The sequence below is a fragment of the Streptomyces sp. NPDC005141 genome, from assembly GCF_053599975.1.
The window spans coordinates 1-54,313 of sequence record NZ_JBSFYW010000059.1; the positions used below are offsets into that span (position 1 = coordinate 1).

General features: G+C 69.8%; 44 protein-coding genes and 1 riboswitch. Of the genes, 11 read left to right on the top strand and 33 right to left on the bottom strand.

Features of this window, described 5'->3' with window-relative positions; genetic code table 11:
* Positions 1 to 374: 374 nt before the first annotated feature.
* A complete protein-coding gene (locus tag ACWD68_RS33180; protein ID WP_451810160.1) occupies positions 375 to 962 on the top strand; it encodes a flavodoxin family protein in 588 nt (195 codons plus the stop codon).
* 11 nt (positions 963 to 973) lie between these two features.
* Here ACWD68_RS33180 and ACWD68_RS33185 read toward each other — a convergent pair whose 3' ends face one another.
* The 4 genes from ACWD68_RS33185 to ACWD68_RS33200 all read right to left on the bottom strand — a co-directional run bounded on the left by ACWD68_RS33185 (position 974) and on the right by ACWD68_RS33200 (position 5,628).
* Positions 974 to 1,864 carry an ABC transporter permease gene (locus tag ACWD68_RS33185; protein WP_451810161.1) on the bottom strand — a complete coding sequence of 297 codons (891 nt, stop codon included), beginning with the start codon at positions 1,862 to 1,864 and terminating at the stop codon, positions 974 to 976.
* Positions 1,851 to 3,011, bottom strand: a complete 1,161-nt coding sequence (locus ACWD68_RS33190; RefSeq protein WP_451810162.1) for an ABC transporter ATP-binding protein — start codon at positions 3,009 to 3,011, stop codon at positions 1,851 to 1,853. The genes ACWD68_RS33185 and ACWD68_RS33190 overlap by 14 nt, the downstream gene beginning before the upstream one ends.
* Positions 3,012 to 3,041: 30 nt before the next feature.
* The gene (locus ACWD68_RS33195) at positions 3,042 to 4,310 is read right to left on the bottom strand and encodes a LolA family protein (RefSeq protein ID WP_451810163.1); all 1,269 of its coding nucleotides are present in this window, start codon (positions 4,308 to 4,310) and stop codon (positions 3,042 to 3,044) included.
* A gap of 274 nt (positions 4,311 to 4,584) precedes the next feature.
* Positions 4,585 to 5,628 (bottom strand): CHRD domain-containing protein, encoded by a 1,044-nt coding sequence (locus ACWD68_RS33200; protein WP_451810164.1) that lies wholly within the window; start codon positions 5,626 to 5,628, stop codon positions 4,585 to 4,587.
* Positions 5,629 to 5,867: 239 nt separating this feature from the next.
* On the opposite strand from ACWD68_RS33200, the gene ACWD68_RS33205 reads away from it, so the two are divergent.
* Positions 5,868 to 6,428, top strand: coding sequence for a hypothetical protein (locus ACWD68_RS33205; protein WP_451810165.1), 561 nt, complete (start codon positions 5,868 to 5,870; stop codon positions 6,426 to 6,428).
* 8 nt (positions 6,429 to 6,436) lie between these two features.
* Here the strand turns inward: ACWD68_RS33205 and ACWD68_RS33210 are convergent, their stop codons facing one another.
* The gene (locus ACWD68_RS33210) at positions 6,437 to 7,447 is read right to left on the bottom strand and encodes a polyprenyl synthetase family protein (protein WP_451810166.1); all 1,011 of its coding nucleotides are present in this window, start codon (positions 7,445 to 7,447) and stop codon (positions 6,437 to 6,439) included.
* A 448-nt stretch (positions 7,448 to 7,895) separates the two neighbouring features.
* Here ACWD68_RS33210 and ACWD68_RS33215 point away from each other — a divergent pair, with 448 nt between their 5' ends.
* Positions 7,896 to 9,893, top strand: coding sequence for a CocE/NonD family hydrolase (locus tag ACWD68_RS33215; protein WP_451810167.1), 1,998 nt, complete (start codon positions 7,896 to 7,898; stop codon positions 9,891 to 9,893).
* A gap of 707 nt (positions 9,894 to 10,600) precedes the next feature.
* Positions 10,601 to 10,787: riboswitch (cyclic di-AMP (ydaO/yuaA leader) on the top strand.
* Positions 10,788 to 10,790: 3 nt separating this feature from the next.
* Positions 10,791 to 11,558 carry a transglycosylase SLT domain-containing protein gene (locus ACWD68_RS33220; protein ID WP_451810168.1) on the top strand — a complete coding sequence of 256 codons (768 nt, stop codon included), beginning with the start codon at positions 10,791 to 10,793 and terminating at the stop codon, positions 11,556 to 11,558.
* Between the two features lie 157 nt (positions 11,559 to 11,715).
* Here the strand turns inward: ACWD68_RS33220 and ACWD68_RS33225 are convergent, their stop codons facing one another.
* Positions 11,716 to 12,525 (bottom strand): HAD family hydrolase, encoded by an 810-nt coding sequence (locus ACWD68_RS33225; protein ID WP_356469720.1) that lies wholly within the window; start codon positions 12,523 to 12,525, stop codon positions 11,716 to 11,718.
* 358 nt (positions 12,526 to 12,883) lie between these two features.
* On the opposite strand from ACWD68_RS33225, the gene ACWD68_RS33230 reads away from it, so the two are divergent.
* Positions 12,884 to 13,789, top strand: a complete 906-nt coding sequence (locus ACWD68_RS33230) for a hypothetical protein (protein ID WP_451810169.1) — start codon at positions 12,884 to 12,886, stop codon at positions 13,787 to 13,789.
* 186 nt (positions 13,790 to 13,975) lie between these two features.
* On the opposite strand, the gene ACWD68_RS33235 is transcribed toward ACWD68_RS33230, so the two are convergent.
* The gene (locus ACWD68_RS33235; RefSeq protein ID WP_451810170.1) at positions 13,976 to 15,199 is read right to left on the bottom strand and encodes an FAD-dependent oxidoreductase; all 1,224 of its coding nucleotides are present in this window, start codon (positions 15,197 to 15,199) and stop codon (positions 13,976 to 13,978) included.
* A 27-nt stretch (positions 15,200 to 15,226) separates the two neighbouring features.
* On the bottom strand, positions 15,227 to 16,477 hold the full coding sequence (locus ACWD68_RS33240) for a carboxylate--amine ligase (protein WP_451810171.1): 1,251 nt from the start codon (positions 16,475 to 16,477) through the stop codon (positions 15,227 to 15,229).
* Positions 16,478 to 16,725: 248 nt separating this feature from the next.
* Here ACWD68_RS33240 and fahA point away from each other — a divergent pair, with 248 nt between their 5' ends.
* Positions 16,726 to 17,955: a fumarylacetoacetase gene (fahA, locus tag ACWD68_RS33245; protein WP_451810172.1), complete on the top strand. Its 1,230-nt coding sequence runs from the start codon at positions 16,726 to 16,728 to the stop codon at positions 17,953 to 17,955.
* Between the two features lie 110 nt (positions 17,956 to 18,065).
* Here fahA and recQ read toward each other — a convergent pair whose 3' ends face one another.
* Entirely contained in the window at positions 18,066 to 20,084 is a 2,019-nt protein-coding gene (gene recQ, locus ACWD68_RS33250; protein ID WP_451810198.1) for a DNA helicase RecQ, read from the bottom strand.
* A 291-nt stretch (positions 20,085 to 20,375) separates the two neighbouring features.
* Between recQ and ACWD68_RS33255 the strand changes: the two genes are divergently transcribed.
* Positions 20,376 to 20,996, top strand: a complete 621-nt coding sequence (locus ACWD68_RS33255; RefSeq protein ID WP_451810173.1) for a hypothetical protein — start codon at positions 20,376 to 20,378, stop codon at positions 20,994 to 20,996.
* Between the two features lie 60 nt (positions 20,997 to 21,056).
* Here the strand turns inward: ACWD68_RS33255 and nuoN are convergent, their stop codons facing one another.
* Genes nuoN through ACWD68_RS33325 form a run of 14 tightly spaced genes read right to left on the bottom strand, consistent with a single transcriptional unit; the run spans position 21,057 to position 37,007 of the window.
* A complete protein-coding gene (gene nuoN, locus ACWD68_RS33260) occupies positions 21,057 to 22,715 on the bottom strand; it encodes an NADH-quinone oxidoreductase subunit NuoN (RefSeq protein WP_451810174.1) in 1,659 nt (552 codons plus the stop codon).
* Entirely contained in the window at positions 22,712 to 24,283 is a 1,572-nt protein-coding gene (locus tag ACWD68_RS33265; protein ID WP_451810175.1) for an NADH-quinone oxidoreductase subunit M, read from the bottom strand. The genes nuoN and ACWD68_RS33265 overlap by 4 nt, the downstream gene beginning before the upstream one ends.
* Before the next feature lie 5 nt (positions 24,284 to 24,288).
* Positions 24,289 to 26,202, bottom strand: coding sequence for an NADH-quinone oxidoreductase subunit L (gene nuoL / locus ACWD68_RS33270; RefSeq protein WP_451810176.1), 1,914 nt, complete (start codon positions 26,200 to 26,202; stop codon positions 24,289 to 24,291).
* Between the two features lie 14 nt (positions 26,203 to 26,216).
* Positions 26,217 to 26,516: an NADH-quinone oxidoreductase subunit NuoK gene (gene nuoK / locus ACWD68_RS33275; protein WP_093829093.1), complete on the bottom strand. Its 300-nt coding sequence runs from the start codon at positions 26,514 to 26,516 to the stop codon at positions 26,217 to 26,219.
* Positions 26,513 to 27,328 carry an NADH-quinone oxidoreductase subunit J gene (locus ACWD68_RS33280; RefSeq protein WP_451810177.1) on the bottom strand — a complete coding sequence of 272 codons (816 nt, stop codon included), beginning with the start codon at positions 27,326 to 27,328 and terminating at the stop codon, positions 26,513 to 26,515. The genes nuoK and ACWD68_RS33280 overlap by 4 nt, the downstream gene beginning before the upstream one ends.
* Positions 27,325 to 27,954, bottom strand: a complete 630-nt coding sequence (gene nuoI / locus ACWD68_RS33285; protein ID WP_451810178.1) for an NADH-quinone oxidoreductase subunit NuoI — start codon at positions 27,952 to 27,954, stop codon at positions 27,325 to 27,327. The genes ACWD68_RS33280 and nuoI overlap by 4 nt, the downstream gene beginning before the upstream one ends.
* Positions 27,947 to 29,320 (bottom strand): NADH-quinone oxidoreductase subunit NuoH, encoded by a 1,374-nt coding sequence (gene nuoH, locus ACWD68_RS33290; protein ID WP_451810179.1) that lies wholly within the window; start codon positions 29,318 to 29,320, stop codon positions 27,947 to 27,949. The genes nuoI and nuoH overlap by 8 nt, the downstream gene beginning before the upstream one ends.
* Positions 29,317 to 31,821 carry an NADH-quinone oxidoreductase subunit G gene (locus tag ACWD68_RS33295; RefSeq protein WP_451810180.1) on the bottom strand — a complete coding sequence of 835 codons (2,505 nt, stop codon included), beginning with the start codon at positions 31,819 to 31,821 and terminating at the stop codon, positions 29,317 to 29,319. Before ACWD68_RS33295 ends, nuoH begins: the two co-directional genes overlap by 4 nt.
* A complete protein-coding gene (gene nuoF, locus ACWD68_RS33300) occupies positions 31,818 to 33,170 on the bottom strand; it encodes an NADH-quinone oxidoreductase subunit NuoF (protein ID WP_451810181.1) in 1,353 nt (450 codons plus the stop codon). The genes ACWD68_RS33295 and nuoF overlap by 4 nt, the downstream gene beginning before the upstream one ends.
* The gene (gene nuoE, locus ACWD68_RS33305) at positions 33,167 to 34,009 is read right to left on the bottom strand and encodes an NADH-quinone oxidoreductase subunit NuoE (protein ID WP_451810182.1); all 843 of its coding nucleotides are present in this window, start codon (positions 34,007 to 34,009) and stop codon (positions 33,167 to 33,169) included. Before nuoE ends, nuoF begins: the two co-directional genes overlap by 4 nt.
* On the bottom strand, positions 34,006 to 35,346 hold the full coding sequence (locus ACWD68_RS33310; protein WP_451810183.1) for an NADH-quinone oxidoreductase subunit D: 1,341 nt from the start codon (positions 35,344 to 35,346) through the stop codon (positions 34,006 to 34,008). The genes nuoE and ACWD68_RS33310 overlap by 4 nt, the downstream gene beginning before the upstream one ends.
* Entirely contained in the window at positions 35,343 to 36,083 is a 741-nt protein-coding gene (locus ACWD68_RS33315) for an NADH-quinone oxidoreductase subunit C (protein WP_356469736.1), read from the bottom strand. Before ACWD68_RS33315 ends, ACWD68_RS33310 begins: the two co-directional genes overlap by 4 nt.
* Positions 36,080 to 36,634, bottom strand: a complete 555-nt coding sequence (locus tag ACWD68_RS33320; RefSeq protein WP_003998928.1) for a NuoB/complex I 20 kDa subunit family protein — start codon at positions 36,632 to 36,634, stop codon at positions 36,080 to 36,082. The genes ACWD68_RS33315 and ACWD68_RS33320 overlap by 4 nt, the downstream gene beginning before the upstream one ends.
* A gap of 13 nt (positions 36,635 to 36,647) precedes the next feature.
* Positions 36,648 to 37,007 carry an NADH-quinone oxidoreductase subunit A gene (locus tag ACWD68_RS33325; RefSeq protein ID WP_007383963.1) on the bottom strand — a complete coding sequence of 120 codons (360 nt, stop codon included), beginning with the start codon at positions 37,005 to 37,007 and terminating at the stop codon, positions 36,648 to 36,650.
* Between the two features lie 713 nt (positions 37,008 to 37,720).
* Here ACWD68_RS33325 and ACWD68_RS33330 point away from each other — a divergent pair.
* Positions 37,721 to 38,554 (top strand): C40 family peptidase, encoded by an 834-nt coding sequence (locus ACWD68_RS33330; protein ID WP_451810184.1) that lies wholly within the window; start codon positions 37,721 to 37,723, stop codon positions 38,552 to 38,554.
* Between the two features lie 257 nt (positions 38,555 to 38,811).
* Here the strand turns inward: ACWD68_RS33330 and ACWD68_RS33335 are convergent, their stop codons facing one another.
* Positions 38,812 to 40,113, bottom strand: a complete 1,302-nt coding sequence (locus tag ACWD68_RS33335) for a geranylgeranyl reductase family protein (protein ID WP_451810185.1) — start codon at positions 40,111 to 40,113, stop codon at positions 38,812 to 38,814.
* A 98-nt stretch (positions 40,114 to 40,211) separates the two neighbouring features.
* Between ACWD68_RS33335 and ACWD68_RS33340 the strand changes: the two genes are divergently transcribed.
* Both ACWD68_RS33340 and ACWD68_RS33345 read left to right on the top strand, forming a co-directional pair.
* Positions 40,212 to 40,718 (top strand): GNAT family N-acetyltransferase, encoded by a 507-nt coding sequence (locus tag ACWD68_RS33340; RefSeq protein WP_451810186.1) that lies wholly within the window; start codon positions 40,212 to 40,214, stop codon positions 40,716 to 40,718.
* 81 nt (positions 40,719 to 40,799) lie between these two features.
* The gene (locus tag ACWD68_RS33345; RefSeq protein ID WP_451810187.1) at positions 40,800 to 41,132 is read left to right on the top strand and encodes a PASTA domain-containing protein; all 333 of its coding nucleotides are present in this window, start codon (positions 40,800 to 40,802) and stop codon (positions 41,130 to 41,132) included.
* 149 nt (positions 41,133 to 41,281) lie between these two features.
* On the opposite strand, the gene ACWD68_RS33350 is transcribed toward ACWD68_RS33345, so the two are convergent.
* The 4 genes from ACWD68_RS33350 to ACWD68_RS33365 form a co-directional block, all read right to left on the bottom strand.
* Entirely contained in the window at positions 41,282 to 41,977 is a 696-nt protein-coding gene (locus tag ACWD68_RS33350; RefSeq protein ID WP_451810188.1) for a demethylmenaquinone methyltransferase, read from the bottom strand.
* 293 nt (positions 41,978 to 42,270) lie between these two features.
* Complete coding sequence (locus ACWD68_RS33355; protein WP_451810189.1) at positions 42,271 to 43,788, bottom strand: acyltransferase family protein; 1,518 nt, start codon at positions 43,786 to 43,788, stop codon at positions 42,271 to 42,273.
* Positions 43,789 to 46,131, bottom strand: a complete 2,343-nt coding sequence (locus ACWD68_RS33360; protein WP_451810190.1) for a bifunctional polysaccharide deacetylase/glycosyltransferase family 2 protein — start codon at positions 46,129 to 46,131, stop codon at positions 43,789 to 43,791. It abuts the gene before it with no gap.
* Between the two features lie 19 nt (positions 46,132 to 46,150).
* Positions 46,151 to 46,558, bottom strand: a complete 408-nt coding sequence (locus ACWD68_RS33365) for a hypothetical protein (protein ID WP_451810191.1) — start codon at positions 46,556 to 46,558, stop codon at positions 46,151 to 46,153.
* 307 nt (positions 46,559 to 46,865) lie between these two features.
* Between ACWD68_RS33365 and ACWD68_RS33370 the strand changes: the two genes are divergently transcribed.
* Positions 46,866 to 47,903 carry a chitinase gene (locus ACWD68_RS33370; protein ID WP_451810192.1) on the top strand — a complete coding sequence of 346 codons (1,038 nt, stop codon included), beginning with the start codon at positions 46,866 to 46,868 and terminating at the stop codon, positions 47,901 to 47,903.
* A 28-nt stretch (positions 47,904 to 47,931) separates the two neighbouring features.
* Here ACWD68_RS33370 and ACWD68_RS33375 read toward each other — a convergent pair whose 3' ends face one another.
* The 5 genes from ACWD68_RS33375 to ACWD68_RS33395 form a co-directional block, all read right to left on the bottom strand.
* On the bottom strand, positions 47,932 to 48,531 hold the full coding sequence (locus ACWD68_RS33375) for a hypothetical protein (RefSeq protein WP_451810193.1): 600 nt from the start codon (positions 48,529 to 48,531) through the stop codon (positions 47,932 to 47,934).
* A gap of 27 nt (positions 48,532 to 48,558) precedes the next feature.
* Entirely contained in the window at positions 48,559 to 49,773 is a 1,215-nt protein-coding gene (gene mqnC, locus ACWD68_RS33380) for a cyclic dehypoxanthinyl futalosine synthase (protein WP_451810194.1), read from the bottom strand.
* Between the two features lie 72 nt (positions 49,774 to 49,845).
* Positions 49,846 to 50,583 carry a prepilin peptidase gene (locus ACWD68_RS33385; protein ID WP_451810195.1) on the bottom strand — a complete coding sequence of 246 codons (738 nt, stop codon included), beginning with the start codon at positions 50,581 to 50,583 and terminating at the stop codon, positions 49,846 to 49,848.
* Between the two features lie 160 nt (positions 50,584 to 50,743).
* Positions 50,744 to 53,758, bottom strand: coding sequence for a BTAD domain-containing putative transcriptional regulator (locus tag ACWD68_RS33390; protein ID WP_451810196.1), 3,015 nt, complete (start codon positions 53,756 to 53,758; stop codon positions 50,744 to 50,746).
* Positions 53,759 to 54,015: 257 nt separating this feature from the next.
* Positions 54,016 to 54,313, bottom strand: a 298-nt coding sequence (locus tag ACWD68_RS33395) for an ATP-binding protein (protein ID WP_451810197.1), incomplete at its 5' end; no start/stop codon positions are given.

Sequence of the window (54,313 nt, forward strand, 5' to 3'; positions counted from 1 at the left end):
TCGCCGCTGGATCAGACGTGGGCTACCTGTGCGAACTGCTGCTCGATCCGAACGTAAGCGACGGACATTGGGATGTACCGGCACGGCCCCTCCCGCGCGCGGACGGCTGCGGGTGCGCTGTGGTGAGAGTCAGCCCCTCCGGCGTTTGAGGAGCGGGGGCTGGGGCGGGAAGCCCCAGGGGTGGGAAGGGTAGGGGCGGAGGGGGCGAAAGACGGTTTTGGGCGGGCGCCCGTGCCGGGGAGGGGGAGGGGCAGCCCCGGGGTGCGGGGAGCCGGCTGAGCCGAGCGGGGGCTGGGGTGGGCCCTGGACTATTGCATGCGTGTGCATATATTGTGTACGCGTGTAATTGACGGCGTGCGACTCCAGGGGGAACCATGACCCGCCATTTCCTGTTCCTGCTCGGCAGCAGCCGCACCGGTGGCAACACCGAACTGCTGGCCCGCAAGGCCGCCGAACAGCTGCCCGCCGATGTCGAGCAGCGCTGGCTGAGCCTGGCCGAACACCCGCTCCCCGACTTCGTGGACCTGCGCCGCGACAGCGACCATGTGCGTCCTCCCGCCGGAAGCACCCCGGGCATGCTGCTCGACGCCACGCTCGCGGCCACCGACATCGTGATCGCGTCCCCGCTGTACTGGTACTCGGTGTCCGGACTGACCAAGCGCTACCTGGACTACTGGTCGGGGTGGCTGCGCACGCCCGGTATCGACTTCAAGGCCACCATGGCCGGTCGCACCCTCTGGGGCGTCACCGCGCTCGCGCACGAGGAACAGGAGGTCGCCGACCCGCTGACCGGCACGCTGAACCACTCGGCGGCCTACATGAAGATGCGCTTCGGCGGGGTCCTGCTCGGCAACGGCAGCGGGCGCGGCGACGTCCTGAACGACCCCGAGGCACTGGCCCGGGCGAAGACCTTCTTCGCGGCACAGGAACCGCCGCTCGCCCGCTTCCCGTACGAGGCCTGAGGCGCCCTCGTCTAGGCGTTGACGTCCTTCGCCGTGAACCGCGCCCACGCCGCCGACCCGAACACGGCGGCGTACAGACCCTGGAGGCCGAGGTTGTGGACCAGGTCGTCCCAGTAGACCGGGTCGCGCATGAGGTCGGCGAAGGACAGCCAGTAGTGGGAGAAGAAGTACGGCTGGAGCGCGTGCAGCTGGGGGATCTGGTCGAGGATCTGGACGGTGATGAGGAGGCCGACCGTCGTCGCCATGGCCGCGATGCCGCTGTTGGTGAGGGTGGAGACGAACAGGCCGAGTGCCGCGACGCCGGTCAGTGACGCGGCCACGACGAGAGCGATGAGCAGCGCGCGGCCGAGTCCCTCGGCGAAGGTGATGCGGGTCCCGGAGATGGTGGTCAGCTCGCCCAGCGGGAACAGCAGGGCGCCCACCAGGAGTGCCGAGAGTGCCACCACCAGGGTCGCGACCAGGCAGAACGTCATCGTCGTCGCATACTTCGTGAGCAGCAGCCGGGTGCGGCCGGCGGGCGCGACGAGGAGATAGCGCAGAGTCCCCGCGTTGGCCTCGCCGGCGATCGCGTCGCCCGCGATGACGCCGATCGCCATCGGCAGGAAGAACGGGAGTGTCGCTGCCAGCGCGGTGAACACGAGGAACAGGCCGTTGTTGGTGATCTGCGCGATGAACGCGGGGCCCTCACCGCCGCCACCGCCCGCGCCCGAACCGTCGCCCGTCTCGATCTTGATGGCGATGCCGATGAGGATCGGCACGGCCGCGAGCACGCCGAGCAGCGCGATCGTCCGCCAGCGCCGGAAGGTCGTGACGAGCTCACTGCGGAAGAGCCCGAGTGTCCACAGCGGGCTCGGCGCACGGCCGGCCACCGCCCCCACGCGCAGCGTCTCAGCCCGCGACATCGAAGCCCTCCCCGGTCAGTGCCACGAAGGCGTCCTCCAGCGAGGCCCGTTCGACCCCGAAGCCACGGACCCGGACGCCCGCCGTGACCAACGCGGCATTCAGTTCAGCGAGTTCGCGGTCGGGCGGCTCCGCGGTCACGCCTGTCTCGGTCACGACGAGATCGGCGACGCCCTGTTCCTTGAGGACCCGGGCCGCGTCCCCCGCGTCCGGGGTGGTCACCACCAGCCGGCCCCGCGCACCCGCCGCGAGGTCCGCCACCGCGCCCTGGGTGATGAGCCGGCCCTGCGCCATCACGGCCGCGTGCGTGCAGACCTGCTCGATCTCGTCGAGGAGATGGGAGGAGAGGAAGACGGTCGTGCCGTCCGAGGCCAACTCGCGGACCAGTGAGCGGATTTCGCGCATGCCCTGGGGGTCGAGACCGTTGGTCGGCTCGTCCAGGACGAGCAGGCGGCGGGGCTGGAGCAGCGCGGCCGCGAGTCCGAGCCGCTGCTTCATTCCCAGGGAGTACGCCTTCGCCTTCTTGCCCGCGGCGGCGGTCAGCCCGACCCGGTCGAGGGCCGCCGCGACGCGTGTCCGCCGGGTCCGGGGATCGGCGGTCGGGTCGGCGGCGTCGTACCGGACGAGGTTGTCCCGCCCGGAGAGGAAGCCGTACAGGGCGGGACCCTCGATCAGCGCCCCGACGTGCGGGAGCACGGCCCGCGCGGACCGGGGCATGGGCTGCCCCAGCACGCGTGCCGTGCCCGAGGTCGGCTCGATCAGGCCCATCAGCATGCGGATGGTGGTGGTCTTGCCCGAGCCGTTCGGCCCGAGGAAGCCGAAGACGCTGCCCGCCGGGACGGTCAGGTCCAGGCCGTCGACGGCGAGCTGTCCGCCGCTGTAGCGCTTGCTCAGCGCGCGAGTGGCGATCACCGCGTCCTCGGTGGCCGGGGTGGGCGCGGTGCCGGTGCCTCCGGCTCGCCTCGCGGGTGCGGCGCCGCTTCCTTCCGCGGGCACGGAGCCGACGTCACCCGCTCCCCCGGCGGGCGCGGCTCCGGCGCCCTCCGGCTTCCGGGCAGGCGCCGTGCGGGCCCCGCCCGCCTGTTCGGCGGGCACGGCACCGCCCCCGGCCTGCGCCGGATCGGGCTCGACGGCGGACAGCTCCTCCATGGGCTCCCTCGGTTCGGCTCGCCTGGGGACCTACTGGGCCGCGTTGGCCGCCTTCACCAGCGCGTCCTTGGTGACGGCACCGGCGTACACCTTGCCGTCGTCCGTGATCAGCGCGTTGACCAGGCGGGTCGAGAAGACCGTGCCCGAGCCGAACTTGCCGGTGACGTGGTCGCCGAGGGAGTTCAGGAAGCCGTCGACGTCACTGTTGCCGGTCGAGCCGGACGTGCCGGTCGGCAGGCCCTGGCCGCCGGTCTCGAACTCGGCGATGGAGTTCCAGCCCTTGCCGATGGTCTTCAGGCCCTCGAGACCCCCGGCCAGACCTTCGTCGGCCTTCGGCCGCGCCTTCTCCTCGCCCTTCGGCTTGTCGCCGCGCAGGTCCTTCAGCCTGTCGCCCTTCACACCCTCGTGCTCGTCGCCCTCGGTGACCTTCGCACCCTTCGGCGGGGTGAAGGCGAAGGTGGACGCGGCCGGCTTGGAGAAGTCGACCCGGGTGAAACCCGCGTCGACGACGGCCGCGCCACCGCTCGCCGGGGTCAGCGTGAACTTCAGCGGCAGACCCGTCCTCGCGTCCACCGCGATGCTGATCGCGCCGACCGTGGAGCCGGACTGCTTGGGCTTGATGACGAGCCTGTAGGCGTCGCGGCCCGCGACGTGCGCGGTGCCGTCGACGGTCACTGAGGTCGTCTCGTCCACGGCCTTGAGGGCTTCGTCGGCGAAGTCCTTGGGGGTGGCCGGGACGTCCCGCGGCGCCTTCTCCCCGGCGCCCTCGGATTCGCCGGACGTCGCGTGGTAGACCTCGTTCGATTTGCTGTCGTACCCCCACACGTCCTTGCCATTGTGGATGAGGCTGTACTCGGCGGCACTGTCCAGGAGGGAGACCTTGCCCTTGTCCGGGCCGTCGGCGGCGACGCGCAGCGTGTGCGTGCCCGAGGCCAGTTCGAGGAGCTTGGACTGCGGGTCCGCGGAGGAGCCCCCGTCGCCTCGGGCGGCACCCGAGGCGAAGCTGCTCTCCAGGCCACCCAGGTTCGGCAGTCCGAGATCGGTGCTGATCTTGACCGTGCCGGACAGCTGCTGGACGTCCGACTTGGCGATCTTCTCGATGAGTTGCTGAGCGGTGACCTTCGGCAGGTCGGGGTCTCCGGAGTCGGCGAGCGCCGGGACGAGCCCGATCGTCGCCGCCGCCACCCCCACCACCGCGACCGGAACGACGTACCGCGCGGCCTTGCGTCGCCCGGCGCGCAGGTCGTCGGCGTCGGCGGCCTCTGCGGCCCTCGCGCTGTCGTCTTCGTACGGTGCCATGTGTGCCTTACCTCCGTCGTCGGCGGCGGCCCTACCGTCGTGCCCTGCTCCACCCCTAAGCCGCCATTCTCACCCGAACCGGTGAGGAGTGGTGTTCTCCATCTGACCAAATCGGCGGGATGGAAGCGTCACCCCCCGGACTCAACTCCGCGAGTCCTGCGGTATGACGTGAGAAGGCGGCGCCTCGCCCGACCCGTAGGGGTCGTGCCGGGCGGGGCGCCGCCCCGACCGCGCGCCGGGCCGGAACCGGCGGGATTCCGGCCCGGCGCTCGCCTCAGCGCTGCACGAACACATAGTCCGCCTGGTAGGGGACGCCCACGATGGTGCCCGGCGAGCAGGAGCCCGCCGGGGCGACGCCGCCCACGGTGTTCAGGCGCAGGATCTCCTGCGTGCCGGCCAGCAGGCCGTGGTGCCGGCCCGACGGGGTGGCCTTGAGGTCGAGCTCGGGGATGTTCGTTGCGCCGTTCGGGGTCTTCGCGATCAGCGCGCCGGTGACCGCGCTGCGGTCGGGCGCGACCCACTGCGGGGTACCGGAGTTGGGCTTCACGAAGGAGTGGGCGATGTGGCCGCCGAGCCGGGCCGCGACATCGCGCTGGGCGAAGGCGTAGCCGCCGCCCTCGGCCGGCTTGCACTCGTAGATCTGCTTGCCCTTGACCACGGACGCCTGGAAGTTGTGCAGGGCGTTCCTGAAGTCGAAGGTGTTCGTGACCTTGTGGAGCTGGCCGCGGACGGCCCCGCCGGGGAACTCGGCGGTGTGCAGATTGGCGTAGAACGAGCCGGGGTCGGTCCTCAGAGCGTCGAGCAGGGCCGCGTCCTCGACCTTGACGGTCCCGACGACGCTGTGGCCCTTGATCCGGTCGAGCAGCTTGCCGAAGTCGACCTTGACGCCGCCGTTGGCGCCCCTGGCGCCCTGGTGGATGTGGAGCAGGGTGGGCCTGCCGGTACCGCGCCAGGTCACGGCCACGGACACCTGGTCGCCCTTGACCTTGATGAACTCCAGCGCCGCGCCGTCCTTGTCGCCGACGGCGGGGCCGCCCTGGACGGGCACCTCGGCGGCGCCGCGCAGACTGGCGGCGAGGATGGTGCCGCCCGTGCCGCCCATGACTCCGTGCTGCGTGACGATGGTCCTGTCGTCGTGCCCGGAGTGGTTCGTACCGCTGTTCTCGCTGTGGCTCGTGCCGTTCTTCCCGCCGTGGCCGCCGTGGTCGGCGGCGACCGCCGGGATGACGGCGGCGGCGACACCGGCCGCCGCGGCGACCGCGACACCGGTCAGGATCAGGCTCTTGCGACGCGTCGTGAACGTGGCGTTCGATCCCATGATTCTGTTTTCTCCCCGTAACTGGGCCGACGCCCCCTGCGTCAGCTTCTGCGCATGGGTACGGACTGGATCCGATCCTGGACTCAATCCAAGAGTGTGACACCCGCCACATTCACAGAGCCGATCAAATCCGGCGTCGATTCGAGCAGAAAACGGCTTGAATCCGTACTTACGGGTGGCAGCGATCGGGATCGCCCAGAACTCCAGGGGGCGACGGATCGAGGGATCGAGGGATCACCATGCTCGCCATCAGGCACATCAGACACATCACGGGATACGCCGCCACGGGCGCCGCCGTCCTGGCGCTCACGCTCTCCGGATGCGGAGGCGGAGGCGGAAGTGGAAGCGGAGGGGGCGGCAGCGGGGACGGCTCGGCGAAGAGCACCGGCTCCACCGGGTCGGCGACGGCGACACTGACCACCGCCGAGGTCGGAAAACTGGGCACGGTCGTGACCGACAGCAAGGGGTACGTCCTCTACCGCTTCGACGCGGACTCGGCGAACCCGACCAGGGTCAGCTGTTACGACACCTGCGCCCAGGTCTGGCCGGCGGCCACGACCCAGGGCGGCGTGACCACCAAGGGCATCGACAAGAGTCTGGTCTCCACGGTGAAACGCACCGACGGCGGCACCCAACTGACCCTCGCCGGCTGGCCCCTCTACCGCTACGCCAAGGACGACGAGCCGAAGGAGGCCTACGGCCAGGGCGTGGACGGAACGTGGTTCGCCGTGACACCCACCGGAGCGAAGATCACCACACCGGCACCGGCATCCCCGGGCACGGGAGGAGGCGGCTACTGACGGCCGTCTCAGCCGGCCCGGTGCACCACGGCGTCCACCAGCTCGACCAGGGCGGCCTTCGCGTCGCACTCGCGCAGCGGGGCCAGCGCGGCCCGCGCGTCCTCCGCGTACCGCACGGTGTCCCTGCGCGCCTGCTCCAGCGCGGGGTGCTCCCGCAGCCGGGCCAGCGCCTCCGCGTGCCGCGCGTCGTCCGTCAGATCGGAGTCCAGCAGCTCGCACAGCGCGATGTCCTCGGCGAGCCCCAGCCGCTCGGCGCGCTCACGCAGCCGCAGCACCGGCAGCGTGGGAATGCCCTCGCGCAGATCGGTCCCCGGGGTCTTGCCGGACTCGTGCGAGTCGGACGCGATGTCGAGGACGTCGTCCGCGAGCTGGAAGGCGACGCCCAGCCGTTCGCCGTACTGCGTCAGCACGTCCACGACCGTCTCGTCGGCCCCCGACATCATCGCCCCGAACCGGCACGCGACGGCGACCAGCGAACCGGTCTTGCCGCTGAGCACGTCGAGGTAGTGATCGACCGGATCGCGCCCGTCGCGCGGCCCCGCGGTCTCCAGGATCTGCCCGGTCACGAGCCGCTCGAACGCCTCGGCCTGGATCCGGACGGCCTCGGGCCCGAGGTCGGCCAGGATGTACGAGGCGCGGGCGAAGAGGAAGTCACCCGTGAGGACGGCCACGGAATTGCCCCAGCGGGCGTTGGCGCTGTCCACCCCGCGCCGCACCTCGGCCTCGTCCATCACATCGTCGTGGTACAGCGTGGCGAGATGGGTCAGCTCGACGACGACGGCCGAGGGAACGACACCCGGCGCGTAGGGATCACCGAACTGCGCGGCGAGCGTCACGAGCAGCGGCCTGAACCGCTTCCCGCCGGCACGCACGAGGTGCTGGGCGGCTTCCGTGATGAAGGGGACCTCGCTCTTGGTGGCTTCGAGCAAACCCTCCTCGACAGCCGCCAATCCGGCCTGGACATCGGCTTCGAGAGCCTGGTCCCGCACGCTCAGCCCGAACGGCCCGACGACGGTCACGAGAGGTTCTCCTGTCTGCTGACGATCACATGGCGAACTCGGTCGATCATTCGGTCGATGACACGGTTTGTCGATGTGTCGCTGCCATCACTCAAGTCAGCGTATCCGGTCACGTTTCGATCACCACGAGCGCCCACCGTCCCCCGGCCGACTTCGCTCCGCCAGCAGGTATACGGGAGTACACCCGGAAGGCACACGGGAAGCACCTGCGTGCCCCAACGGCGGGTACCCCGACTCGCGGGCGCCACCCGACCACCGGCGGTATGTTCATGATCAGTAGATATGAACCGATACACGACGACATGCGAAGAAGCACCCGTAAGTGGTGACTGTGTCCTCTGGCTCCACCGAGAACGAGTCCGGCCCGGAGGTGACGGCCCTCATCCCCCGGCCGGGCCGCACGACGCACCCCGTCCTCTGAGATGCACCCCGTCCACTGAGGTGGCTCATGCACATCCGTACGTCCTTCCCCTACGAGACCACTCACGAGGACGTCCTCGTCCCTCTCTCGGACGGCACCCGTCTGTACGCCCGGATCTGGCGCCCGCTGACCGAGGAGCCCGTCCCGGCACTCCTGGAGTACAGCCCGTACCGCCTGACCGACTGGACGGCACCGCGCGACCGGCAGCGCCACCCCTGGTACGCCGGACACGGCTACGCCTCCGTCCGTGTGGACGTGCGCGGCCACGGCAACTCGGAGGGCATGCCGACGGACGAGTACTCCGAGACCGAGCCGGCCGACGGGGTGGAAGTGATCGCATGGCTGGCCGCCCAGCCCTGGTGCACCGGCAGGGTCGGCCTGTTCGGGATCTCCTGGGGCGGCTTCAACTCCCTCCAGATCGCGGCCCGCGCGCCCGAGCCGCTCAAGGCGGTCGTCACGGTCTGCTCGACGGACGACCGCTATGACAACGACGGGCACTACGCCGGAGGTTCCGTCCTCGCCGTCGACACGCACTCCTGGGCGGCCACCCTGCTCGCCTTCGCCGCCCGCCCGCCGGACCCGGTGCATGTGGGCGAGGTGATGTGGCGCGACATGTGGGTGAGGCGGCTGGAGGCGGTCGAGCCCGTCGTCCACACCTGGCTGGCGCACCAGACCCGGGACGCGTACTGGCGGCACGGCAGCGTCCGCGAGGACTACGGCTCGATCCGCGCGGCGGTCCTCGCGGTCGGCGGCTGGCACGACCCGTACCGCGACACGGTGCTGCGCCTGGTGGAGAGCCTGCCGCCGGATCGCGTACGAGGTCTCATCGGTCCCTGGTCACACCAGTACCCGGACCGGGGCCTGCCGCCCGGACCGGCGATCGGCTTCCTCCAGGAGACGCTCCGCTGGTGGGACCACTGGCTCCGGGACGAGGACACGGGCGCGCTCTCCGTCCCCCTCCTGCGCTCGTACGTGATGGACGCGCATCCTCCGGCGACCGTGTACGGGGAACTCCCCGGCCGCTGGGTCGGTGACCCGGCCTGGCCCTCACCCTCGGTGACCCCGATCACGTACGCGCTCCAGGGCACCCCGGTGCCGGTGCGGTCCCCGCAGCACACGGGGGTCGACGCGGGCCGCTTCTTCCCCCTCGGCAACGACGCCGACCTGCCGCCGGACCAGCGGGAGGAGGACGCCCGGTCGACCTGCTTCGAGTTCGAGGTACCGGCGGAGACCTGGGTGCTGGGCCGCCCGCGGGTCGATCTGCGGCTGACGCCCGCGTCGCCCAGGGGCCAGGTGATCGCCCGTCTCTGCGACGTGGCCCCCGACGGAGCGTCCACGCTCGTCACCCGAGGCGCCCTGAACCTGTCGGCGCGCCGAGGCCTCGACCGGACGGTTCCGGCGGAACCCGGCACCACGGAGAACGTGGCGTTCGACCTGAACGGCATCGGCTACGCGTTCCCGGCGGGCCACCGCATCCGCCTGAGCGTCTCCTCGACCTACTGGCCCTGGATCTGGCCCCAGCCGGGCTCGGAGGCGGGCTTCACCCTCGACCCCATCGGCAGCTCCCTCGAACTCCCCGTACGGACAAGGGAGTCGGACCTCTCCATCACCTTCGGGGAACCGGAGGAGGCGGAGCCCCTCGGCGTGGCCGTCTCCGAGACACTGGACGAACCCCGTCCGGAACGCCTGGTCCTGCGTGACGTGGCCGCGGACACCTGGCGCCTGGAGGTGGACCCGTGCCTCGGCGGCACCCGCGCGTATCCCGACGGCCTCGAATGCACGGAGGACGCCCGGGAGACGTACACGATCGACGCGTCCGACCCGCTGTCCGCCCACGCCCGCTCGACCTGGTCGATCCGTCTGCACCGCCCGGACCTGCCGTGGGACGCCCGCGTCGAGACGGCCTCCACCATCAGCTGCGACGCGCAGGATTTCATCACGTCCGACGAGGTCGTCTGCAAGGACGGTGACGAGGTCGTCTTCCACCGGACCTGGGAGAAGAGAATCCCGCGCACAACCGGCTGACCTCGGGCCGCACGGGGGCGGGAGCCCACGCCCGTACCGTCGGCCGACAGGGCTCGCGGGAGCGGGAGTTCACCCCTGAGGACCACTGACGCGCCGCGCGTCCCGAGCCGGACGCGCCGTTCGTCCCGGCCCCGGAAGCGCTGCTCGTCCCGGCCCCGGAAGCGCTGCCCGTCCCAGCCCCGGACGCGCCGCCCGTCCCGGCCCGGTCCGCCCGGCGTCCCGACGCCGGCATCCGGCGCATGCGCCGAACACCCGCGCCACGGGCCGCACTTCACCCCGCGCTCGCCCCGGCTCGGCCCACGCCCGGCCTGGTCCGACCCACGGCCGTCGCGGCCCGGCCTGCGCCGGGCCCGCACCTCGGCCCGGCACGGGGCACTTCCCTCGCGATCCTCACGGCCCGAATCCCTCTGCCTGGGGGTTCTCTTGCCGCCCTCCGGGAACGCGGCGCCCTTGATCGCCGGAAGCACAATGCCCGAGTTGCCCGGCATGCCGCCTTGATGACCCTTGGTCTCGTGAATTGAGTCACGCGAGAGCCCGGGCGTCACCCCACCCCATCACCCCGCCAACCCATTTGCTAAAGGCAAGTTGAGGATTCAATTCCGCTCTAATCGGACGTTTCCCCCTCGCCCCAAACAGGCGAAATCGATCTTCACGACCAAATCCGGCCTTGTTCCGGACATGTGCTCTCGCATACGTTCTCGTCGATCCCGGGCGGATCGCCGAATCCTGCCGCCGCCCGGCTACCCACCCACGCACGGCAGGAGCGGGGGACCCACAGGTAAGCCGCCGATCCGGACACCGGACCGGCTAGGGGTGAAGCCGCGCCCATAACGCGGCCGGGCATCTCCCGCCCGAACCCGACAGCTCACCTCGCAGGCGTCGGAGAGGACATTCGTCATGCCCGCACGAGGCAAGCACCGCCGCACGAAGACCAACGTCATCACCCGGGGCATGATCGCCGCCGGAACGGGCGGCATCGCCCTCGCCCTGCCGCTCGTGAGCGCGACCGGCGCCCACGCGGCGACCCCGGCTCAGGCCCCCCAGCTCACGAAGGCCGCCAAGACCGCCGTGGTCCCCAACGTCCAGCTCATCACCTACAAGGTGGTCGCGGGCGACACCCTGTCCAAGGTGGCGCAGAAGCACCCCGAGAGCGGCGGCTGGAAGAAGCTGTACAAGGCGAACCGCGCGGTCATCGGCGACAACCCCGCCCTGATCCGCCCGGGCCTGAAGCTCACCGTGGGCACGAAGACGCTGAAGTCGACGGCGGTCAAGACGGCGAAGGCGACCCCGGCCGTCGCCAAGTCCTCCGCGACCACCGCCACCCAGGCGTCCGCCAAGACGTACACGAACAACCTCGACGGCTGGATCAAGGAATCCCTGGACATCATGGCGGAGAAGGGCATCCCGGGCAGCTATGACGGCATCTACCGCAACGTGATGCGCGAGTCCTCCGGCAACCCGCTGGCCATCAACAACTGGGACTCCAACGCCGTCGCGGGCACCCCCTCCAAAGGTCTGCTCCAGGTCATCGACCCCACGTTCCGGGCCTTCCACGTCCCCGGCACGTCGATGGACCCCTACGACCCGGTCGCGAACATCACCGCGGCCTGCAACTACGCGGCCAAGACCTACGGCTCCATCGACAACGTCAACGGCGCCTACTGATCACACCCTCACCATCACCCGCCGGCGGCACCTTCTCGGTCCGCCGGCGGGCGCGTTGCCTGTCGAGTTCCTCGCCTGACCGATCCCTGGAACAGGCAGACCCCCTGAAGCAGGTGGATCCTGAAGCAGACGGCTCCCTGCAACAGGCAACCGGTCCCTAGAAGCCGAAGAGGCGTTCCAGGACGACCGCGATTCCGTCGTCCTCGTTCGACAGGGTGACCTCGTCGGCCACCGCCTTGAGTTCCGGATGGGCGTTGGCCATCGCCACACCACGGGCGGCCCAGTCGAACATCGGGATGTCATTGGGCATGTCGCCGAAAGCGAGCGTCGCGCCCGGAGTGAGGCCGAGGTGCGCCGCCGCGAGAGCGAGGCCCGTCGCCTTGGTCACCCCGCATGGCTGGAGTTCGACGGTGCCCGGCCCGGACATGGTGACCGTCGCCAGCGAACCGACCACGCCCCGCGCCGCGGACGCCAACTCGTCGTCGGACAAGGACGGGTGACGGAGCAGCACCTTGCTGATCGGCTCCGACCAGAGGTCGTCCCGTCGCCGCACCCGCACCGCCGGCAGGGTCGGATGCGGCATCACATATCCCGGCTCGATGAGCGTCAGACCGTCCACGCCGTCCTGGTCCACCGCCGCGTACAGCAGCCCGACCTCCGCCTCGATCTTGCCGAGCGCCGTCTCCGCCAGTTCCCTGTCCAGGGTCACCGACCACAGCATCCGGTCCGCCCCGGCGTCGTACAACTGGGCCCCCTGTCCGCACACCGCCAGCCCCTCACCCCCGAGTTCGTCGAGGAGCGGTCGCACGCGCGGCGCGGGGCGGCCCGTCACCACGAGGTGCTGGGCACCCGCCTGGGCCACCTTCGCCAACGCGGCCCGCGACCGGTCGGAGAGGGTGTCGTCGCCGCGCAGCAGCGTTCCGTCCAGGTCAGTGGCGATGAGTGAATATGCAGTCGGAGCGGCCATGATCCGAAGAATACGGATCGAACGACTCATCGGCCCGGCGTGAACCGGACGACGTCCGGTATCCCGTCAGCAACGCCGTTCACCGTACGGTGGTTAGCGCGTTGCGACCGCTTCGGATCATGCAAGGTCCACTTCCGCCCACACCGACTTTCCCGCACATGACCCATCACAACACCCCAACACCCCACCGGCGCACGGCAGCAGGCCGACCCGACGACGCGCACACCATTCCAGGAATCGCCGACCACCATCGACAAGTCCGGGGAGAGCAATGTCCCTTGAGCCCTCAGCGCGGGTTCCTCGCCCTTCCGGCGCGGTGACCCCCTTCCGGCAACACCTCCGCAGCGCTGCCGAAGCCGTGATCCGGCGCTTCCCCGAATCCCTCCGGTCCGAGATCTACACCCTGTCCTTCCGGATCTGGCGGATCGACGGCGACGACCGCCACCCGTACGTGGCCATCGGCTACAACACCGAGACCCAGTACGAGCGGGAGACCTACCCGGAGGACCCGGGCGAGGCCCGCTGGAACTACGCCCTGTGGCTGCTGGACGGCTTCGAGATGCTGGGCAACATCCCCGAAGACCCTGCCGGAAGTCCTCTCTACGTGGACGAGGTCAAAGAAATGGGGATCTGGTTCGACGGTGACCACGACCTCCTCACCATGGATCTTCCGGAGGAAGAGGAGGACGAACTGGACGCCAGGTCCGACCTTCTCCGGCTCCACTTCTACGACGCCGTCATCGACCTCGCCCGCCACCTCCACGCCACGGGCCACTTGGTGGAGATCTTCGGCCGCGCCCTCCCCGTCGTCGTCTTCGACATGGACTGCCCGGGGTGGGAGATCGAGGCCACCCGGGCCGCCAACCCACCCGAGCAGATTGCGGACTTCATGGCCTGGCAACAGGGCGCCATCTACGAGAGCGCGCCGAGAACGGAGGAATTCCTGATCCTTCTCGACGCGGAGTGGCTCGACTACTTCCGTGCCATGACCAACGTACTCGTGACCCGCTTCGGCATCCCCCACGCGGAGTCCGTCGCCAGGATCAACGAACGCTACGCGGCGGCGGAGCTCAAGCCCATGGGAGAGGACCTGCTGGGGCACGAACTCCCCGAGTTCTGGGCGTACGGCCTCTACTTCGAACCCGACTCCAGGGGCATGCTGCCCTCGGGCTCCCCCGAATCCGACGGCGACCTCCACGCGTGGGCCGTTCGCCCCGCCCCACCCCGCGACTCGGCCGCCTGGACCCTCCCGGAGGAGCGCTGACGGAAGAGCACTGATCGAAGAGCACTGACGGAGGAGCACTGACGACTGAGGCGGCCGGCTCGGCGGCCGGACGCAGCCCCTCGGCCCCGGTCGGCGGCCGCCCGCACCGCCGACCACCCGCACCGCCGGTGATCATCACCGTCGGCTGTCATCACCACCGACCACCGCGCCCTCGGCTGCCATCCCTCACCCGTGTGCGGCCACCAGATGCCTGGTCAACCGCGGTGAGGCGAACTCCGTCCCGCACACGAACCGCATCACCGGTCCGTACGAGGCCGCCGCCGGCAGCCCTGTGAAGTACAGCCCGGGCGCGGAGGACCGATAGCCGGCACCGAGCTTCGGTGTACCGCGGCTCACCGCCAGCTCCGCGCGGAGCTCGTGCCCGAGGAAGCCCATCGCGGCGATGTCGACGCGGTAGCCGGTCGCGGCGATGACGTGATCGGCGGACAGCTCGTCCACCCGGCCGCCGTGGGGCTGCACGGTGAGGACGGGTGCGCCGTCGGTGACGGCGGCACGGACGATCCGCCGGACCTCATGGACCGCGACCTTGCCCTCGAAACGGTCCCGGAGCCACCAGGCGCCGAGGGGACCGAGCACACGGCGGACCAGGTAGTGCCGGGCCTGGGCGGGCAGATAGCGGTAGGGCTGCGGGTAGTAGCTGAGCGCCCACAGGGACCAGGCGCGCCCGAACGGCGACTCGGGGCGCAACTTGGGCTGGTTCCACGGCGGCGCTCCGAAGTCGACGGCACCCTTGCCCCGGGACACCACCCGCACCTGCGCGCCGGCCTCCGCCGCGAGCGCCGCCGTCTCCAGAGCGGACTGCCCCGCGCCGACGATTATCAGCTCCTTGCCGGAGAAGCGGCTCAGGTCGTGCTGCTGCGAGCTGTGCGAGACCGGGCCGGTCGGCGTGGGTCCGTCGGGCGCCGCACCCGCGAGCTCGGGAGGCAGATGAGCGAGCCCGGACAGTCCGGTGGCCACCACGACCGCCCGCGCGGTGAACGACTCTCCCGAATCCAGCTTGAGTTCGAACCCGTCGGACCGGCCGGCCCCCTCCCGGCCGCCCTTCCGGTCGATCGACACGACCCGCACACGCTCCAGCTCGGGCACGAGCTTCTGCTGGAACCACTCCCCGTACGCGATGAACGTCTCGACCGGGATGATGTCCTCGTCGGTGACCAGGCGACGTATCCCCGCCGCGTCGCAGTAGTCGGCGAGTGTGTGTCCGCGCTGCGGGGCGTCGATGTTGGAGGCGACCGGAGTCGACTTGAGAAGCATTCCCTCGGGCATGTGATCGCGCCAGCTCACCATGGGCTCGCCGAAGACACGCACCGGGACTCCACGCGCCCGCAGATGGGCGGCGGTGGACAGGCCGAACGGCCCCGCACCGATGACTGCTACCGGATGAATCACGAAGTCCCTCCCCAGGACGTACTACGCCTACTTCGCGGTGGAACTGTTGGTGCTGCCGCGGCGGTTGGTCCGCCACAGCTGATAGAGATGCTTCGCGCCCGGCCGCACGAGGCGCGCCAGCATCATGAAGAACGGCCGCAGGTCGTCACCCGCGAGCCATGCCAGCTCCGTGCCGCTCGCGCGGGTCGGCGCGTGCGGTGTCGTATAGCCGCTGCGCCGGTAGGCGAGCAGGGCCGGCAGATCGATGTTCTCCACGATGTACCGGTGACCGGCCCGCTGTTCCCCCTCCGGAACGGCGCATCCGGTCAGGTCCGCGTGCATGGCACGGACGACGTCGATCCCCGACTCGTTCTCGAAGAGCCGGAACTGCGCGCCCATGCGTGGGTTGAAGTCGAGGAGCTTGTACTGACCGTCGCGGCGGTCGAATCGCAGGTCGAGGTCGATGATTCCGCTGAAGCCGATCTGTTTGATGAAACGCGCGGCGAGGTCGGCGAGTTCCGGATTGTCGACGACGTACGCGTTCGCCGTCATGCCCGCGTGCGGCGGCCAGGAGCGGACCTTCACCCCGGTGAACATCGCGAGCGGTGTCGAGTCCGCGTCGAAGTACGCGTGCACGATCCAGTCCTCCGCCTCCTCCCTCGGCAGGTACTCCTGGAGGATCACACCGGGCTGCGGACCCCAGTCCCTGGCGAGGGCGAGCAGCCCCTCGCGGGTCGCGATCCTCGTCGTGCCGTTCACGGCGGGCCGGCTGCGGCGCACGAACGCCTCGCGGTTCTTGGCGACGAGCGGGAAGCCGGCTTTCTCGGCGAACGCCTCGATCTCCTCGTACGACTGCGGAAAGGCCGTCGCGGGGCTGGGTATGCCGTGCTCCACACACAGTTCGTGCAGCCCCTGCTTGCTGGCCAGCCGGCGGGGGAGTTTGGCGTCCACGCGCGGGAAGAGGAAGGGGCCGGCCAGTTCCTCCTGGTGCTCGGCGATCAGTACGGCGGCCTCTTCGTCCGTCGGGACGAGGACCGTGGGCCGGCCGATGCGCCGGCCGATGCGCAGCAGTCCCTCGACGAGCCGCTCGGGTTCCTCCGTCCCGGTGGTCGGCCACACGAAGGCACGGCGCAGATAACGCGAACTCGCGGCCGGTGTGTAGCGGTCCTCGGTTATCGCGTACATCGGAATGCCGAGTCGGCCCAGACTCCGTATGGCGCCCACGCCGCCGTGGTGCAGCGGGTAGTCGCCGAACTTCACGATGAGGCCCGGAACTTCCCGGTCGACGTCGGCAGGCACACTCCTGGAACTCCTGGCCACGGGTCCCCCCACATGTCCCCCTACGGACCGGACCCACCCCGTCCGTGTCCCCCAAAGGACGCTAAGCCGGAATTGCCACGTCCGACAAGGTCAATTCGGACATTGCAAACTCTTTAGGCACTGCCACAGCATGGTCACTCCCCCGTAACGTGTGCCCCGACCACATGAAACGCGTGGAACGCATGGATCACATGGCGAGTACGAATCCGAAAGCGAGGCACCAACAGATGCCCCCCTTCGATGTCCCCGAGGGCGATCCCTTCGGCCCGCACAACCTGCCGTACGGCGTGTTCTCCCCGACCGGCCCGGACGGCGACCCCGAGCGGCGCGTCGGCGTACGGCTCGGCGACCATGTCCTCGACGCGGGCGCCGCGGCCCGGGCACTCGGCTCCCCGTACGCTGGGCTGCTCGCGCAGCCGACCCTCGATCCGTTGCTCGCGGCGGGCCGCACCGCCTGGTCCGACGTCCGGCGCGCGCTGACGGCCTGGGTGACCGTCCCGGCTCACCGGGAGACCCTGACTCCTCATTTCCACCCCCTCTCCGACGTGACGCTGCACCTCCCGTTCACCGTCGCGGACTACGTCGACTTCTACGCCTCCGAGAACCACGCCCGGAACGTCGGCCAGATCTTCCGTCCCGACGCCGCCGACTCCCTCACCCCCAACTGGAAGCATCTGCCGATCGGCTATCACGGCCGCTCCGGCACGATCGTGGTCTCGGGCACGGACGTCGTACGCCCGTCGGGCCAGCGCAAGGCCCCCGCGGACGCAGCCCCCGTCTTCGGCCCCTCGGTCCGCCTGGACATCGAGGCGGAGGTGGGCTTCGTGGTCGGCACCCCCTCGGACATGGGCCGGCCGGTGCGGCTGGGCGACTACCGCGACCACGTCTTCGGCCTCTGCCTCCTCAACGACTGGTCGGCGCGCGACATCCAGGCCTGGGAGTACGTCCCCCTCGGCCCCTTCCTCGGCAAGTCCTTCGCCACCTCCGTGTCGGCGTGGATCACCCCGCTCGACGCCCTCGACGACGCCCGCGTCGCGCCCCCCACCCGCACGCACGCGCTCCTCCCCTATCTGGACGACGCCTCCGAAGACCCCGGCGGCTACGACCTCCGCATCTCCATGGCCATCAACGGCCACGTCGTCTCCGAACCCCCCTTCTCCACCATGTACTGGACGGCCGCTCAGCAGCTGGCCCACATGACGGTCAACGGCGCCTCCCTGCGCACCGGTGACCTCTACGGCTCCGGAACCGTAAGCGGCCCCTCGGAGGGTGAGCGCGGCTCCCTGCTCGAACTCACCTGGAACGGGCGCGACGCCCTCGAACTCCCCGACGGCAAGCGCACCTTCCTGGAGGACGGCGACGAGGTCACCCTGACGGCCTGGGCGCCCGGGCCGGGCGGAACCCGGGTTGGCCTCGGCGAGGTCCGGGGCCGCATCACGCAGGCCGTTCCCCAGTAGGACGAGGTCCGCGTCACGGTGGCCGCAATCCTGGCCACCGTGACCCCGCGGGAATCCGACGGACGAGCCAGTCCCTTATGTCCGCCCCTCCAGATCCGCCCCTCCAGTCCCTACATCCAGTCCTCGGGCTCCGGCTCCTGGTCCATTTCGGGCCAGTCCGGGTCGGGCCCCTCGTCGGTCGCCGCGGCCGGGACACCCGGAGCGACTGGGGCGCCCGGTTCGCCCTGGTCCGCCGCGGGCGTGCCACCGCCCAGCGAGGCGAGCACCCCGAGCACGCCCTCCCCGTACGTCGCCAGCTTCTTCTCGCCCACCCCGCTGATGCCACCCAGATCCTTGACGGACGTGGGCCACAGCGTGGCGATCTCCCGGAGCGTGGCGTCGTGGAAGATGACGTACGCCGGGACGCCTTGCTCACGCGCCTGCTCGCCACGCCAGGAACGCAGCGCCTCGAAGGCGGGGACGAGCTCGGCGGGCAGTTCGGCCGCCGCCGCCTTGGCCTTGCGCTCGCCCTTGGGTGCCGACGACCGGGAGGCGGTCGGCTTCGGCGGCTCCTTGCGCAGCGGCACATCGCGCTCGCGCCGCAGCACGGTCCCGCTGTCGTCGGTCAGCACCAGCGTGCCGTACTCGCCCTCGACCGCGATCAGTCCCTGGGCCAGCAACTGCCGTACGACACCCCGCCAGTCGGACTCGGCCAGCTCCTCGCCGATGCCGAAGACGGACAGCTGGTCGTGGTCGAACTGGATCACCTTGGCGGTCCGCCGCCCCAGCAGGATGTCGACAATCTGCCCCGCGCCGAACTTCTGTCCCCGCTCGCGCTGGAGGCGTACCACCGTGGACAGCAGCTTCTGCGCCGCGACCGTGCCGTCCCAGGTCTCCGGGGGCGTCAGGCAGGTGTCGCAGTTGCCGCAGGCCGGGGTGTTCGGGTCCTGGCCGAAGTAGGCAAGGAGCTGTGAGCGCCGGCACTGGGCCGTCTCGCACAGGGCGAGCATCGAGTCCAGGTGGGCGGCCGCCCGCCGCCGGAACGCCTCGTCCCCCTCCGAACCCTGGATCATCTTGCGCTGCTGGACCACGTCCTGAAGGCCGTACGCCATCCAGGCCGTGGACGGCAGTCCGTCGCGGCCGGCGCGGCCCGTCTCCTGGTAGTAGCCCTCGACCGACTTCGGCAGATCGAGGTGAGCGACGAACCGGACGTCCGGCTTGTCGATGCCCATCCCGAAGGCGATCGTGGCGACCACCACCAGGCCCTCTTCGCGCAGGAAGCGCGACTGGTGGGTGGCGCGGGTGCCCGCGTCCAGGCCCGCGTGGTACGGCACCGCCTCGATGCCGTTGCGGGAGAGGAACTCGGCTGTCTTCTCCACCGAGTTGCGCGAGAGGCAGTAGACGATGCCCGCGTCGCCGGCGTGCTCCTCGCGCAGGAAGGACAGCAGCTGCTTCTTCGGGTCGGCCTTGGGAACGATCCGGTACTGGATGTTGGGGCGGTCGAAGCTCGCCTCGAAGTGGCGGGCCGTCGGCATCCCCAGGCGCTGGGTGATCTCCTTGTGCGTCGCACGCGTGGCCGTGGCCGTCAACGCGATGCGCGGGACCTCCGGCCAGCGCTCGCCGAGCAGCGAGAGCGCCAGATAGTCGGGGCGGAAGTCGTGGCCCCACTGGGCCACACAGTGCGCCTCGTCGATCGCGAAGACGGAGATCTTCCCGCGGGACAGCAGGTCGAGCGTGCTGTCCAGCCGCAGCCGCTCCGGAGCGAGGTAGAGCAGGTCGAGCTCCCCGGCAAGGAACTCGGCCTCGACCACGCGCCGCTCGTCGAAGTCCTGCGTGGAGTTCATGAACCCGGCGTTCACGCCCAGCGCCCGCAGCGCGTCCACCTGGTCCTGCATGAGCGCGATGAGCGGGGAGACCACGATGCCCGTACCGGGTCTGACCAGGGATGGAATCTGATAGCAGAGGGACTTGCCGCCGCCGGTCGGCATCAGGACGACGGCGTCGCCACCCGCCACCACATGCTCGATGACCGCTTCCTGCTCGCCTCGGAAGGCGTCGTACCCGAAAACCCGGTGGAGGGTGGCCAGTGCCTCGCTCTCGCCCAGCGTCCCCGTCGCGTCAGCTTCGGTCATCACACCCGTCCCGCCCATCGTCCTGTCCCCCGTACGTCGCGCCTCGACCACTGCGTCCACGATAGGGGTCCGCGCCGACAGTCCGAGAGTTGTCCACAGGCTGCGAGTGATCGGCTTCCCTACGCAACGGTGCCCGGCCCGTCTCACTCCCCTGGACCGCGCGGCCCGCACGCGTTCCACCCGTTGGCCCCGCTTGCATGGCGGCACTTCGCGACCGGGGGACATGCTGCTCGGGCGGGAGGAGGGGGCCCGCAGCCGACGGACCGGCGCCGTCGCCCACGCCTCTCTCGCGCCTCTAGGAGCCTTCGCATGTCCCAGCGCCCCCTCAGGACCGTCATCACTCTCGTGACGGCCACCGCCGCGTCGCTCGCCCTGGCCACCGTTCCCGCCCCGGCCGCGAGCGGTCCGGTCGGCCCGGAAGACCGGAAGGCCATGCGGGATCTTGCCGCGGCGTACATGGCCAGCGTCAAGTACCTCGACGAGAAGTCCGCCCTCGCCGACGGATACGTCCCCCGTCAGTGCACCACGGATCCCGCGGGACACGGCAGCATGGGCTACCACTACTTCAACGAGTCCCGCTACGGCTCGCTCGACCCGGCGAAGCCCTCCGCCCTTCTCTTCGAGGACGGGAAGAACGGCAGGCGCAGGCTCGTCGGGGTCGAGTGGATCGTGGTGGACGCCGACCAGAACCTGAAGACCTCCAAGGACCGGCCTTCGATGTTCGGCGGCCAGAAGTTCGACGGTCCGATGCCGGGGCACTACCCCGGCATGCCGGTCCACTACGACCTGCACGTCTGGCTCTGGAAGCACAACCCCAGCGGGCTGTTCAACCGCTGGAATCCCCGGGTGAAGTGCCCGGCCGCTCCGACCCACTCCGGCTCGGGAAACACCCACTCCGGTTCGTCGGGGACGACCCACCCCGCCCACTGAGAACGGCTCGGGCCCCGCTCCCCCCGAAGAGAGCGGGGCCCGAGCCGCGCAAGGTCCTGCTCAGCGCACGAAGACCCCGGCCTGGCCCGCCAGGTCCAGGAAGTACTGCGGCGCCACACCCAGCACCAGCGTGACCGCCACGCCCACGGCGATGGCCGTCATGGTGAGGGGCGACGGCACGGCGACCGTCGGCCCCTCGGGCTTCGGCTCACTGAAGAACATGAGCACGATCACGCGGATGTAGAAGAACGCCGCGATGGCCGACGAGATCACACCGACCACGACCAGCGCGCCCGCGCCGCCCTCCGCCGCCGCCTTGAACACGGCGAACTTTCCGGAGAACCCTGAGGTCAGCGGAATACCCGCGAAGGCCAGCAGGAAGATCGCGAACACCGCGGCCACCAACGGGGATCTGCGTCCGAGACCCGCCCACTTGGACAGGTGCGTGGCCTCGCCACCCGCGTCCCGTACGAGCGTGACGACGGCGAAGGCGCCGATCGTGACGAAGGAGTACGCGCCCAGGTAGAAGAGCACCGACGAGACGCCGTCGGGCGAGGCGGCGATGACACCCGCCAGGATGAATCCGGCGTGGGCGATCGACGAGTACGCCAGGAGCCGTTTGATGTCGGTCTGGGTGATCGCGACGATCGCGCCGCCCAGCATGGTGACGATCGCCACGGCCCACATGACCGGACGCCAGTCCCAGCGCAGGCCCGGCAGGACGACGTACAGCAGGCGCAGCAGCGCGCCGAACGCGGCCACCTTCGTCGCCGCCGCCATGAAGCCGGTGACCGGGGTCGGCGCGCCCTGGTAGACGTCCGGTGTCCACATGTGGAAAGGCACCGCGCCGACCTTGAAGAGCAGGCCCATGACGACCAGGGCGGTGCCGATGAGCAGCAGTACGTCATTGCCCATGGTGCCGGCGAGCGCCGGGTCGATGTTCGTGACCGTGCCGTCGACGACGTGCGCGATCGTCGCGTAGGACACCGAGCCCGCGTAGCCGTACAGCAGGGCGATGCCGAAGAGCGTGAACGCGGAGGCGAAGGCACCGAGCAGGAAGTACTTGACCGCCGCCTCCTGCGACATGAGCCGCTTGCGGCGGGCCACGGCGCACAGGAGGTAGAGCGGGAGGGAGAAGACCTCCAGCGCGATGAACAGCGTCAGCAGGTCGTTGGCCGACGGGAAGACCAGCATGCCGCTGATCGCGAAGAGCAGCAGCGGGAACACCTCGGTGGTGGTGAACCCGGCCTTCACGGCGGCCTTCTCGCTGTCGCTGCCGGGCACCGAGGCGGCCTGCGCGGCGAAGGAGTCGACCCGGTTTCCGTGTGCCTCCGGGTCGAGGCGCCGCTCGGCGAAGGTGAAGACGCCGAGGATGCCGGCCAGCAGGATCGTGCCCTGGAGGAACAGGGACGGTCCGTCAACCGCGATCGCGCCCATCGCCGCGATGTGCGCCTTCGTGGTGCCGTATCCGCCCGCCGCGAGCGCGACGACCGCGGCGAACGCCGCGGCGAGTGCGACGACGGCGACGAACACTTGCGTGTAGTAACGCGACTTGCGCGGAACAAAGGCCTCGACCAGCACTCCGACGATCGCCGCACCGAGAACGATCAAGGTGGGCGACAATTGCCCATATTCGATCTTCGGTGCATCGATCTTGGAGATCGGTTCGGCCGCGGTTGCCGCCGTTGTCCACAGGCTGTGGACGGCTGATGCGCTCACTTGGCCGCCTCCACCTCGGGCTGGGGGTCCGTCTTGTGTACATCTGACATGGTCTGCTTGACCGCCGGGTTGACGATGTCGGTGACCGGCTTCGGGTAGACGCCCAGGAAGATCAGCAGAGCGATCAGCGGGGCGACCACCAGGAGCTCGCGCACCCTGAGGTCCGGCATCTCGGCCACCTCCGCCTTGACCGGGCCCGTCATCGTCCGCTGGTAGAGGACGAGGGTGTAGAGCGCGGCGAGGACGATGCCGAAGGTGGCGATGATGCCGACGGCCGGGTAGCGCGTGAACGTGCCCACCAGGACCAGGAATTCACTCACGAAGGGCGCGAGACCGGGGAGCGAGAGGGTCGCGAGACTGCCGATCAGGAAGGTGCCCGCGAGCACCGGTGCGACCTTCTGCACCCCTCCGTAGTCGGCGATCAGACGCGAGCCGCGCCGCGAGATCAGGAAGCCCGCCACCAGCATCAGGGCGGCGGTCGAGATCCCGTGGTTGACCATGTAGAGCGTCGCGCCCGACTGGCCCTGACTGGTCATCGCGAAGATGCCCAGGATGATGAACCCGAAGTGCGAGATCGACGCGTAGGCGACCAGTCGCTTGATGTCCCGCTGTCCGACCGCGAGCAGCGCCCCGTAGATGATGCTGATCAGCGCCAGTACGAGGATCACGGGCGTCGCCCACTTGCTCGCCTCCGGGAAGAGCTGGAGGCAGAAGCGGAGCATCGCGAAGGTGCCGACCTTGTCGACGACCGCCGTGATCAGCACGGCGACCGGCGCGGTGGCCTCACCCATGGCGTTGGGCAGCCAGGTGTGCAGCGGCCACAGGGGCGCCTTCACCGCGAAGGCGAAGAAGAATCCGAGGAAGAGCCACCGTTCGGTGCTGGTCGCCATGTGCAGCGACCCGTTGGCCCGGGCCTGGACGATCTCCTGGAGCGAGAAGTTCCCGGCCACCACGTAGAGGCCGATCACGGCGGCCAGCATGATCAGGCCGCCGACCAGGTTGTAGAGGAGGAACTTCACCGCGGCGTACGAGCGTTGCGTCGCCGCCACCTCGTCGCCGTGCTCGTGGGCCTTGTCCCCGAAGCCGCCGATGAGGAAGTACATCGGGATGAGCATGGCTTCGAAGAAGATGTAGAAGAGGAAGACGTCGGTGGCCTCGAAGGAGATGATCACCATCGCCTCGACGGCCAGGATCAGGGCGAAGAAGCCCTGCGTCGGCCGCCACCGCGTGTTGCCGGTCTCCTGCGGGTCGGCGTCGTGCCAGCCCGCCAGGATCACGAACGGCATCAGCAGCGCGGTGAGTGCGACGAGCGCCACCCCGATGCCGTCCACACCCAGTTCGTAGCGCACCCCGAAGTCCGCGATCCAGGCGTGGGACTCGGTGAGCTGATACCGGTCACCGCCGGGGTCGAAACGCACCAAGGCGATCGCGGCGAACACCAGGGTGCCGAGGGAGACGAGCAGCGCGAGCCACTTGGCGGCGACGCGCCGCGCGGCCGGCACGGCGGCCGTGGCGATCGCCCCGAGGGCCGGGAGCGCCGCCGTCGCTGTCAGCAGAGGAAAGGACATCGGTATCAGACCGCCCTCATCAGCAGGGTCGCGGCGACGAGGATCGCCGCACCGCCGAACATCGAGACCGCGTAACTGCGCGCATAGCCGTTCTGCAGCTTGCGCAGCCGCCCGGAGAGGCCGCCGACCGAGGCCGCCGTCCCGTTGACGACTCCGTCGACCAGGGTGTGGTCGACGTACACCAGCGAGCGCGTGAGGTGCTCGCCGCCGCGCACCAGCACGACATGGTTGAAGTCGTCCTGGTACAGGTCGCGTCGGGCCGCCCGGGCGAGCAGGGAACCGCGCGGGGCGACGACCGGGACGGAGCTGCGACCGTACTGGAGGTAGGCGATGCCGGCGCCGACGACCAGCAGCACCATGGTGGCCAGCGTCACCGTGAGGGCGCTGACGGGCGAGTCGCCCTCCGAGTGCCCGGTGACCGGCTCCAGCCAGTGCAGGAAGCGGTCGCCGATGCTGAAGTAGCCACCGGCGAAGACCGACCCGAAGGCCAGCACGATCATCGGGATCGTCATGGACCTGGGCGACTCGTGCGGGTGCGGCTCATGGCCGTCAGGGTCGGGCTGCCAGCGCTTCTCCCCGAAGAAGGTCATGATCATCACGCGCGTCATGTAGTACGCGGTGATCGCCGCGCCCAGCAGGGCCACGCTGCCGAGGATCCAGCCCTCGGTGCCGCCCTTGGCGAAGGCCGCCTCGATGATCTTGTCCTTGGAGAAGAAGCCGGACAGGCCCGGGAAGCCGATGATCGCGAGATAGCCGAGGCCGAAGGTCACGAACGTGATCGGCATGTACTTCCTGAGGCCGCCGAACTTCCTCATGTCGACCTCGTCGTTCATGCCGTGCATGACCGAACCGGCGCCGAGGAAGAGACCGGCCTTGAAGAAGCCGTGCGTCACCAGGTGCATGATCGCGAAGACGTAGCCGATGGGACCGAGGCCCGCCGCCAGCACCATGTAGCCGATCTGCGACATGGTCGAGCCGGCGAGCGCCTTCTTGATGTCGTCCTTCGCGCAACCGACGATCGCACCGAACAGGAGCGTGACGGCGCCCACGACGGTGACGACGAGCTGTGCGTCGGGCGCTCCGTTGAAGACGGCCGCCGACCGCACGATCAGGTACACACCCGCGGTCACCATGGTGGCGGCGTGGATGAGGGCCGAGACCGGGGTCGGGCCCTCCATCGCGTCCCCGAGCCAGGACTGCAGCGGCACCTGGGCGGACTTGCCGCAGGCGGCGAGCAGCAGCATCAGGGCGACGGCGGTGAGCTTGCCCTCGGTGGCGTCCCCGACCAGGCCGGGGTGCTCCTCGGTGCCGAGCAACGGCCCGAAGGCGAAGGTCCCGAAGGTCGTGAACATCAGCATGATGGCGATGGACAGGCCGATGTCGCCGACGCGGTTGACCAGGAAGGCCTTCTTGGCGGCGGTGGCGGCGCTGGGCTTGTGCTGCCAGAAGCCGATCAGCAGGTACGAGGCGAGACCGACGCCCTCCCAGCCGACGTACAGCAGCAGGTAGTTGTCGGCGAGGACGAGCAGCAGCATCGCCGCCAGGAACAGGTTCAGGTAGCCGAAGAAGCGGCGGCGGCGCTCGTCGTGCTCCATGTACCCGATCGAGTACAGATGGATCAGCGAGCCGACGCCGGTGATCAGCAGGACGAACGTCATCGACAGCTGGTCGAGCTGGAAGCCGACGTCGGCACGGAAGTCCCCGACGGCGATCCAGCTGTACAGATGCTGCGTAAGGGTCCGGTCCTCGGGGCTCTTCCCCAGCATGGCGGCGAAGAGGACGGCGGCGATCACGAAGGAGGCGGCCGCGAACGCGGTGCCGATCCATTGGCCGACGGCATCCAGCCGCCGTCCGCCGCACAGCAGTACGACCGCTCCGAGCAGAGGCGCCGCTACCAGCAGCGCAATCAGGTTCTCCACGATTCAGCGACCCCTTACAACTTCATCAGGCTGGCGTCGTCGACCGAGGCCGAGTGGCGGGAACGGAACAGCGACACGATGATCGCGAGCCCGACCACGACCTCCGCGGCGGCGACGACCATCGTGAAGAAGGCGATGATCTGGCCGTCGAGATTGCCGTGCATACGGGAGAAGGTGACGAAGGCGAGATTGCAGGCGTTGAGCATGAGCTCGACGCACATGAACACCACGATCGCGTTCCGCCTGATCAGCACACCGGTGGCGCCGATCGTGAACAACAGGGCGGCGAGATAGAGGTAGTTGACCGGGTTCACTTGGACGCCTCCTCCGTCTTCGTGCGCTCCAGGCGCTCCTCGGCGCGCTGCTCCAGCGCCTTCAGATCGTTCAACGCGTCGGCCGACACGTCACGGACCTGGCCGCGGTCGCGCAGCGTCTTGCTGACGGTCAGCTCGGACGGAGTGCCGTCGGGGAGCAGGCCCGCGATGTCCACCGCGTTGTGCCGGGCGTAGACACCCGGTGCCGGCAGCGGGGGCACGTGCTTGCCCTCGCGCACGCGCTGCTCGGACATCTCGCGCTGGGTCTTGGCGCGCTCGGTGCGCTCGCGGTGCGTCAGCACCATGGCGCCGACGGCGGCCGTGATGAGCAGGGCGCCGGTGATTTCGAAGGCGAACACGTACTTCGTGAAGATGAGGGCGGCGAGGCCCTCCACGTTGCCGTTCGCGTTCGCCTTGGCCAGGCCGTTGAAGTCCTTGATCGACGCGTTGCCGATACCGGCGAACAGGAGGACTCCGAAGCCCAGTCCGCTGATCAGGGCCAGCCAGCGCTGCCCCTTGATGGTCTCCTTCAGCGAGTCCGCCGCGGTGACACCGACGAGCATGACGACGAAGAGGAAGAGCATCATGATCGCGCCGGTGTAGACGACGATCTGGACGATGCCCAGGAAGTACGCGCCGTTGGCGAGGTAGAACACCGCCAGGATGATCATGGTCCCGGCGAGGCACAGAGCGCTGTGCACGGCCTTCCTCATGAAGACGGTGCACAGGGCGCCGATCACCGCGACGGTGCCGAGGACCCAGAACTGGAAGGCCTCTCCGGTGGAGGTGGAGTAAGCGGCCAGGCCGGTCATGCCTCCGCCCCCTCTCCGGCAGTCGCGCCCGACGGGCTCGCCGAGGGATGCAATTCGCCCTTGGAGACGGCCACCTGGCGCTCCGTACCGGGCGCCGCCTCCGTCACCAGACCCCGGTAGTAGTCCTGCTCGTCCGTACCCGGGAAGATCGAGTGCGGTGTCTCGACCATGCCTTCCTCGAGTCCGGCGAGCAGCTGCTCCTTGGTGTAGATCAGGTTGGCGCGACTGCTGTCGGCGAGCTCGAACTCGTTCGTCATCGTCAACGCGCGCGTGGGGCACGCCTCGATGCACAGGCCGCACAGGATGCAGCGGGCGTAGTTGATCTGGTAGACGCGGCCGTACCGCTCGCCCGGGGAGTAGCGCTCCTCCTCGGTGTTGTCCGCGCCCTCCACATAGATGGCGTCCGCGGGACAGGCCCAGGCGCACAGCTCACAACCGATGCACTTCTCCAGGCCGTCCGGATGACGGTTGAGCTGGTGCCGGCCGTGGAACCGCGGTGCGGTGGTCTTCTGCTGCTCCGGGTACTGCTCGGTCAGCCGCTTCTTGAACATGGCCTTGAAGGTCACGCCGAAACCGGCGACCGGGTTCTGGAAACCTGGTTTGGTCTCCTTCGGCTCCTCAGCCATCGGACCCCTCCTTTCCGTCACGAGATCCGGCAATCGATCCGTCACTCGCAGTATCGGACCCGCCACTGACAATCAACTCCCGCTCGCGGCGCGGGCTGCGCCGGGGCACCGGCGGCAGCTCCTGGCCGGGCAGCGGGGGCACGGGGAATCCACCGGCCATCGGGTCGAAAGCGGCCGGCTCGGCGGGCGCTTCCTGGTCCCCCCGCTTGTCGCGGAAGATGTCCGCCGCGAACGACAGCAGCAACAGGACGAGGACGCCTCCGCCGACGTACAGGGCGATGTCCGCGAAGTCGTAGTTCTCGTTCCGCAGCGTCCGTACCGTCGCGACGAGCATCAGCCACACGACGGAGACCGGGATGAGGACCTTCCAGCCCAGCTTCATCAACTGGTCGTAGCGGACACGCGGGAGCGTGCCGCGCAGCCAGATGAAGAAGAACAGCAGCAGCTGCACCTTCACCACGAACCAGAGCATCGGCCACCAGCCGTGGTTGGCGCCCTCCCAGAAGGTGCTGATCGGCCACGGGGCCCGCCAGCCGCCCAGGAAGAGCGTCGTCGACACGGCCGAGACCGTCACCATGTTCACGTACTCGGCGAGCATGAACAGCGCGAACTTGATGGACGAGTACTCGGTGTTGAAGCCGCCGACCAGGTCGCCCTCGGACTCCGGCATGTCGAACGGGGCCCGGTTGGTCTCACCGACCATCGTGATGATGTAGATGAGGAACGACACCGGCAGCAGGACGATGAACCAGCGGTCGTGCTGCTGCTCGACGATCGTCGAGGTCGACATCGACCCGGAGTAGAGGAACACCGAGGCGAACGCGGCACCCATGGCGATCTCGTACGAGATCATCTGCGCGCAGGACCGCAGGCCGCCGAGCAGCGGATAGGTGGATCCGGAACTCCAGCCGGCGAGCACGATCCCGTAGATGCCCACCGAGGCCACCGCGAGGATGAAGAGCATCGCGATCGGCAGGTCGGTGAGCTGCATCGTGGTGCGCTGACCGAAGATCGAGATCTCGTTGTCCGCGGGCCCGAAGGGGATCACCGCGATCGCCATGAAGGCCGGAATGGCCGCGACGATCGGCGCGAGGACGTAGACCACCTTGTCCGCGCGCTTGACGATGAGGTCTTCCTTGAGCATCAGTTTGACGCCGTCGGCGAGCGACTGGAGCATCCCCCAGGGCCCGTGCCGGTTGGGACCGATGCGCAGTTGCATCCAGGCGACGACCTTGCGCTCCCACACGATGGAGAAGAGCACGGTCACCATCAGGAAGGCGAAGCAGAACACCGCCTTGACGACGACCAGCCACCAGGGGTCACGGCCGAACATCGAGAGGTCTTCAGCAGCGAGGTACGGCGTCATGCCTCCACCTCCTTGGGAGCCTCGGCGGCGACGGTCGCCGGACCGATGCGGACGAGGGCGCCGGGCAGCGCCCCGGTGTCGGAGGCGACGCCCTTCCCGCTCGAGTTCAGCGGGAGCCAGACCACACGGTCGGGCATCTCGGTGATCTGCAGCGGGAGTTCGACCACTCCGACGGGACCGCTCACGGCGAGGACGTCGCCGTTCTTGACCCCGGCCTCGGCGGCCGTGGCGGCCGACACGCGCGCGTGTGCGGCGTGCCGGGTCCCGGCGAGCGCGTCGTCGCCCTCCTGGAGGCGCCCTCGGTCGAGCAGCAGCCGGTGCCCGGCCAGTACGGCCTCACCGGCGGCCGGACGCGGCAACTGCACCCCGGTCTCCAGGGGTTCGGTGGCGTGCGGCCCGTCCCAGGAACCGAGCCGGTCGAGCTCTCCGCGCGCGGTGCGCAGATCCGGCAGCCCCAGGTGCACGTCCATGGCGTCGGCCAGCATCTGCAGGACGCGCGCGTCGGCGGGCGCCAGGCGCCGGGTCATCTGATCGGGCTTGAGCGCCGCCTCGAAGGAACGGACCCTGCCTTCCCAGTTGAGGAAGCTTCCGGCCTTCTCGGCTACCGCGGCGACCGGCAGGACGACGTCCGCGTGCTCGGTGACCTCACTGGGCCGCAGTTCGAGCGACACCAGGAAGCCCACCTCGGACAGTGCCTCACGCGCGCGTGCCGGGTCGGGGAGGTCGGCGACCTCCACGCCCGCGACCACCAGCGCCCGCAGCTCGCCGACGGCGGCCGCCTCCACGATCTGACCGGTGTCGCGGCCGTAGCGGTGCGGGAGTTCGGAGACACCCCAGGCGGCCGCGACCTCGTCCCGCGCGCGCGGGTCGGTGGCCGGGCGTCCGCCCGGCAGCAGCGACGGAAGCGCGCCCGCCTCGATCGCGCCGCGCTCCCCGGCCCGGCGCGGAATCCACACCAGGTGGGCGCCGGTGGCGGAGGCGGCCCGCACGGCGGCGGTGAGCCCGCCCGCCACGGCTGCCAGCCGCTCACCGACGGCGATCACCGCGCCCTCGGCGCGCAGCGCCTCGGCGGCCTTGGCTCCGTCGCCCTCCAGGCCGACGCCGCTCGCGAGAGCGTCCAGCCACTCGGTCTCGGTGCCGGGCGCGGACGGCAACAGCGTGCCGCCAGCCTTCTCCAGGCCCCGTGTGGAGTGCGTGGCGAGCGAGAAGGTCTTCTGACCGTGCCCGCGCCATGCCTTGCGCAGCCGCAGGAAGACGCCGGGCGCCTCCTCCTCGGACTCGAAGCCCGCCAGCAGGACGGCGGGCGCCTTCTCCAGGGAGGTGTACGTGACACCCGTACTGTCGAGATCCCGTCCGCGTCCGGCGACCCGGGCGGCCAGGAAGTCGGCCTCCTCGGAGCTGTGCACGCGCGCGCGGAAGTCGATGTCGTTCGTGTCGAGGGCCACGCGCGCGAACTTGCTGTACGCGTAGGCGTCCTCGACGGTGAGCCGGCCGCCGGTGAGGACACCGGCCCGGCCGCGGGCCGCCGTCAGCCCCTGCGCCGCGGCCTCCAGGGCCTCCGGCCAGGAGGCGGGCTCAAGGACGCCCTCGGCGTTGCGCACCAGGGGCGTGTCGAGGCGGTCGCGCTGCTGCGCGTACCGGAACCCGAACCGCCCCTTGTCGCACAGCCACTCCTCGTTGACCTCGGGGTCCGGGGCCGCGAGGCGCCGCATGACCTTGCCGCGCCGGTGGTCGGTGCGCGTCGCGCAGCCGCCGGAGCAGTGCTCGCACACGGAGTGCGAGGAGATGAGGTCGAAGGGGCGCGAGCGGAAGCGATACGCCGCCGACGTGAGCGCGCCCACCGGGCAGATCTGGATCGTGTTCCCGGAGAAGTACGACTCGAACGTGTCGCCCTCACCGGTGCCGACCTGCTGGAGCGCGCCCCGCTCGATCAGCTCGATCATGGGGTCGCCCGCGATCTGGTTGGAGAAGCGGGTGCAGCGGGCGCAGAGCACGCACCGCTCGCGGTCGAGCAGCACCTGTGTGGAGATCGGGACCGGCTTCTCGTACGTCCGCTTCCTGCCCTCGAAGCGGGATTCGGTGTTGCCGTGCGACATCGCCTGGTTCTGCAGGGGGCACTCGCCGCCCTTGTCGCAGACCGGGCAGTCCAGCGGGTGGTTGATGAGCAGCAGCTCCATCACCCCGTGCTGCGCCTTCTCGGCCACCGGCGAGGTGAGATGCGTCTTGACGACCATCCCGTCCGTACAGGTGATCGTGCAGGACGCCATGGGCTTGCGCTGGCCCTCGACCTCGACGATGCACTGGCGGCAGGCGCCGGCCGGGTCGAGGAGCGGGTGGTCGCAGAACCGGGGGATCTCGATGCCGAGCTCTTCGGCGGCCCGGATGACCAGGGTGCCCTTGGGCACGCTGATCTCGACGCCGTCGATCGTCAGCGAGACGAGATCCGCCGGGGGGACCGCCGCTTCCCCGCCTCCGGAGGGAGCGCTGGTGGTCACTGTCATGCGTTCACCTCCGTGTGCTTGTCCGCCCAGGCCGTCGACCTGGCCGGGTCGAAGGGGCAGCCGCGGCCCTTGATGTGCTGCTCGTACTCCTCACGGAAGTACTTGAGCGAGGAGAAGATCGGCGAGGCGGCACCGTCGCCGAGGGCGCAGAAGGACTTGCCGTTGATGTTGTCGGCGATGTCGTTGAGCTTGTCGAGGTCGGACATCACGCCCTTGCCGGCCTCGATGTCCCGCAGCAACTGGACGAGCCAGTAAGTCCCTTCGCGGCAGGGCGTGCACTTGCCGCAGGACTCGTGGGCGTAGAACTCGGTCCAGCGGGTGACGGCGCGTACGACACAGGTCGTCTCGTCGAAGCACTGGAGTGCTTTCGTGCCGAGCATGGAACCCGCGGCGCCCACTCCTTCGTAATCAAGAGGGACGTCGAGGTGCTCGTCGGTGAACATCGGGGTCGAGGAGCCGCCCGGCGTCCAGAACTTCAGCCGGTGACCGGGGCGCATCCCGCCACTCATGTCCAGGAGTTGGCGCAGCGTGATGCCGAGCGGGGCCTCGAACTGGCCGGGGCTGGCGACATGGCCGCTGAGCGAGTAGAGCGTGAAGCCCGGAGACTTCTCGCTGCCCATCGACCTGAACCATTCCTTGCCCTTTTGGAGAATTGCGGGAACTGACGCGATCGATTCGACGTTATTTACAACAGTTGGGCACGCATAGAGGCCCGCGACAGCAGGGAAAGGGGGACGGAGCCGCGGTTGTCCACGGCGGCCTTCGAGCGAGTCGAGCAGTGCGGTCTCTTCACCGCAGATGTACGCGCCCGCGCCCGCGTGCACGGTGAGCTGGAGGTCGAGTCCGCTGCCCAGGATGTTCTCGCCGAGGTAGCCCGCCTCGTAGGCCTCACGTACGGCCTCGTGCAACCGCCGCAATACGGGGACCACTTCACCGCGAAGATAGATGAAGGCATGCGAAGACCGAATGGCATAACACGCGATCACAATGCCCTCGATGAGGCTGTGCGGGTTCGCGAAGAGGAGCGGGATGTCCTTGCAGGTTCCCGGCTCCGACTCGTCGGCGTTGACAACTAGATAGTGTGGTTTGCCATCACCCTGAGGAATGAACTGCCATTTCATTCCCGTGGGGAATCCCGCCCCGCCGCGGCCGCGCAGTCCGGAGTCCTTGACGTACGCGATCAGGTCGTCCGGCGACATGGCGAGCGCCTTGCGCAGGCCCTCGTACCCCTCGTGCCTTCGGTAGACGTCCAGCGTCCAGGACCTGTCCTCGTCCCAGAAGGCGGACAGCACGGGTGCGAGCAGCTTCTCGGGACTCGTTTCGTTGATCTCGGCTGCCAAGGTCATCACTCCCCCTCCTCTGCGACAGGACCCGCCGGGTGGGACGGGTCGGAGGCCGACGTGTCCTGCGGCGCGTCGTGTGAGCTCGGGTGCTCGGGGGGCCGCTGGTTCTGAGGTGCTCCTCCGCCCCGCGGATGCACCACGCGCGCGGGGGCGCTCTCCCCCTTGGCCAGGCGCAGCCCCACCAGTGACGCGTGGCCCGCGCTGCCGCCGGCCTCCACGGCGCCCTCGCGCTCGTCGGGGAAGCCCGCCAGGATCCGGGCGGTGTCCTTGAAGGTGCACAGACGGGCGCCGCGGGTCGGCTCGACGTCGGCTCCCGCGCGCAGGTCGTCGACGAGGTGCTTGGCCGAGTCCACGGTCTGGTTGTCGAAGAACTCCCAGTTGACCATCACGACCGGCGCGAAGTCGCAGGCCGCGTTGCACTCGATGTGTTCCAGCGTGACCTTGCCGTCGCCGGTGGTCTCTCCGTTGCCGACGCCCAGGTGGTCCTGGAGTGCCTCGAAGATGGCGTCGCCGCCCATGACGGCACACAGGGTGTTGGTGCAGACACCCACCTGATAGTCACCGCTCGGCTTGCGCCGGTACATCGAGTAGAAGGTCGCGACCGCGGTGACCTCGGCCGTCGTCAGACCCAGTACCTCCGCGCAGAACCGCTGTCCTGTGCGTGTGACATGGCCATCCTGCGACTGCACGAGATGCAGCAACGGAAGGAGCGCCGAGCGGGAGTCGGGGTAGCGGGCGATGATCTCGCGCGCGTCCGCCTCCAGCCGGGCCCGGACATCGGCCGGGTAGTCGGGCGCGGGCAGTTGGGGCATGCCCAGGCTGACGCCCTCGGGGGTCGTGGTCACCGGTCGACGCCTCCCATCACGGGGTCGATGGACGCGACGGCGACGATGACGTCGGCGATCTGGCCGCCTTCGCACATCGCCGCCATGGCCTGCAGGTTGGTGAAGGACGGGTCGCGGAAGTGGACCCGGTAGGGGCGGGTGCCTCCGTCGGACACGACGTGCACCCCGAGTTCGCCCTTGGGCGACTCGACCGCCACGTACGTCTGTCCCGGCGGCACGCGGAATCCCTCGGTCACCAGCTTGAAGTGGTGGATCAGGGCTTCCATGGAGGTGCCCATGATCTTCTTGATGTGGTCGAGCGAGTTGCCGAGACCGTCGGGGCCGAGCGCGAGCTGGGCGGGCCAGGCGATCTTCTTGTCGGTGACCATGACCGGGCCGGGCTGGAGCCGGTCCAGGCACTGCTCGACGATCCGCAGCGACTGGCGCATCTCCTCCAGGCGGATCAGGAAGCGCCCGTAGGAGTCGCAGGTGTCGGCGGTCGGGACCTCGAAGTCGTAGGTCTCGTAGCCGCAGTACGGCTGGGACTTGCGCAGGTCGTGCGGGAGGCCCGCCGAGCGCAGGACCGGGCCGGTGGCGCCGAGGGCCATGCAGCCGGCGAGGTCGAGATAGCCGACGTCCTGCATACGGGCCTTGAAGATGGGGTTCCCGGTGGCGAGCTTGTCGTACTCGGGAAGGTTCTTCTTCATCTTCTTCACGAACTCGCGGATCTGGTCCACGGCGCCCGGGGGCAGGTCCTGGGCGAGTCCGCCGGGGCGGATGTACGCGTGGTTCATCCGCAGGCCGGTGATCAGCTCGTAGATGTCGAGAATGAGTTCACGATCACGGAAGCCGTAGATCATGATCGTGGTGGCGCCCAGCTCCATGCCGCCGGTGGCGATGCACACCAGGTGGGAGGAGAGCCGGTTCAGCTCCATGAGGAGCACGCGGATGATCGAGGCGCGGTCGGGGATCTCGTCCGTGATGCCGAGGAGCTTCTCGACTCCGAGGCAGTACGCCGTCTCGTTGAAGAACGGCGTCAGATAATCCATGCGCGTCACGAACGTGGTGCCCTGGGTCCACGTACGGAATTCGAGGTTCTTCTCGATACCGGTGTGGAGGTAGCCGATGCCGCAGCGGGCCTCGGTGACCGTCTCGCCGTCGATCTCCAGGATGAGCCGGAGCACGCCGTGGGTGGACGGGTGCTGCGGGCCCATGTTGACGATGATGCGCTCGTCGTCGGACTTGGCCGCCGACTGGGCGATCTCGTCCCAGTCGCCACCGGTGACCGTATATACGGTGCCCTCGGTCGTCTCGCGGGCCGAAGCGGCTGATGCCCCGGAAGGGGTCTGCGTGCTCATGAGTACGACCTCCGCTGGTCCGGAGCCGGGATCTGGGCGCCCTTGTACTCGACGGGGATGCCGCCGAGGGGGTAGTCCTTGCGCTGCGGGAAGCCTTGCCAGTCGTCCGGCATCATGATCCGCGTCAGCGCCGGGTGACCGTCGAAGATCAGCCCGAAGAAGTCGTACGTCTCGCGCTCGTGCCAGTCGTTCGTCGGATAGACGGAGACGAGCGAGGGAACGTGCGGGTCCGCGTCGGGGGCGCTGACCTCCAGGCGGATCAGCCGGTTGTGGGTGATCGAGCGCAGGTGGTAGACGGCGTGCAGCTCGCGGCCCTTGTCGTGCGGGTAGTGGACGCCGGAGACGCCGGTGCACAGCTCGAACCGGAGGGCCGGGTCGTCGCGCAGGGTCTGGGCGACGCGGAGCAGGTACTCGCGTTCGACGTGGAAGGTGAGCTCGTCGCGGTCGACGACCGTCTTGTCGATGACGTTCTCGGGGACGAGTCCCTGTTCCTCCAGGGCGCCCTCCAGCTCGTCGGCCACCTCGTCGAACCAGCCGCCATAGGGGCGGTTGGCCGCGCCGGGGAGCCGGATCGAGCGGACCAGACCGCCGTAGCCGGAGGTGTCGCCGCCGTTGTTGGCGCCGAACATGCCGCGCTGGACGCGGATCTCCTCGCCCTTGTCGCCTCGCTGGCCGGGGAGGTTGGAGGCGCCGAGGTCCTTTTCGGGGTTGACCCCGTTGCCGTTCGCGTCGCTCACCGCAGCAGGCCCTTCATCTCGATGGTGGGGAGCGCCTTGAGCGCCGCTTCCTCCGCCTCGCGGGCCGCCTCCTCGGCGTTCACGCCGAGCTTGGAGGTCTGGATCTTCTGGTGGAGCTTGAGAATCGCGTCCATCAGCATCTCGGGCCGCGGCGGGCATCCGGGCAAATAGATGTCGACCGGGACGATGTGGTCGACGCCCTGCACAATGGCGTAGTTATTGAACATTCCGCCCGATGACGCACAAACCCCCATGGAGATGACCCACTTGGGGTTGGGCATCTGGTCGTAGACCTGCCGCAGCACCGGCGCCATCTTCTGGCTCACCCGGCCGGCCACGATCATCAGGTCGGCCTGGCGGGGTGACCCGCGGAAGACCTCCATACCGAAGCGCGCCAGGTCGTAGCGCCCGGCGCCAGTCGTCATCATCTCGATGGCGCAGCAGGCGAGTCCGAATGTCGCGGGGAAGACGGACGCCTTGCGCACCCAGCCCGCGGCCTGCTCGACGGTGGTCAGCAGGAATCCGCTCGGCAGCTTTTCTTCGAGTCCCATGCTTAAAGGCCCCTCAGTCCCATTCCAGGCCGCCGCGCCGCCATACGTACGCGTACGCGACGAAGACGGTGAGCACGAAGAGCAGCATCTCCACGAGCCCGAAAACACCCAGGGCGTCGAAGGTGACGGCCCAGGGGTAGAGGAAGACGATCTCGATGTCGAAGACGATGAAGAGCATCGCCGTCAGGTAGTACTTGATGGGAAAACGCCCGCCGCCGGCCGGCGTGGGGGTCGGCTCGATCCCGCACTCGTACGCTTCGAGCTTGGCGCGGTTGTAGCGCTTCGGACCGATCAGCGTGGCCATGACCACGGAGAAGATCGCAAAGCCTGCCCCGAGGGCTCCCAGTACGAGGATCGGCGCATACGCGTTCACGCTCCTCGCTCCTCTCAGTCGGCACTGACTGGTGGCGGTTCGGCGAGCCTGCACCCCTGCCTCGACCGCACCGCGAACCCCACCCGTCCCGGCGAAGATCGCGGACATGTGAAGCAGGTCACAAGCCCAACTGCCTCGCATCTTATGCCCGGCGGTCTGTGATCTGCGACACGGGGTATTGCACAAGCTTTGTGATCTCCACCACCTGACGAACGATCATGAAGTCGGATGAGCAGTGATCTTCACACGCGAAGCGTCAGGTCGATCACGAGACGTGACATTTTCGTTCATCGCCGCAGGCCGGAGGCGACGTCTCCATATCAAGAGACTTCCGCTGCATGCAAATTGGCGCCGGGTGCACCGCCTTGATAGAGGAGCGCGTTCACACTTCAGGGTGGCCGCGCGGACAGATGTGGACACGTGCACGCGTTCACGAGCGGGGAGCGGCCGGGGCCCACGCGCGGGACGCGACGGCCCGGGTGACCGTTCCGTGACCTGCGCCACATCTACCTGTGGGTCAGATAGGCCGGGCTTGGCCATCGGCTTCAACCGGTGGTAAGCGGCGGGCAATTCGGACGTAATACTGAAAGGCCATGATCACGGGCTTGGTGGACGGTGTCCGCAATGCCCGTTACGGCGTCAATAAAGAGTGACGCGCGACGAATTCGGCCGTCGATTGAACAACTGTGGCGCACCACACGTTTCTTGAAGGTATGGAGGAGCCCCTGGTACCGCTAGTACCCATGTCCCACACCGCACACATACGAAGCCACCGGAAGCCCCGCCGCAACGCCTCGTCGCTCGCGATGCGCGCCGGAGTTGCCGGTGGCGTTCTCAGCACCCTGGCAGTGGCCGGGGCGTCGGGTTCGGCGAACGCTGCCGAGCCCGTGACGCAGACCCTCGAACTGCCCACCCTGACGGCCGACCTGGCCGCCCAGGTCGCGCAGTCCGCGGACGCCACCCAGCAGGCCGCGGCCAACTACGAGCTGCAGGCGGAGCGCGACGCGGCCGCCGCCAAGGCCGCCAAGCAGGCCAAGGCCGACCTGGCCGACGCCAAGAAGAAGGCGGAGGTCAAGAAGAAGGCCGAGGCCGCACGGAAGGCCGCAGCGGCCGAGGCGGTCTCGCGCTCCTCGGCGCGGACCGTGCTGTCCGCCGGCGCTTCGACGTCCACGAACGTCGCCGCCCCGTCCAGCGGCAGCGTCGCCACCGTGGTCGCGTTCCTCAAGGCCCAGGTCGGCGACGCGTATGTCATGGGCGGCACCGGACCCAACGCGTGGGACTGTTCCGGTCTTGTGCAGGCCGCGTTCAAGCAGGTCGGCGTCGACCTGCCGCGCGTCTCGCAGGACCAGTCGACGTCCGGTACGCCGGTTTCGCTGTCCAATGTCCAGGTCGGCGACATCCTGTACTGGGGCTCGGCCGGTTCGGCGTACCACGTCGGTGTGTACATCGGTAATGGGCAGTACCTGGACGCGGCCAACCCGTCCAAGGGCGTCGTGATTCAGGATCTTTCGGGCTACCCGGCGACGGGCGCGGTGCGCGTGCTCTGACCCGCGAGTGTCTTCCGGAGGACCGCTTCCTGTGCGGGGAGCGGTCCTTCGCGCTGTCCCGGAACAGGATGCGACGGCCCGCGGCAGGCGGGCGTCAGGCACGGGAGATCGACGCACCGCCGCCGGCCGCGGTGCCCGCGCACCCGAAGCGGGCGGCCGGGCGGCGCGAGACGACGGCCGGGCGGCGCGAGCGGGTGGTGGCCCGTCGCACCGCCGAGGAGGGTGAGCTGTCCGGTGACCGCTGGCGGGCGCTCCGGTCAGGCCTTGGGGGCCACCTTCGAGAGGCCGTTGATGATGCGGTCCATCGCGTCGCCGCCCGTCGGGTCGGTGAGGTTCGCGAGCATCTTCAGCGTGAACTTCATCAGCATCGGGTGGGTCAGCCCTCGCTGCGCCGCGATCTTCATGACCTTCGGGTTGCCGATGAGCTTCACGAAGGCGCGGCCGAGCGTGTAGTAGCCGCCGTAGGTGTCCTTGAGGACGCGCGGGTAGCGCTGGAGGGCGAGTTCGCGCTGGCCGGGGGTGGCGCGCGCGTGGGCCTGGACGATGACGTCGGCGGCGATCTGGCCGGACTCCATGGCGTAGGCGATGCCCTCACCGTTGAAGGGGTTCACCAGGCCGCCCGCGTCACCCACCAGCAGCAGGCCCTTGGTGTAGTGCGGTTGACGGTTGAAGGCCATCGGGAGGGCGGCGCCGCGGATCGGGCCGGTCATGTTCTCGGGGGTGTAACCCCAGTCCTCCGGCATCGAGGCGCACCAGGCCTTCAGGACCTCGCGCCAGTCCAGCTCCTTGAAGGAGTCGGAGGTGTTGAGGACGCCGAGGCCGACGTTCGAGGTGCCGTCGCCCATGCCGAAGATCCAGCCGTAGCCCGGCAGCAGACGGTCCTCCGCGCCCCGGCGGTCCCACAGCTCCAGCCAGGACTCCAGGTAGTCGTCTTCGTGACGCGGCGAGGTGAAGTACGTACGGACGGCGACGCCCATCGGGCGGTCCTCGCGGCGGTGCAGGCCCATCGCCAGGGAGAGGCGGGTGGAGTTGCCGTCGGCCGCCACCACCAGGGGGGCGTGGAAGGTCACCTCCCGCTTCTCCTTGGAGTCGGCGTCGCCCAGCTTCGCGTGCACACCGGTGATGCGGCCGGTGCGGTCGTCGACGATCGGGGCGCCGACATTGCAGCGCTCGTACAGCCGCGCGCCCGCCTTCTGCGCCTGCCGGGCGAGCTGCTCGTCGAAATCGTCCCGCTTTCGCACGAGTCCGTAGTCGGGGAAGGTGGCGAGATCCGGCCAGTCGAGCTGGAGACGTACGCCGCCGCCGATGATCCGCAGGCCCTTGTTCCGGAGCCAGCCGGCTTCCTCGGAGATGTCGATGCCCATCGACACGAGCTGCTTGGTGGCGCGCGGGGTCAGACCGTCGCCGCAGACCTTCTCGCGCGGGAAGGCCGTCTTCTCCAGGAGCAGGACATCGAGCCCCGCCTTCGCCAGGTAGTACGCGGTGGTGGAGCCTGCTGGCCCGGCCCCGACGACGATGACGTCGGCGGTGTTTTCGGAGAGGGGTTGGGGCTCGGTCACGGCGGGGTCTCCCCAAGACTCGAAATCAACGTGCCGACGGGCACTGGACATGGGCAGTCTATGCAGCGGTACCGATCACCTGGCTGAAGGGCTGCCCCGTGAACCGAGCTCTCCCCGATGTACGACTGCGCGTCCCCACCGACGAGGACGCTCTCGCGTGGCACCGGGTCTTCGACGACCCGGAGGTCATGGAGTTCCACGGGGGCCGCGCGGCCGAGCCGTCGGTGTACGAGGAACTCACGGCGCGCCAGCGGCGGCACGACGCGGAGCACGGGTTCTGCCTGTGGACGATGGTCGGCCCCGATGACGAGGTACTGGGCTTCACCGGCGCGCAGCCGTGGCCGCACGCCTGGGGGCCGACCGGGCAGATCGAGATCGGCTGGCGGCTGGGACGGGCGCACTGGGGCAAGGGGTACGTCACGGCGGCCGCGCTGACCACCCTGGAGCGGGTCCGCGCGGCAGGTGTCACGGACGTCGTCGCGATGGTCAACGCGGGCAACGCCCGTTCCATCGCGGTGACCAGGCGGCTCGGCATGGAGCTCGCGGAGCGGTTCACGCTGCCCTCGTCGAAGCAGGAGGGCCACCGCTACCGACTGGCCCTCTGACGGAGTCCGGCGGGCCTTCTCACGGCTTCCGGAAGGGCACGGGCGAGGCTTACCCTTCCGGTACCGCTGGGGGTGACGTCTGTGCGCATAACACCCAAGACACCCGGAGTGCGCGTACCGCGGCTCGTCGGTCTGATGGCCGTGGACGCGCGTGAGACGGCAGAGGCGCGAGGTGTGCTGCTCGCCGCGCCCGACCGGCCCGACTTCCATCGGACGGTGGTCGACTACGTCGTACGGCAATTTCCGCAGCCCGGTGCCGAGGTGCCGCGCGGGGCGGTCGTCACCGTGTGGTTCGACCTCGGGGACGCGGAGGGCGGCGCGGGAGTGCGCGAACCCCGGCCGCCGCGTCCGCCGTCGGGGGGACTGCGCCGCGAACTCGATCGGCCCGGCGACCCCTTCGAGGTCCTCAGGTAGGAGGTCCTCGGGTTGGATGCCTTCCGGCCGGAAGTCCCCCGGTCTTCCGGCGGGAGGCGGCAGCGGGTCTCCGGGCGGGAGGCCTTGGTCGGCGGGTCTCCGGGCGGGAGGCTTGGTCGGCGGGTCCTCCGGGTGTGCGGGGCCGGCGGTCAGGCCTGCTTGTAGCCCCGGTGGAGGGCCACGATGCCGCCCGTCAGGTTGCGCCAGGCCACATTCGACCAGCCGGCCTTCTTCAGCCGCTCGGCCAGCTCCGGCTGGGTCGGCCAGGCGCGGATGGACTCGGCGAGATAGACGTACGCCTCGGGGTTGGAGGAGGCGGCGCGGGCGACCGGGGGCAGCGCGCGCATCAGGTACTCGGTGTAGACCGTGCGGAACGGCGCCCAGGTGGGGTGCGAGAACTCGCAGATCACGACGCGTCCGCCGGGCTTCGTCACGCGGTACAGCTCGCTGAGCGCGGTGTCGGTGTCCTGCACGTTGCGCAGCCCGAAGGAGATCGTGACGGCGTCGAAGGTGTCGTCCTTGAAGGGCAGCCTGGTCGCGTCACCGGCCGTCAGCGGCAGCCAGGGGCGGTTCCGCTTGCCGACGCGGAGCATCCCGAGGGAGAAGTCGCAGGGGACGACGTAGGCGCCGGTGCGGGCGAAGGGGAGGGACGAGGTCGCGGTGCCGGCCGCGAGGTCCAGGATCTTCTGTGCGGGGCGCGCGTCGACCGCCTTGGCGACCTCCTTGCGCCACACCCGGTCCTGGCCGAGCGACAGCAGGTCGTTCGTCAGGTCGTACCGTTCCGCCACGTCGTCGAACATCGAGGCGACTTCGTGCGGCTGCTTGTCCAGGGATGCGCGGGTCACGGTCCCCATTGTGGCAGTACGGGCCCGACGGCTCTTCGGCGCCCGGCCGGGAATCGGTCCCTGTTCCCGGCGCACGGGAAAAGCGCCGCACCCGCACCCGTGAACCACGAGGAGGGTACGGCGCTGTCCGACGGCTCCGGTGCCCGCCGTCGGGCGGGCGGGCTCCTGCCGTAGGGCGGGCGGGCTCCTGCCGTCGGCCCGACGGGCTCCGCCGCAGGCCGGGTACTACCGCCCAGGCTCCGGGATCTCGTTGACCGCCGGGCCGGCTCCGCGACCCGCCCCCGGGGCGGGTGTCACGGCAGCAGTCTCGGCTTCTTCCGCGCGGCCACGTCCTCGACCCAGCCGAACAGCGGGATCGCGATCCAGATCAGCACCCAGCCGATGCCGAACATGAACCACTGGCTCTCCAGCGGCAGCCACTTCTCGAAGGCGGGCACGTTCCAGAACTGGTCGATCAGCGGGACGGCCAGGATCAGCGCGATCTCGTGCCAGAGGTAGATCGTCACTGCCCGGCCGTTGAAGATCGTCACGATGCGGTCGAGTCGCTTGAAGCGGGCCAGCCAGGCGAAGTCGACGTCGTAGTACGCCTTGAAGTACATCAGCAGGGTCACGAAGCCCGCCGACCAGAAGGTCTGCGCGAAGGGGATCTCGTCGAGGTCGTAGGTGCCGTACTCCGCTCGGTGCGCGAGGGCGTACCAGCCGCCGTACGCGAGGGCGGCCAGCGACGCGAGGACCACGGCAGCCGGCTTCACCCGCTGGAGCACGCCCTCGCGGTGCGCGAAGCCGACGAGCCAGCAGAAGAGGTAGGTGGCGAGGTCCGTGAGGGCGCTGCCGAAGCGGTCGTACGGCGGCTGCCAGCCGTACTGGAAGACCACGATCGGGACGAGCGAGAGGAGCAGGACCGGAACCGGGGCCTTGCGGAAGATCTTCAGGAGCAGGGGGGAGAGCAGCACGAACCAGAGGTACGTCCGCAGATACCAGAGGATCTCCCAGGCCTGGACGCCCCACTGGTTGCCCGGCGGGTCGCCGACCGGGACGATCCAGAACACGATCTGCCAGCCCGGCATCCAGCCGTGGATCATCATCGCCACCACGACGAAGAGGCCCCAGAACCAGAACGGCGGCAGCAGGCGCCGCATCCGGCTTCGGACCACCTTGGCCGCGGGGCGTTCGAGGGACTTGGCCATCAGCGTTCCGGCGAGCGCGAACATCACGCCCATGGACGGGAAGACCAGGCCCGCCCAGGCCCAGCCGAAGGTGTGGTAGCCGACGACACGGACCAGGGCGACGGCGCGGAGGGCGTCGAAGTAGCGGTCGCGGCCCCCTGCTCGCGCCTTCGGGGCCGGTTCGGTGGGCTCCTCCGGAGAGGAGACCGGAGAGGTGGCCGCCGCGGCGGCCGAAGGCTCGTCGTGAGCCGGGGCGGGAGAGGGACAGGGCCGGGGCGGGGCTGGGTCGTCCGGCACCGAGGCCGGCGGTGCCGCCGTCGAGACCGCTCCCGGTTCCTCGGAGTGGTACGGCCACTGCTCCTCGTACGGCACGGACTGCCCGTACGGCGGCTGCGGCTGGGCGTACCCGGCGCCGTATCCCCGGCCGTACGCCTCGTCGTACCCCTGGCCGTACGTCCCGTCGTACGTCCCGCCCTGCTGCCGCGGATACCCCTGCCCGTACGGCTGAGGGGGCGCGTGCTGCCCGTACGCCTGGCCGTACCCGTGGTCTCCTTGGCCGTAACCGTGTCCCCCCTGGCCGTACCCCGGCTGCCCCTGCCCTTGCTGCCCCTGCCCCTGCCCCTGCTGATCCGCGCCCCAGCTCATCTAGCTCACTCCTGCCGGGGTTCCGACCTCGCCCGTGCGCTTGAGCTTCTGCCAGCGGAGGCGACCGCCGGTCAGGGCCGTGACGCAGGAGTGGATCAGAACCAGATACATCATCTGGCGGTACGCGAGTTGCTGCAGCGGCAGCATCGCGAGGTAGCGGTACTTCTCCCGGTCGAGGCGGAACGCGTAGGCCGCGCAGACCAGTTGGACCGCGAGGACGGCCAGCCAGGCGAGGAGCGCGGCCTGGAAATCCACGAAGATCATCGAGTAGACGGTGAACACGTCGATGAGGGGCGCGAAGACCGGCGTGACGATCTGGAAGAGGACCACCAGCGGCATGCCCACGCGGCCGAAGCGGCCCGAAGGCCCCTTGTCCGTCAGGGACTTGCGGTGCTTCCACAGGGCCTGCATGGTGCCGTAGCTCCAGCGGTAGCGCTGCGACCACAGCTGCTTGAGCGAACCGGGCGCCTCCGTCCAGGCCCTGGCGTGCTCCTGGTAGACGACCCGCCACCCCGCGCGGTGCATGGCGATGGTGATGTCGGTGTCCTCGGCCAGCGTGTCCTCGCTCATGCCGCCGACCTCCAGCACCGCGTCCCGGCGGAACGCGCCGATCGCGCCGGGGATGGTGGGCATGCAGCGCAGCAGGTCGTACATGCGGCGGTCGAGGTTGAAGCCCATCACGTACTCGATGTGCTGCCAGGCGCCGATCATGGTGTTGCGGTTGCCGACCTTGGCGTTGCCCGCGACGGCCCCGATCTCCGGGTCGGCGAAGGGCTGCACGAGCTGGTGCACGGCGTCCGGCTCGAAGACGGTGTCGCCGTCCATCATCACGACGATGTCGTACCGCGCGTTGCGGACACCGTTGTTGAGCGCGGCCGGCTTGCCCGCGTTCTCCTGCCGGATGACACGGACGTTCGGCATGCCGAGCGACTCGGCGATCTCGGACGTGTTGTCCTCGGAACCGTCGTCGACCACGATGATCTCGATCGGATGCGTGCTCTTCGCCAGCGACTTCAGGGTGTTGGCGATGCATTCCTTCTCGTTGTACGCCGGTACGATCACGGTCACCGGCCGGGTGACCACCGGCCCCCAGCTGAACTTCCCGCCCCGGCCGCGTCTGCGGTTGCGCTGCCGGTAGTGGCGGCGGGCGAGAATCAGCATCATCCCGAACCGGCCCATGACGGCGACACCGACGACCACGAGGAACCAGGACAGCGCCGGTACGACCCATTCGGCGACCGCCACGGCATAGACGAGCGCCTTGCCCTCGTAGAGAGTCGCGCCGGTGGCCTTCCGCTGAGCGGCCTGCGCGCTGCCGCTCGCGGTGGCGCCGGCCGAACCGGGGCCCGCCTGCTGCCCGTTCGCCTGCCCGCCGCTCGTCTCCCCGCCGCTCGACTGCTGACCGGGGGGCAGGTTCGACCCGGTGGCCCCTGCGGTGCCGCGGGCCTGGGCCGCGGCCCGGTTCAGCTTGGCCTGGGCGCCGCTGACGGTGGTGAAGGTGTAGCCCTTCGCCTTCATCTTCTTGATGTAGGCCCCGAGCGCCTCGACCGTCTGCGAGCGGTCGCCGCCCGCGTCGTGCATGAGGACGATGGCGCCCTGGTTCTTCTTCGGCGTCGCCCACTTGACGATCTTCGAGACGCCCGGCTTCTTCCAGTCGTCACTGTCGGTGTCGACGAAGACGCTGGTGTAGCCGAGGCTGCCGAGCTCCTTGTAGACGGGCCAGCTGTAGTTGTCGACGGCGTTGATCTCCGACGAGTACGGGGCGCGGAACAGCGTGGTGGTGACGCCGGCCGCACCCGCGAGGGCCAACTGCGTCTGCTTCAGCTCACGTTGCAGGCGCGCGGTGTTCTGGTAGGAGAGGTCGACGTGGGTGAAGGTGTGGATGCCGATCTCGTTGCCCTGGTCCACCAGGCTCTTCACCACGTCCGGGTAGCGGGAGACCATCGAGCCGACCATGAAGAAGGTGGCCTCGACGTCGTTCTTCTCGAGGACCTCGAGGACTTCGGGCGTCCAGCTCGCCGTCGGCCCGTCGTCGAAGGTCAGCACGATGGTCTTCTCAGGCACGGACTGCGTCTTCGCGGTGCCGTTGTCGAAGGTCAGGATGGGCCCGCCGCTGAGGATCTTCTCGGGAACCTTGTCGTAGGCCGCGCCGTCGCGCACCCGCGCGTCGTTGCCGATCTCGGAGCGCAGATAGCCGTCGAGCAGCATCACGCTGATGAGCGCCAGCAGGAGCAGCAGGGCGAGGATGACGCGTGGTTTCTGCAGCGCCGCGGCCTTGCCGGCCGCCCGCTCCATCTTGGAGGGGGCGCGCCGATGGCCGCGCGAGGGCGTCGTCGTAGTCATGAGGGTGAGTGCGTCCCCGTCAGTTGGTGCCGGCGGAGGCGGACGCCCCGGCGGTTGTCGTGGGAGCGGAGGAGGGCGCGGACCCGGTGGGCGGACCCGACGGCGGGGTGCCGGTCGGTGCGCCGCTGGGGGCGATGCCGCCCGGCCGTATCCCGTTGCCCCCGCCGGGTGCGGAACCGGCCTGGCCACCGTCGAAGGGGAGGAGCGAGGACGGCGTCAGCGAGGTGCCCCAGCCCATGAAGGCCATACCGAGCACGACGGCGTAGCCGAGGCAGACGACGCCGAGAAGCGTGCCGATTCTGCGCAGCATGCGGGCGCGGCGCCCAGAGTTGTCAACGAACACGGGGCCGTCCATGGCCCCGCTGCCGCGTTTGCGGCGGCGGCCACGCACCTGGGCATGGTTTTCGATGGCGGACTCGGATTGCATTCCCCAGACATTAGGACGCCTTTATGTGTCAGAAACTCTGCTTTCCGTGTGCGAGGCCCATGAGAGATGCCTCAACCTGTATTTTCTCTATGAGATTCAAGGAACGTCCGCGCAGCTCAAGCCCGATGGATTTGGAAGACATGCACCATTTAAAAGTCCGGATCCTCCCCTTTGCCGGTACTCTCCCCGTACTTCCTCTGCATGATCTCCATTCGGTATTGCGGTCCGGATGTGACACATTTCCAGTCGGGGAACGACCATTTGTTTCCGACCTGAGACAGAAATCACGAGAGCGGGTGCGTGCGCAATGAGGAGTTTCCTGAAGCCGGCCGCGGGGGTCGTCTGCCTGGTGGGCCTGGCCTGTGCGGGGTGCTCCTCGGGCGGTGACGACGCCTCGGACAAGGCGTCCGCGCGGCCCGGCCGGACGGCCGCGGCACCGTCACCGAGCCCGAGCAAGTCGGAGTCGTCGGCCACCTCGTACGCCCCGTACGTGAGCGCCACGACCGCCTCCGCCACCGACTCGGCGGGGTCGCCGACCACCTACAACCTGGCCTTCGTGATCTCCGACGGCAACGACTGCACGCCGAAGTGGAACGGGACGTACGCCATCGGTGACGCGGCCGTGAAGTCCCGGACATCGGCGCTCAGGAAGTCCGGCGCGAGCGTGCGGGTGTCGTTCGGCGGCGCGTCCGGCAAGGAGCTGGCGTCGACGTGCGACAGCGCGAGCGAGCTGGCGGCGGCCTACGGCGCGGCACTGGACGCGGCCGGCTCCACGCGGGCGGACTTCGACGTCGAGGGCGACCAGTTGACCGACTCCGACTCGGTCGCGCTGCGCTCCGAGGCGATCGCGCTGCTCCAGAAGGAGCGCTCCGATCTGACGGTGTCCTTCACCCTGCCCGTCATGCCCTCGGGCCTCGACGACGACAGCCTGGCGCTCCTGGAGTCCGCCAACGACCATTCCGTGACGGTCTCCACGGTCAACATCATGACCATGAACTACGGCAGTTCGTACGCCGACGACATGGGCGACTACGCGATCACGTCCGCCGAGGCGGCCCACGACCAGCTGACGAAGGTGTTCGGGCTGTCGGACGCGAACGCCTGGCAGGGGCTCGCGCTCACCTCGATGATCGGCGTCAACGACGTCGACAACGAGACGTTCGGCCTCTCGGACGCGGCGCAGGTACGGGAGTTCGCCGAGAAGAAGGGCGTGGCCTGGGTGTCGATGTGGTCGACGTTCCGGGACCAGCAGTGCGAGGACGGCGACAACACCGACGACGCGGCGACCGACTGCAGTGGTGTGAAGCAGAGTTCGGGGGCGTTCGCGAAAGCGTTCGCGGGGTGATCCGGCGGGGCCCCGGCACGGGCCGTGATCAGCCGGTGCGGTACACCAGCCGCCCGCCGATGACGGTCGCCACACAGGTCCCGGCACCGCGCCGGACCAGTTCGGCCCGGTCCGCGACATCGAACACGGCGAACCGGGCGGGACCGCCCGCCACCAGCCCCGGCAGCAGGATCAACGGGGTCGGGGACAGCGACGGCGGGCCCTGGAGACGGTCCGGCCGCCGCCCCGTCGCGAGCCCGGCCCTGCGTACACGGTCGACCGCGACCCGCGACCGCAGGTCCCCGGCCACCGCCACCGTGCCGTGCGCCAGCATCCGCTGCACCCCGCGCCGCACGCTCGCGCCGAGGCGGGCGGGGTCGGCACGGAAGAGCTCCTGAGCCCGCTCCCCGCCGATGGGCTCGGTGCCGAGGGTGTCGGCCTCGCGCGGGTCGGGGTGGTAGGTGGCCTCGAGCAGCTCCGGACCGTACGGGTTCAGCAGCCCGGGCAGCAGGATGCCGGGCCAGCGCCGCACCCTTGCCCGAGGCTCGGCAGCGGCCAGTTCCTCGTACGGGCCGACGGCGGCGACGAGCGCCCCGTCGACGAGGACCGCCGCCTCGGGCGACTGCTCTGCGATGTGAAGTGTCAGCACGGAAGCCCTAGTCAGCTCTGGTCGGCTCTAGTTGGAGGCGAGGAGCTTCAGCTCGGGGTGTGCCGTGCCGCCCTCGATCGCCGTCGAGGAGATGTGGGACATGACGCGCTCGTCGACCGGATCGTTCGCCGGGTCGTCGTGGACGACGATGTGCTCGTACGTCGTGGTCCGCTGGGCGGGGACGCGGCCCGCCTTGCGGATCAGGTCGATGATCTCCATGCGGTTGGAGCGGTGCTTGGCGCCGGCGGAGGAGACGACGTTCTCCTCCAGCATGATCGAGCCGAGGTCGTCCGCGCCGTAGTGCAGGGAGAGCTGGCCGACCTCCTTGCCCGTGGTCAGCCAGGAGCCCTGGATGTGGGCGACGTTGTCGAGGAAGAGACGGGCGATCGCGATCATCCGCAGGTACTCGAAGAGCGTCGCCTGCGTACGGCCCTTCAGGTGGTTGTTCTCGGGCTGGTAGGTGTACGGGATGAAGGCACGGAAGCCGCCCGTCCGGTCCTGTACGTCACGGATCATCCGCAGGTGCTCGATGCGCTCGGCGTTGGTCTCGCCGGTGCCCATCAGCATGGTGGACGTCGACTCGACACCCAGCCCGTGCGCGATCTCCATGATCTCCAGCCACCGCTCGCCGGATTCCTTGAGCGGGGCGATCGCCTTGCGCGGCCGGGCCGGAAGCAGCTCGGCACCGGCGCCCGCGAACGAGTCGAGACCGGCCGCGTGGATGCGCTGGATGGCCTCCTCGACGCTCACCTTGGAGATCCGGGCCATGTGCTCGACCTCGGACGCGCCGAGGGAGTGGATGACCAGCTGGGGGTACGCGCCCTTGATCGCGGCGAAGTGCTTCTCGTAGTACTCGACGCCGTAGTCCGGGTGGTGTCCGCCCTGGAACATGATCTGCGTCCCGCCCAGCTCGACGGTCTCCGCGCAGCGGCGCAGGATGTCCTCGAGGTCGCGCGTCCAGCCCTTGGCGGTGTCCTTGGGGGCGGCGTAGAAGGCGCAGAACTTGCACGCCGTGACGCACACGTTCGTGTAGTTGATGTTGCGCTCGATGATGTACGTCGCGATGTGCTCGGTACCCGCGTACCTGCGGCGGCGTACGGCGTCGGCGGCGGCGCCGAGCGCGTGCAGCGGGGCGTCGCGGTAGAGGACGAGCGCCTCTTCCGGGCTGATCCGCCCACCCTCGGCGGCACGGTCGAGGACGGCTGTGACATCAAAAGACGTAAGGTCGGCCTTCTCGGTCACCGGGAGCGTCCCTTTCGTAAGGGTTGTGGACAGACCCAACCACCCTACGCCAGCTCCTCGCGCCGACCGACGTCAGGCCGCGTAAGCCCCGATCAGGAGCCCCACGTACGCCCCCGCGATCAGGAACGGGCCGAACGGGATCGACGTCTTGCGCCCCGCGCGCCGCGCGATCACCAGGACCATTCCGTACAGCGCGCCGAACAGGAAACCCGCGAAGGTCCCCAGGAACACCACGCTCCACCCGTACCAGCCGAGCACCGCCCCGAGACCGAGCGCCAGCTTCACATCGCCGAAGCCCATGCCGTTCGGGTTGATGAGGAAGAGCACGAAGTACGCGCCCCCGAGCGCGAGCGCCCCGAACAGCGCCGTCAGCCACTCCCCCGCGTGCTCGGGCAGGGCGGCGGCCACCCCGAGCAGTGCCGGCGCCGCCACCGCGAGCGGCAGGGTCAGCGCGTCCGGCAGCCGCTGCACCCGGAAGTCCACCACGGCGAGCAGCACGCCGAGCGGCGCGAGCAGCAGCCAGACCCCCAGTTCGGGACGCGTACCGGTCGCGAGGGCGAGCCCGGCGCAGACCAGGGCGGTGGCCGGCGGGACGAGGAGGGTGCCGGGGCCGTACCAGGAACCGCCCGGCGACCTGGCGAGCCCGAGCCACCCGCGCGCGACGCCGGTGATCGGCTGCCCCTCGGGACAGCGGTCACGCCACGGCTCGTCCGGCTCGACGGCGAGGCGGTACGCGGGCCGGGGCACCAGCAGCCCCGCCGCCGCGCCCCAGAACCCGGCGACGACGACGAGCCAGAGGTCGAGATCCACGCGTTCCCCCAGGAAAGAATCCGATCCGGCGGCCGGGACGACGGCCGGGCGACAGCGGCGGTGACAGCGGCACCGGCGCCTCGCGAGGCGGTGCCACGCGGCCGGGGCGCGAGCGCCGGGGCCGCCGCGGCCCGTCCCGCCCCGGCCCGTCCCGCGTGGCTCATCCCACCGCGGCCGTGCCGCTTCGCCAGGCCGGCAGCAGCTCGTCGAGCAGGGCCTCCGTCCGGGGCGGCAGTCCCCGTGCCCCGCTGCGGACGACCAGGTCGGCGGCGAGCCGCTTCAACCGGTCGCCGTCCCCCGTCGCGTGCGTCGCGCGCAGCAGCTCGTTCCACAGCCGCTCGTCCGCCGGTGCCGAGTTGAGCGAGGCGTTCAGCGCCTCGATCGCCTTCTCCGCCCGGTCCTTCTCCAGATGGAACGCGGACAGGGCGAGCCCGATGTCCGCGACGAGCAGCGGCAGTTGGGCGTCGATGATCTCGTGGGTGAGCCAGCCGTAGCGCCCCCGCGGACGGTCGGCGAGCAGCGGACCGCGGACGAGGACGAGCGCGTCGGTGAGCAACCGCCCGCGCACCACACGGCTGTTGGCTCCCTTGCCCTGCGTCGCCTCGTGGTAGAGGGAGCGCAGTACGTCCAGGTCGGAGACGACGGACTTGGCCAGCGTGAGCCGCCCGGTCGCGTCGGTGCCGAGGCGGGGCGTGCCGTCGGGGTCGTTGCCGAGCCAGCCGTGCAACCGCTCGACGAGCGCGTCGCGCACGTCGTCGGTGACGCCTCGCGGCCACAGCGCGGAGGACAGCACGCGCGGGTGCACTCCTTCGCGGTGCAGCAGGAGCAGTGCCAGCGCCTCGTGCAGCAGCGGGCTGCGTTCGCCGTCGGGCGTCTCCAGGCCGATGATCTCGTACGGGCCCACGAGCCGCGCGTAGACGGCGGGCCGCCCCTGCTCGCTGATGTCGACCAGGAACGGCGGGGAGTTCGTCGGCCCGTCGGGCCCGCGTTCGGGGTCCGCCTCGACGAAGAGTTCCACGACCGCCCGCTGCTGCGCGACCGGCAGCATCTGCGCGTCGAGTTCGAGGCCGAGCAGCGGCGCGAGCAGCTTGCCCTCGCCGGTGATCTCCATCTCCCAGGCAGCGCCGGGCAGATCGCCGGACTCGGTGCCGACGAGGTAGCCGATTCCCAACCGACCTGCGTCGGAGGCGAGTTCGGCGAGCTTGACGGCGTCCTCGGCGGACGGTTCGGCGGCGAGGAGGACGAGGTGCGGGGCCCAACGGGTGTGCTGGGCGGGCCCGGTACGGCCGGTGAGCACGGAGTCGTGACCGGCCGCGCCGAGGGCGCCGCGCCGCTGCCGTGTCTCGGCCTCCATGGTCTCGATGAGCGCCTCGACGTCGTCGAGGTGGCGCAGCCGGTTGGGCGCGAGCGGTGCCAGGTCCTCGCCGAAGCCGACGAGCGTGATCGTCATGCGGTCGGACCAGCCGTTGGTGGCCAGTTCGGCGGCGACGGAGGCGAAGACGCCGGCGCGGTCGGCCTCGCTCCCGCTCAGGGAGACGATGCCGGGCACGGCCTCCAGATTGAGCAGCAGCCGCGAGTCGTCCATGGTGCCGAGGCTGACGAGGCCCGGGTACGGAGCGGCGGTGTCGACCTCTTCGTACCGCTCGGCGTCCGCCCGTGCCAGCATCCAGAACGTCTGGTCCTGCCCGAGCTGCCACGGCGTGGGCGGCTTCCCGGCCGGCTGGGCGAGCTGGAGGTGCAGATCGCCGTTGCCGCCGAGCCAGGCCGCGTAGACGGTCGGCAGCGGGCGCGACTCGTCCGCGAGCGCGGCCGCGAGTCCGCGCAGCGACAGGTCGAGAAGGCGCACGCCCTCGGGGTCGGCGCCGACGAGCAGCGCGTCCTGGGCGTCCGCGGCGGACCCCGTCGGGACCGGCGGCTCCATGCCGCGCCGCCCACCGACCGCGCCGAGAGCCGACTGCCACAGTGCCTGGCGGCGGCGCCGGCCGAGGGCGCCGAGGAGGCCGGCGGCGAGAAGGGGCGCGCCGACGAGGGTCTCGGGCAGCCCGAAGGAGAACCCGCTCTCCTCGGAGGCCGTCTGCGAGGTCTGCTCGTGCTGCCCGTGCGGTGCGGCTTCGGCGGGTGCGCGTTCGCCCTGCCGTCCGCTGTCGTCGCCGGGCCGCTGCCGGGGCACGTGGATGTGCGCGGTGTCCCGGTCGCCCTGGTCGGCCTGCCGACCGCCGCCGGCGCCCTGCTTGCCGCCGCCCTGCTGGTGGTCGCCGGTCCTGGCGTAGTCGTTGATCTGCTGCTGGACCTGCTCCGAGACCTCGGGTGCCGCGTCGGGCATCTCGACGAGCTCGCCGCCGTGGGCGTCGCCGGGCATCTCCAGGATCCAGCCGGGCCGGATGAGGCTGGCCTCGGACAGCTTGGACCCGTCGGGCTGCGTACGGTCCTTGTTGAGCTGGTAGATCTCCTTGTACCGGCGCCCGTCACCGAGGTGCCGCTGCGCGACCTCCCAGAGCGAGTCGTGGTGCCGGCCCTCGGGGGGCTGGATGCGGTAGTACTTCGTGTCGCCGTGCTCGGCGGAAGTGCCGCTGCCCGCCTGCGACGCCGCGTCGGCGGCCTGTTCGGCGACCGCGGCCGCGGCACCGGCGGCGGCCTGTTCCTGCTGCTGCCCGAACAGTCCGGGTGTCTGCTGGGCAGCGGCCACGGAGCCGTGCTGGTTGCCCTCCGGGCTCTGGCCGAACTGCGAGAGCCCCGGCGTGAAGCTCGCGGCGGCGGCGCCCACGAGCAGGACCGCCGCGACGAGCTGACGGGCCAGCAACTGGCTCGGCCCGGCGCCCGGTACACGGTTCGGCAGCCCGACGCCCGACAGCGCGGCCTTCACCTCGACGAGCACACACGCGCTGAACTGCGCCCACGCCAGCCACACGATGACCGTCAGCACGTGGATGAACGTGCCGACGGTGATCTCCTGCTGGAGCCATTCCCACCGGGGCGCCCCGTGCGGCAGCGGCCACCCCACGCTGACGACCAGCGCGCCGGGCACACCGGCGAGCAGCACCAGCAGGGCGACGAACGCCGCGAACGCCTTCGCGAAGTCACCGAACGTCCGACGACGCCGGGGCAGGGGCTGCGGCGTCCGATTCCTCGGACCCGGCGAACCGCCCGTCGAACTGGAAGTGGTGCGTCGCGCCATGGCGGATGTCCTGGGGTCGTGTGGGGAGGGTGTGAGGTCAGGGGTGAAGCGAGCCTACTGAGAGTTTACGGAGAGCGTCGAAGGTCGTGCAGGGGGCCACCGGAAGCGACCGCCCGTTTCGTCACCTACCGCCCCGTAGACCCGAGTTGCCGTCGGGCCCGGCCTCCCTCGGCACCTCGCGACCTTCACGCTCTCGCAACCCCACCGACACGGCACTCACGCTCCCCGCACAATTCCCTCGGGCGCTGCGATGCGACCTACGCGGCGGCCAGGTCGCACCACACGTACTTGCCGGTGTCGCCGCCCTGGCGCAGCGGATGCCAGCCCCAGTCGTCGGCGCAGGCCCGGACCAGGACCAGGCCCCGGCCCGCCTCCGCGTCGGCAGTGACGGGCAGCTCGTACGGCGGCGGCACCGGACTCCCGTCCCAGGCACCGATCCGCAGCACCCCGTCCCGCCAGTGCAGCCGCAGGGCCGCCGGCCCCTTCGTATGCCGTACGGCATTGGAGACCAGCTCCGCCGCCAGCAGCTCGGCCACGTCCGCGAGACGGATCAGG

Bases quoted from the DNA above. Each gene is read 5' to 3' on its own strand.
- ACWD68_RS33180 (WP_451810160.1), top strand. From the start codon at position 375: ATGACCCGCCATTTCCTGTTCCTGCTCGGCAGCAGCCGCACCGGTGGC.
- ACWD68_RS33185 (WP_451810161.1), bottom strand. From the start codon at position 1,864: ATGTCGCGGGCTGAGACGCTGCGCGTGGGGGCGGTGGCCGGCCGTGCG.
- ACWD68_RS33190 (WP_451810162.1), bottom strand. From the start codon at position 3,011: ATGGAGGAGCTGTCCGCCGTCGAGCCCGATCCGGCGCAGGCCGGGGGC.
- ACWD68_RS33195 (WP_451810163.1), bottom strand. From the start codon at position 4,310: ATGGCACCGTACGAAGACGACAGCGCGAGGGCCGCAGAGGCCGCCGAC.
- ACWD68_RS33200 (WP_451810164.1), bottom strand. From the start codon at position 5,628: ATGGGATCGAACGCCACGTTCACGACGCGTCGCAAGAGCCTGATCCTG.
- ACWD68_RS33205 (WP_451810165.1), top strand. From the start codon at position 5,868: ATGCTCGCCATCAGGCACATCAGACACATCACGGGATACGCCGCCACG.
- ACWD68_RS33215 (WP_451810167.1), top strand. From the start codon at position 7,896: ATGCACATCCGTACGTCCTTCCCCTACGAGACCACTCACGAGGACGTC.
- ACWD68_RS33220 (WP_451810168.1), top strand. From the start codon at position 10,791: ATGCCCGCACGAGGCAAGCACCGCCGCACGAAGACCAACGTCATCACC.
- ACWD68_RS33225 (WP_356469720.1), bottom strand. From the start codon at position 12,525: ATGGCCGCTCCGACTGCATATTCACTCATCGCCACTGACCTGGACGGA.
- fahA (WP_451810172.1), top strand. From the start codon at position 16,726: ATGCCCCCCTTCGATGTCCCCGAGGGCGATCCCTTCGGCCCGCACAAC.
- recQ (WP_451810198.1), bottom strand. From the start codon at position 20,084: ATGGGCGGGACGGGTGTGATGACCGAAGCTGACGCGACGGGGACGCTG.
- ACWD68_RS33255 (WP_451810173.1), top strand. From the start codon at position 20,376: ATGTCCCAGCGCCCCCTCAGGACCGTCATCACTCTCGTGACGGCCACC.
- ACWD68_RS33265 (WP_451810175.1), bottom strand. From the start codon at position 24,283: ATGTCCTTTCCTCTGCTGACAGCGACGGCGGCGCTCCCGGCCCTCGGG.
- ACWD68_RS33280 (WP_451810177.1), bottom strand. From the start codon at position 27,328: ATGACCGGCCTGGCCGCTTACTCCACCTCCACCGGAGAGGCCTTCCAG.
- nuoI (WP_451810178.1), bottom strand. From the start codon at position 27,954: ATGGCTGAGGAGCCGAAGGAGACCAAACCAGGTTTCCAGAACCCGGTC.
- nuoH (WP_451810179.1), bottom strand. From the start codon at position 29,320: ATGACGCCGTACCTCGCTGCTGAAGACCTCTCGATGTTCGGCCGTGAC.
- ACWD68_RS33295 (WP_451810180.1), bottom strand. From the start codon at position 31,821: ATGACAGTGACCACCAGCGCTCCCTCCGGAGGCGGGGAAGCGGCGGTC.
- ACWD68_RS33310 (WP_451810183.1), bottom strand. From the start codon at position 35,346: ATGAGCACGCAGACCCCTTCCGGGGCATCAGCCGCTTCGGCCCGCGAG.
- ACWD68_RS33320 (WP_003998928.1), bottom strand. From the start codon at position 36,634: ATGGGACTCGAAGAAAAGCTGCCGAGCGGATTCCTGCTGACCACCGTC.
- ACWD68_RS33330 (WP_451810184.1), top strand. From the start codon at position 37,721: ATGGAGGAGCCCCTGGTACCGCTAGTACCCATGTCCCACACCGCACAC.
- ACWD68_RS33355 (WP_451810189.1), bottom strand. From the start codon at position 43,788: ATGAGCTGGGGCGCGGATCAGCAGGGGCAGGGGCAGGGGCAGCAAGGG.
- ACWD68_RS33360 (WP_451810190.1), bottom strand. From the start codon at position 46,131: ATGACTACGACGACGCCCTCGCGCGGCCATCGGCGCGCCCCCTCCAAG.
- ACWD68_RS33365 (WP_451810191.1), bottom strand. From the start codon at position 46,558: ATGCAATCCGAGTCCGCCATCGAAAACCATGCCCAGGTGCGTGGCCGC.
- ACWD68_RS33370 (WP_451810192.1), top strand. From the start codon at position 46,866: ATGAGGAGTTTCCTGAAGCCGGCCGCGGGGGTCGTCTGCCTGGTGGGC.
- ACWD68_RS33390 (WP_451810196.1), bottom strand. From the start codon at position 53,758: ATGGCGCGACGCACCACTTCCAGTTCGACGGGCGGTTCGCCGGGTCCG.